We start from the raw sequence: 57,671 nt of genomic DNA on the forward strand, positions 1-57,671 counted from the left end.
TGGTATTTAACTGACTACCATTCACTGCATCTGTAGAACTTGCAGAAATGGTGCCTGCTGCAACGTTGGTAATCTTCTGGTTGCCTGCATTAATACCAGCAGTTGTTACACTTGGGCCACCGGTAATGGTTAAGCCACTGTTATCAACTTTAGTATTACCTACGGTTAAGCTACCCGCATTGGTTAATGCAATGTTGTCATTTACATTGTATTTATAAGTATTGGTTGCTGGGTCATACACAGCAGTGGTGTTGGTGCCATCTGCAAAGTTAACCGTTTCACCCAACTTCACATTGTCAGCCGTACCACCATTGACACTAAAGTTCAGGCCTTTATCTGCTGTCGCTTGTGCAGCAGCAGCATTGGTCACTGCCGTGTTTGCCGTATTTTGAGCTGCTGCCGCATTCGTTACTGCTGTGTTTGCAGTGTTCTGAGCAGTGGTCACGTTCTGATTCGTGGTATTTAACTGACTACCATTCACTGCATCTGTAGAACTTGCAGAAATGGTGCCTGCTGCAACGTTGGTAATCTTCTGGTTGCCTGCATTAATACCAGCAGTTGTTACACTTGGGCCACCGGTAATAGTTAAGCCACTGTTATCAACTTTAGTATTACCTACGGTTAAGCTACCTGCATTGGTTAATGCAATGTTGTCATTGACATTGTATTTATAGGTATTGGTTGCAGGATCATACACTGCTGTGGTGTTGGTTCCATCTGCAAAGTTAACCGTTTCACCCAACTTCACATTGTCAGGTGTACCACCATTGACACTAAAGTTCAGGCCTTTATCTGCTGTCGCTTGGGCTGCTGCCGCATTCGTTACTGCTGTGTTTGCGGTGTTCTGAGCAGTGGTTACATTCTGGTTTGTGGTATTTAACTGACTACCATTTACTGCATCTGTTGATGTAGATGAAATAGTACCTGCCGCAACGTTAGTAATCTTCTGGTTGCCCGCATTAATACCTGCAGTGGTTACACTTGGACCACCGGTAATGGTTAAGCCATTGTTATCAACCTTGCTATTCCCAACTGTTAAGCTCCCCGCATTGGTTAATGCAATGTTGTCATTCACATTGTATTTATAGGTATTGGTTGCAGGGTCATATACTGCTGTGGTGTTGGTGCCATTGGCAAAGTTAACCGTTTCACCCAGCTTCACATTGTCAGCCGTACCACCATTCACACTAAAATTCAGGCCTTTGTCTGCTGTTGCTTGTGCTGCTGCCGCATTGGTGACTGCCGTGTTTGCCGTATTTTGAGCTGCTGCCGCATTAGTCACCGCTGTATTTGCGGTGTTCTGAGCAGTGGTTACATTCTGGTTTGTGGTATTTAACTGACTACCATTTACTGCATCTGTTGATGTAGATGAAATAGTACCTGCTGCTAAATTGGTAATTTTCTGATTATTAAGGTTTGCACCGCCATTTAAGTTACTTGCACCAGTAACATTTAATGAACCTCCAGTAGTTAAGTTTCCAGCCGTAACTGTCCCAGAGAAAACAGGTGCATCAGCCATTTGAATATTAACTGTGTTACCAGTCACAGCCGTTTTTAAGTTATTTCCAGAATAGGTTCCAGCAGTTGAACCTCCTCCAGTGATATTAAGTGTTGTACCTAAATTATTTGCTGAACTCCCTGTATTACCAGCAAAAGTAATAGGTTTAACAACTTCATTATTTAAATTAGTTAGCGCACCAGACACGGTATTAACAGGAGTATAAGTCGTTCCATCTGTTTTTGTTATTGTATAACTTGGTGGTGTATATACATCTGTTGCAGGATTATATGCTGCGCCACCACCTAATGCTGTCGTATTACCCACAGCACGATTGTTTACATCCTTTAACTGAGCAACCGTAACCGCATCTGAATCGGCAGCACCATCGGCTACGTTTTGAATACGTCGAGTATTTGTTGCTGAACCCACTGAAACAACACCATTTGTGGTAGATGCTGCAACATTCGTTATATATGAGTTGCCACTTTGTACTGTAGTTGTTGATCCTGCACCCAAAGCAACTGAATTTGTTACATTCGCAGTTGATCTTGGCCCGAGCGCTACACTATTTGCTGCTGAGGTTAAGCTGTTAGTACCTATAGCAACACCATCAACTGCATTTGTGTCTACAGTCGCTGTATTACCAATAGCAGTAGCATTATTTGCACCACTGTTAACTTGAGCATTTTTCCCTATTGCCATTGCTGCTGTTGAACCAACAACTTGGCTCATCGCACCAATTGCGACACTGTAGCTAGAAGCACTATCAACTGCTGTAAAAGATGACCCTGTTGCCAAACCTTCTGCGACAAGATCTGCATCACTGTTATTTTGAAGTGCAATGGATTGCGCACCAGCAGCACTAGCTTGTCCACCAACTACTGTTGAATTTACACCAGTCGCATTTACATAATTTCCTAATGCGGTTGAATCTGCTGCGCTGGCATTTGCTCTTGATCCAACGGCTAATCCATTAGAATCATTTGCAGTCGCTGGAGTACCCGTATTTGCCCCTATGGCAATACCATTACTAATGGTTGGGCTTGTATCAATAATTGAACCATACGAGTTTGTGTAGTCAGCCCACACATGTGAAACGGCTAAACAGGAGATGATAGATAATACAAGTGTCTTAGGTTTAAATTTCTTTTCTCTGGAAACAATCTCATTTTGCGAACCAGTTATTTCGGAAGAGGATGAAACAGAACCAGTTCTCGTTTTGCTTTTAGCTAATTCTGATACAACAGTCCATGTACCAATAGAAGCGTTCCATACCACTTTGTATATCTTATTCATATTCCCACCCGTAAACTTAACGCTTACATTTGTAAAGTTTTGCAATCAAAACAATTAAATTGCTTATTTTTTGTGAAAATATCTTTTTTATTTTGAGAAGTAAATCACATTTTCAAATATCAAAATCAAACAAAGTCACAATAATTAATAAATATTGTTAACTTTTTCCATACTTAGAAAAAAAATAGTAATTTAATCAATTTTTTAATTTTTCTTAACGTTAAACATTAAAAAGACTGTTGTTACATTTTTTTACAATCAAAGTGTTTTTTATCATTCAAATTCTTTAATTGCTAAAAATAAAACACAAATTATTGATATTTATATTATTTTTACATAAAAATAATATAAATTTAGCTAAGTTGTATTGATAAAAATTTAATATTTTCAATATATTAATATCTTTCATCGAAATATTAATAAGTTTTAAACACGAAGGATTTTATAAAAAATCATTAAAATTCAAATAACTAAAAATATTTATTGTAATTTTTCTTATTTTTATAACTCATAGAAGTAATCCTAAGAAATAGGATTACTTCTATATAGCAGATTATTTACCAGCTTATATTGACGCGTCTATTTGGCGCCAAACATTCGATAAGTTGCGAACTATTTTTCCCTGAACACTGCTTGTATAGATCAGTCTGGCTATTCGCCTGTATCTGTATACGTGTAGGATCAATACCTTGTTGAACCAATAACTTGGCAACTGTATTAGCACGCTGTGAAGACAATTCTTGATTATAGCTAAATTTACCCAATGGATCGGTAAAACCTGAAACAATAACTGGTGTTGTTGTCTGGCTTTTTTTGATCTTTTCAGCAATTTCCTCAACACTATGAATATTTTGTTCAATAGCGTTAACATCAAATCGATCGAAGAGGAATAACACACTTGCTGTTCGCTCAAAAATTAAATTACTATGCTCTGGTGATTGATTATTCCCACCCCAAGCAACCAAACCTTCGCACACCTCCCCCTTCCAAGATAAATGTTCAGCCAAATATTTTTCATTAAAATCAATGCGTAATTGACAACGTTGATATTGATTAGTGTTAGGAATACGGATATCCAATACATAATTCCATACTTTTACTGCAAAAACCCCTTCACTAAATTGTGGATTTCCTAGTAAAGCTCGAATTTGATCTTTATCCAATCCTTTATCCAAACGAGCAACGTCATCATACTCATAACGTTTTATTTGTTTAAGATAACTCTTTTCAATTGCTGGAAATTTTACTCCATCTCGTTGAATTGCTACTTCAGTATCCGTAAATCCAGTAATACTTAAACTTACCAAGATGCCCATTACCAAAATTTGAATATTTTGTTTCATTTTCATACTCACAATATTATTTTAAAGGAGAGATAAACTCTCCTTAGTTAGGCACTCAATCAATTACTGTACTTACGCCAACACGTACTAATGGGCTACCCTGACTACCAAGCGCTGCACCTGTTGTAAGTGACCAGCGACCGTTGTCGGCTGTTTTACGTAAGGTCACACCTACAGCATTTTGCTGATTATAGTAAGCAGCGCCAACAGCCATAGTGACTTTCCCTGCAATAAATGGCGCATTTTCAAGTGCAGCATTTGCAGCAATACCCGCAGACATTTTTTCTTCCAAGTTGTCGATACGCTGATTTGTTGCATAGAACGCTTGCTCAAGCTTGTTGTTCACATTATCAATTTTGTTGTTTAATGTTTGGTCAGCTTGATTTAATGCGCCTATCGCATCACCCACATTGTTGTAAGACTGATCACCTACGTTATATGTCGGATTTGAGAAGCTTTCGGTAATATTGTTATAACCAGCTCCACCACCTAGTGCACTTACAAGCGCTTGGTTCGTCCTATTAAGCTGAGAACCATTGACTGCATCTGTTGAAGTCGATGTAACTGTACCCGCTTTAACGCCTGTTACTGTACGGTCACCGGCTTTACCAGCAACATTCACTTGGGTACCACCAGTGTCTTTACCAACAGTAATCGCAGCATCTTTATCAGTTTGTTGGACTAGACCAGTTTTACCATTGTTAATATCATTTTTAAGGTTCGAGATATCACCCGTATTTTTGTCGACCTGTTGTTGAACATTCCACAACTGACCTCCATTCACTGCATCTTTAGAACCTGCTGCTACGGTACCATTCGCTACATTCTTAAGTGCAGTACCATTTGCCCCACCAGCGAATGTCACTGAATCTTTATTTACAGTGCCATCTGCATTTTTGTCATACTGAACTGCACTATTAGCCAAAGCACCAACATTGTTATTAATGTTCGTGATTGCACTATCAAGTTGGCCTTTGTTCACTGCATCTGTCGTGTTAACACCAGCAGCTACATTGGTAATAACCTTATTACCTGCATTGATTCCAGAAGTAGTGATACTAGGACCACCAGCAATGATTAGACCTGTTGATCCTAACTGAACGTTATTGCCAACTTTTACACCAGTCGTATCGATAACGGTATTACCAGCCGTGACGCTATCAACCTTCAAGTTTTTGTTCAGCGCGACCTTGATATTACCTTCATTATCAGTTTCGCTGCTTTGAGCAACAGTTAAGTTATCATCACCTGTAAAGTTGACTTTGCCATTTGGTTTAATCTTTTTAGCAGTCGCTGCATCACCATTGGCTGAAACAGTCCAGCCTGCATTCGCTGCTGTACCTGCATCAGTGACTGCTTTATCCAATGCCGTTAAAGCATCGCCAACATTGTTTGCACTCGTACCTGCAACATTGTAAGTAGGATTAGTAATCGAACCATCTGGATTAGCTTTAGCACCTCCACCAAAAATATTGGCTGTAGAATCACCATTCTTAGTCACGCGACTATCGAGGGTATGTAACTGACTACCATTCACTGCATCTGTTGACGTAGATGAAATTGTACCTGCTGCAACGTTAGTCACTTTCTGGTTAGCTGCATTAATACCAGACTTGGTCACGCTTGGACCACCAGCAATGGTGAGACCATTGGTGTCTAACTTGCTGTCACCTGCCGTTACGCTGTCAATATTAAGATCACGGTTCAGTCCATACTGGATCTTGTTACCAGTCTTGGTTACTTTCAGGTTGCTTTCGCCTGTAACCGTACCAATGTCAACTGTATCACCTGCTTTCACTGCACCTGCATTGGCACCATTACTTTGTAAGGTCCAGCCTTTATCCAGTGCGGTGATCGCGTCACCAACGTTGTTCACGTTGTTGCCATTCACGCTATAGACTGGCGAACTGACTGCGCCTGTAACCGGATTATAAACTGCTCCACCACCCAGATTGCTTGCAGTACTTATACCTAAAGCATCTGTCTTGGTATTCGCGGCTGTAGTTACTGCACCAAGTTGACTTACATTAACAGCATCAGTTGCATTAGTACCTGCTGCTACATTGGTAATCTTCTGGTTACCTGCATCAATACCCGCAGCCGTTACACTTGGGCCACCAGTAATGGTTAATCCACTGTTATCAACCTTGGTGTTACCGACCGTTAAGCTACCCACATTGGTTAATGCAATGTTGTCATTCACATTGTATTTATAGGTATTGGTTGCTGAGTCATACACTGCTGTAGTGTTAGTGCCATCTGCAAAGTTAACCGTTTCACCCAACTTCACATTCTTAGCCGTACCACCATTAACACTAAAGTTCAGGCCTTTGTCTGCTGTCGCTTGGGCTGCTGCAGCATTGGTCACCGCTGTGTTTGCAGTGTTCTGAGCAGTCGTTACATTCTGGTTGGTCGCATCTAACTGACTACCATTCACAGCATCTGTTGAGGTAGATGAAATCGTACCTGCAGCGACATTAGTAATCTTCTGGTTCGCTGCATTAATACCAGACTTGGTCACGCTTGGACCACCAACAATATTTAGACCATTGGTGTCTAACTTGCTGTCGCCTGCCGTTACGCTGTCAATATTAAGATCACGGTTCAGTGCATACTGGATCTTGTTACCAGTCTTGGTTACTTTGAGGTTGCTTTCGCCTACAACCGTACCAATGTCAACTGTATCGCCAGCTTTCACTGCACCTGCATTGGCACCATTGCTTTGTAGTGTCCAGCCTTTATCTAGTGCAGTGATCGCATCACTAACATTGTTCACGTTGTTGCCATTCACTGTATAGATTGGTGAACTGACTGCACCTGTAACCGGATTATAAACTGCTCCGCCACCCAGATTGCTTGCCGTACTTATACCTAAAGCATCTGTCTTGGTATTCGCGGCTGTAGTTATTGCCCCAAGTTGACTTACATTGACAGCATCAGTTGCATTAGTGCCTGCTGCAACATTGGTAATCTTCTGGTTGCCTGCATTAATACCTGCAGTGGTTACACTTGGACCGCCAGTAATGGTTAAACCACTGTTATCAACCTTGGTGTTACCTACCGTTAAGCTACCCGCATTGGTTAATGCAATGTTGTCATTCACATTGTATTTATAGGTATTGGTTGCAGGATCATACACTGCTGTGGTGTTGGTACCATCTGCAAAGTTAACCGTTTCACCCAGCTTCACGTTGTCTGCCGTACCACCATTAACACTAAAGTTCAGACCTTTATCTGCTGTTGCTTGTGCTGCTGCTGCATTCGTCATTGCCGTGTTTGCAGTATTTTGCGCAGTCGTTACATTCTGGTTGGTTGCATTTAACTGACTTACATTGACCGCATCAGTCGCATTGGTTCCTGCTGTAACATTGGTAATCTTCTGGTTGCCTGCATTAATACCTGCAGTTGTTACACTTGGGCCACCGGTAATGGTTAAACCACTGTTATCAACCTTGGTGTTACCAACCGTTAAACTGCCCGCATTGGTTAATGCAATGTTGTCATTGACACTGTATTTATAGGTATTGGTTGCTGGGTCATACACTGCTGTTGTGTTCGTCCCATCTGCAAAGTTAACCGTTTCACCTAACTTCACGTTATCTGCTGTGCCACCATTAACACTAAAGTTCAGGCCCTTGTCTGCTGTGGCTTGGGCTGCTGCTGCATTGCTGACTGCTGTGTTTGCAGTATTTTGCGCAGTAGTTACATTCTGGTTGGTCGCATTTAACTGACTACCATTCACTGCATCTGTTGATGTCGCAGAAATAGTACCTGCTGCTACGTTAGTAATCTTCTGGTTAGCTGCATCAATGCCAGACTTGGTCACACTTGGACCACCAACAATGGTTAAACCATTGGTATCCAGCTTGCTGTCACCTGCCGTTACGCTGTCAATATTAAGATCACGGTTCAGTCCATACTGGATCTTGTTACCAGTCTTGGTTACTTTGAGGTTGCTTTCGCCTACAACCGTACCAATGTCAACTGTATCACCAGCTTTCACTGCACCTGCATTGACACCATTACTTTGTAAGGTCCAGCCTTTGTCCAATGCAGTGATCGCGTCACCAACATTATTTAAATTACTGCCATTCACTGTATAGATTGGTGAACTGACTGCACCTGTAACCGGATTATAAACTGCTCCGCCACCCAGATTGCTTGCCGTACTTATACCTAAAGCATCTGTCTTGGTATTCGCAGCTGTAGTTATTGCCCCAAGTTGACTTACATTGACAGCATCAGTTGCATTAGTGCCTGCTGCAACATTGGTAATCTTCTGGTTGCCTGCATTAATGCCAGCAGTTGTTACACTTGGGCCACCAGTAATGGTTAAACCACTGTTATCAACCTTGGTGTTACCGACCGTTAAGCTACCCACATTGGTTAATACAATGTTGTCATTTACATTGTATTTATAGGTATTGGTTGCCGGGTCATACACTGCTGTGGTGTTAGTACCATCTACAAAGTTAACCGTTTCACCTAACTTCACATTGTCTGCTGTACCACCATTAACACTAAAGTTCAGGCCCTTGTCTGCCGTCGCTTGGGCTGCTGCTGCATTCATCACTGCCGTGTTTGCAGTATTTTGCGCAGTGGTTACATTCTGGTTGGTGGTATATAACTGGCTACCGTTCACTGCATCTGTTGATGTAGCAGAAATAGTTCCTGCAGCAACATTGGTAATTTTCTGGTTGCCTGCATTGATACCTGTAGTCGTTACACTTGGACCGCCTGTAATGGTCAGCCCATTGTTATCAACCTTAGTATTGCCAACTGTTAAACTACCTGCATTGGTTAATGCAATGTTGTCATTTACATTGTATTTATAGGTATTGGTTGCTGGGTCATACACTGCCGTGGTGTTGGCACCATCTGCAAAGTTAACCGTTTCACCTAACTTCACGTTGTCAGTTGTACCACCATTGACACTAAAGTTCAGGCCTTTGTCTGCCGTCGCTTGCGCTGCTGCTGCATTGGTCAATGCGGTATTTGCTGTGTTTTGTGCAGTGGTTACATTCTGGTTGGTCGCATTTAATTGGCTTACATTAACAGCATCAGTTGCATTCGTTCCTGCTGCGACATTAGTAATCTTTTGGTTAGCAGCATTGATACCCGCAGTTGTTACACTTGGGCCACCAGTAATGGTTAATCCGTTGTTATCAACTTTAGTGTTGCCGACCGTTAAACTACCCGCATTGGTTAATGCAATGTTGTCATTCACATTGTATTTATAGGTATTGGTTGCTGGGTCATACACTGCTGTTGTGTTCGTCCCATCTGCAAAGTTAACCGTTTCACCCAGCTTCACGTTGTCAGTTGTACCACCATTGACACTAAAGTTCAGGCCTTTGTCTGCCGTCGCTTGGGCTGCTGCTGCATTGGTCAATGCGGTATTTGCTGTGTTTTGTGCAGTGGTTACATTCTGGTTGGTTGCATTTAACTGGCTAAAATTGACTGCATCAGTCGCATTAGTGCCTGCTTTAACATTGGTAATTTTCTGATTACCCGCATTAATCCCTGCTGTGGTTACACTTGGGCCACCAGTAATGGTTAATCCACTGTTATCAACTTTAGTATTTCCTACTGTTAAGCTACCTGCATTGGTTAATGCAATGTTGTCATTGACACTGTATTTATAGGTATTGGTTGCAGGGTCATAGGTTGCTGTGGTGTTGGTACCATTGGCAAAGTTAACTGTTTCACCCAGCTTCACATTATCAGCCGTACCGCCATTCACACTAAAGTTCAGGCCTTTGTCTGCCGTCGCTTGGGCAGCAGTTGCATTGGTGACTGCTGTGTTTGCAGTATTTTGTGCTGCTGCTGCATTCGTTACCGCTGTATTTGCGGTGTTCTGAGCAGTCGTTACATTCTGGTTGGTTGCATTTAACTGACTACCATTCACTGCATCTGTTGATGTAGATGAAATGGTTCCTGCTGCGACATTAGTAATCTTCTGGTTAGCAGCATTGATACCCGCAGTTGTTACACTTGGACCGCCTGTAATGGTTAAGCCACTGTCATCAACCTTAGTGTTACCAACCGTTAAACTGCCCGCATTGGTTAATGCAATGTTGTCATTGACACTGTATTTATAGGTATTGGTTGCAGGGTCATAGGTTGCTGTTGTGTTCGTCCCATCTTCAAAGTTAACCGTTTCACCTAACTTCACGTTGTCAGTTGTACCACCATTCACACTAAAGTTCAGGCCTTTGTCTGCCGTCGCTTGCGCTGCTGCTGCATTGGTCAATGCAGTATTTGCTGTGTTTTGTGCAGTGGTTACATTCTGGTTGGTTGCATTTAACTGGCTAAAATTGACTGCATCAGTCGCATTAGTGCCTGCTTTAACATTGGTAATTTTCTGATTACCCGCATTAATCCCTGCTGTGGTTACACTTGGACCACCAGTAATGGTTAATCCACTGTTATCAATTTTAGTATTGCCAACTGTTAAGCTACCTGCATTGGTTAATGTAATGTTGTCATTGACACTGTATTTATAGGTATTGGTTGCAGGGTCATAGGTTACTGTGGTATTGGTACCATCTGCAAAGTTAACCGTTTCACCCAACTTCACATTGTCAGCTGTACCACCATTCACACTAAAGTTCAGACCTTTGTCTGCTGTCGCTTGGGCTGTTGCGGCATTGGTGACTGCCGTGTTTGCCGTATTTTGTGCTGCAGCTGCATTCGTCACCGCTGTATTTGCAGTGTTCTGAGCAGTCGTTACATTCTGGTTCGTGGTATTTAACTGGCTACCATTCACTGCATCTGTAGAAGTAGAAGAAACTGTTCCTGCTGCGACATTGGTGATTTTATTTCCACCATTATCTAGCCCAGTATTTGTTAATTTTACTGGACCATTCGCTCCACCATTAACTGTAACTCCTGAACTATTCAGGGTCGTATTACCAGTTGTTACACTATTTAATGAAATATCATCGGCTAAATCAAAAGTAACATCAGTATTGCTATTTAATTCGTCCGCTACTTTAGCAACAGTATTTTTACCATTGATAAAGCTAACTTTATCAGTGGTACTATCGCCAATAGTTGCTTTATTTGTTGTTCCTTGACGTACCGTAAATGTATTCGCATTTACAGTATAAGTCGTTATACCGTTACTATCAGTTCCTTGGGCAACAGTTGTACCTGTTCCGGCTAAAACTTTAGAAGTTGCTTTCTTTAACTGTGCGACGTTGGCTGCATCTGTATCATTTGTTCCAGCCGCAACACTAGTAATCTGACGAGTTCGTGTCGTTCCATTTCCAACTGAAACAGCAGCATCTGTCGCCTTCCAGGTACTATTCGTACTTGTAGTGCTCGTTTCAGTTAAAGGGTCATATCCGAGTGAACCCGAAGCTCGATCAGCCACTGAATCACTACCTAGAGCAACAGAGTTAGCTTGTAAGGCTTGTGCTCTTGCACCAATTGCTACAGATGTTTGAGAGGAAGCCGCACTATTTGAACCAATAGAAACGCTTTGGTCTCCAGCTGTAGCAACCGAACCAACCGCTACAGCCAAATTTGAAGCGGTTGATTGCGTACCTACAACTACTGCATTTGTGCCAGTCGCCGCAGTGTTAGTACCTATTGATATCGAATTTGCCCCAGACGCACTGGCACCCTTTTTACTCGCTGATGCACCTGATTGAACATAGGGAGTGCCTTTTAAGTCACTTCCGGCACCAATAGCAATCGAATCACCTCCTGTAGCAGCAGAGTTAATACCTACAGCAACATCACCCGTATTTGCGGTATAAGCTAGTGAACCAATCGATAAACTACCTTGTCCACGTGCTTCTGCTTTTACGCCTACTGCAACTGAAGCGATTGACCCAGCTGTCGCTACAGGACCCAAAGCTGTACCCAAATCAGTAGCTGTAGCCTTAGGGCCTACCGCAACTGCAGCTTCACCTGTTTGTACTCTGGTATAACGATTTCCTACCCCAGATGCACCGCCATTTGTTTTTTCAAAGTCAACTAAGTAATCGCCTGTCAAATTTTTATATGCAGCCGCTGTAGCAGTATTATTATATAGAGCGTTATCTCCGGCAGTTGGTGTGTAGTTATAAGCGGGCGGGTTTGTACTAGCAACTTTATCCATATCGTCAGCACCGATCGCTACAGATGAATTACCTGTTGCTGTAGCCTGACCACCTATTGCAAGAGCCTGAGATCCACTTGCTCTAGATTCAGCACCAATAGCTATCGACTCATTATAAGTTCCTGTAGCATTTGCTGGATTTGCAGTAGAAGCCTGGCTTCCTATTGCAATATCTCTATCTGAATCTGTTACTGCACCACAACCTATTGCTAGTGCACGTTCTCCTCCTGCAGTAGCTCGGTCTCCAGTTCCCCCCACTCCTGTTCCAGTACATGCAGAAATTGCCGTGGCATTATTTCCAGTAGCAAAACCTCCTGACACTCCAACTTCACCAAAAGTAATAGACGGAACGAGTACAGTTAATATTCCCCAAGTAAGTGGTTTAATTTTAAAATTAATTGAAGTTGAAGACTGTAGAAAATCGGTGGCTTCAGTAGAAGACATCAAAGCATTATTTGTTCTTTGACTACGAGTTTTTGAATGACCCTTTGCAATTTCTGAAACAGCAACCCAAATTCCTAATGAAGCGTTCCAAATTACTTTGTATATTTTATTCATATACTTACTCGCATTTTTACAAAAAATAGACAATGCTTACCTTAAGTTACATAAAGTTTCAAAAAACAAAAGGTGTGGCAAATTTCGCGAAATATATCAAAGAAAAAATGAGAGGTAAATCACAAAAAAAGCTTGTAATGCGATGAAAAACAAGAAAAAGAACAATATATAATCAAATAAATACAAAAAATATATTATGATTTTTTACTATAAATAAAACTTTGTAGGTAAAGTCAGACTTTTTTCGATTCAAAAGTTAATAAAAATAAAAGATTGAATTTGAATTTATAGTTAAAAACTATCGTTTTATTTTTATTAAAAAAGTTTAATTATTTTTGATAAATAATCATTTTTAAAGATTTATTGTTTAGAAGCGTTTATTTGAAGATTAAAGCTAGAGTCAATATTAGGTGGGGATCAATATCCCATTCGTTTTATAATTTTATAGGTAATTAAAGGATTATATGATTCAAAATGTAGCTGATTGATTTATTTTTCAGTTTACTAAAAGAATAAAAGTAACCACTTTAAAGGTGGTTACTTTTACCTGACAGACCGTTTCACCAATTGATATTAACACGTCTATTTGGTGCTAAACATTGAATAAGTTGTGAACTATTGTTACCGCTACACTGCTTATATAAATCGGTCTGACTATTCGCCTGTATTTGTATTCGACTCGCTTCAATGCCTTGTTGCACCAATAATTTGGCAATAGTATTAGCACGTTGTGAAGACAATTGTTGGTTATAGCTAAATTTACCTAACCGATCTGTAAAGCCTGAAACAATAACAGGGTTCGTTGTTTGGCTTTTCTTGATCTGCTCAGCAATTTTAGTAATGCTGTCAGTACCCTCTTCAATAGCATTAACATCGAATCGATCAAAGGCAAATAAGACACTCGCTGTACGATCTGCAATTACAGCGTTACGTGCTGGCACCTGATTATTTTCTCCCCAAGCGGCCAAACCTTCACACGCTTCACCTTTCCAAGATAAACGTTCTGCTAAATAGCGCTTATCAAAATCAACACGTAACTGACAACGTTGGTACTGGTTCGTATTAGGAATACGAACATCAAGTACATAGTTCCAGATTTTTACTGCGAAAAGGCCTTCACTAAACTGAGGATTTCCCAGTAAAGCTCGAATTTGATCTTTATTTAGGCCTTTGTCTAAACGAGCAACATCTTGGTATTCATAGCGTTTTACTTGTTTCAAATAACTTTTTTCAGTTGCAGGAAAATGAATTTCCTGTGGCTGAGCTGGTTCATTTGCATAAGTTATTACCGTGAAACCAGCAAAAGCTGCTACGACTAAGCTTTGGATTGTTTTATTCATTTCTATAATCTCTTTAATCTGTCGAGCAAGGAGAGCATTGCTACTCTCCTAACCAGTTTCTTAGTTAATAACACCACTGATACCAATACGAACGCTTGGCTCACCTTGAGATGCAGCTGCCACACCACCTGTGATTGACCAACGACCATTGTCAGATGTTTTACGTAAGGTCACACCGACAGCGTTTTCACCACCATGATATGCAGCACCCACAGCATAGGTGTATTTACCTGCGACAAATGGTGCATTTTCCAAGGCCATGGCAGCGGCAATACCCGCATTGGCTTTTTTCTCAACGTCATCAATACGTTTATTGGTGTCATAGAACACTTGTTGTAACTGATCTCCCAGATTGGTAATTTTGTTGCCCAATTCTTGGTTCGACTGATTTAACGTACCAATGGCATCATTAATATTGTCTTTGCCCGTTCCACCAATGTTTTTAGTCGTGATTGAACCATCACTATTAACAGTTGTATTTCCACCAATACTGTTTTTGATACTGTTTGAAATATTATGGATTTGGCCACCATTTACGGCTTGGTTCGAACCAGCTTTAATCTCACCATCTTTGACACCTTGGACAACTCGATCACCGTCTTTACCAGCCATATTTACGCTAGTACCACCCGTGTCTTTACCGACCGTGATTTCACCATTTGGTTTTTGCTGTTGAACTAAACCGGCTTTACCATTAGAAATATTGTCAATGTTGTTTTGAATGTTCTTAATATCATTCGAGTTCTTATCGACTTGATTTTGAACATTCCATAATTGACCACCATTTACGGCGTCTTTAGAGCCTTCAGCAACTTTACCATCAGCTACATTTTTCAGATTGGTACCTTTATCTCCTCCACCTAAAGTGACTGAGTTTTTGTCAACATTGCCATTTTTATCTTTGTCATACTGCACAGCATGGTCAGAAAGTTTGCCAATATCTTTACCAATTTGATCTTTAACTTCATTAATTTGCTTGTCTAACTGGCCTTTATTGACCGCGTCTTTTGCATTTACACCATCTGCAACATTGGTAATTTGCTTACTTCCAGCATCAATACCATTAATTGTGATGCTTGGACCGCCTTTAATGATAAGACCTTGCTGATTCAAGACATGACCGCCGACATTTACACTGTCGAATTTCACATCTTTTAGCATCTCGATTTTGATGCCATCTTCTGTGGTACGAGTAATAATGTTTTCACCACTAGTTTTATCTTCAGCAGTTTCTGGATTAGCCCCACCTACAATATTAATAGTGTCACCAAGCTTACGATGAACAGCTTTACCCTGAGTTGCTTTCTGGTCATTCGCACCAAAATTCAGCCCTTTTTGAGTCAAGTCATTTACACCATTGGTGACTTTGTCATCTACCGACTTGATTGCGTCATTGATATTGTTTTTACCCGTGCCACCAATGTTATTAGTCGTCAGGCTACCGTCTGGGTTCACAACTGTATTTCCACCAATACTATTTTTAATACTTGTTGAGATGTTATGAACCTGACTGCCATTTACAGCATCTTTAGAATTTTGTGCAATCATGCCATTCGCGACATCAGTAATTTTCTTACCGCCAGCATTAATGCCATCTTTAGTCATACTTGGGCCATCTTTAATGGTTAGGCCATTATGATTAAGTACGCTATCGCCCGTAGTAACGCTATCTAAAGTTAGATCTTTCTTGGTCGCTACCTCGTAGTTAGTACTACCATCTTTATTAACAGATTGTTTTACAACAATGTTGTCGCCTTCAGTTACAGTCGTTTTTGCTTTAGTTGCAGTATTTTTTACTTCACTAATTGCATCATTAATGTTGTTTTTACCCGTTCCTCCAATGTTATTGGTCGTCAGGCTGCCGTCTGGGTTTACAACTGTATTTCCACCAATACTGTTTTTAATACTGTTTGAAATATTATGAATCTGACTACCATTTACCGCTTCCTTTGAAGTTGATGAAATGTTGCCTGCTTTCACGTTATCTAAAACCGTGCCGTCTTTACCTTTTAAGGTGACTTTATCTTTGGTTTTAGCATCATCGTATTTCACTGCAGCATCATCAGTTGCATTTTGCTTGGCAGCAAGATCATCTAACTGACCTTTATTAACTGCATCTTTAGCATTTACACCATCAGCCACATTGGTAATTTGTTTACCACCTGCATTAATACCTTCTTTAGTAATGCTTGGACCTTCTTTAATGGTTAAACCATTATTATTTAAAGTCGTGTTACCAGTAGTCACACTGTCAAACTTCGAGTCTTTCAACAGTTCAATCTGAATGCCATCTTGAGTGGTACGGGTAATGACATTTTCACCGCTGGTCTTAGCTGCTGGTGTTGAAGCAGCTGCACCACCCACAATATTGAGCTTGTCACCAAGTTTACGGTGTACATCTGCACCGCTATTACCAGCAAAGTTCAAGCCTTTGTTTTCAACATCCTTAATACCGTTTGTAACTTTGTCATCTACAGACTTGATTGCATCATTAATGTTGTTTTTACCTGTTCCACCAATGTTATTGGTCGTCAAACTACCGTCTGGGTTTACAACTGTATTTCCACCAATGCTGTTTTTAATACTGTTTGAAATATTATGAATCTGACTACCATTGACCGCTTCTTTTGAAGTCGATGAAATGTTACCTGCTTTCACGTTATCTAAAACCGTACCATCCTTACCTTTTAAAGTAACTTTGTCTTTGGTTTTAGCGTCATCGTATTTCACCGCTGCATCATCAGTTGCATTTTGCTTGGCAGCAAGATCATCTAACTGACCTTTATTCACTGCATCTTTAGCATTTACACCATCAGCCACATTGGTAATTTGTTTACCACCCGCATTAATACCTTCTTTAGTAATGCTTGGACCTTCTTTAATGGTTAAGCCATTATTGTTTAAAGTAGTATTGCCAGTAGTCACACTGTCAAACTTCGAGTCTTTTAATAACTCAATCTGAATACCATCTTGAGTGGTACGGGTAATAACATTTTCACCGCTTGTTTTTGACGCTGGTGTTGAAACAGCTGCACCACCCACAATATTAAGCTTCTCGCCAAGTTTACGATGTACGTCTGCACCACTATTACCAGCAAAATTCAAGCCTTTGTTTTCAAGCTCGGTCTTGGTGTTGTCGATTTTGCTATTCAGTTCAGTTTTCGTATTACCAATCGTGTTGTTTAACTCAGTTTTAGTGTCATTAATCTGAGTTGTTAACTGATCTTTGGTATTGTTTAACTTGGTGTTTGTATCCGTAATCTGGTTACCAAAGTCAGTTTTTGTATCATCTAACTTTTGATTTAGATTGGTAATATTCTGAGCATTTTTACTAATATCGCTCGTGTTTTGGTTTACACGTCCATCAACATTTTTAAGCTGGCGTACTGTTACCGCATCTGAGTCAGCAGAACCATCTTCGACATTGGTAATACGGCGTTCTTTTCCAGCCGATCCGACAGAAATAACACCATTAGATTTAGAAGCATCACGATTGGTCAGGAAAGAACTTCCTGTCGCTTCAGTTGCTACAGCATCTTGACCTAAAGCAACACTATTTTGAGCTTCTACTTTACTACGTGCACCTAAAGCGACACCACCTTCAACCAAAGACTGTGCACCTTGACCAACTGCAACTGCATTTTCTTGGTCAGCAATTGCACCACCACCAATGGCTGCAGCATTTTTACCAGTTGCTTTTGCACCACCACCTACAGCAGCAGCATTTTCATTTGTAGCCTCAGCCCCTTTACCAATTGCAGCCGAGTTATCGCCTGTTGCTTGGGCACCATTACCAATTGCAGCAGCACTGTTTCCAGTCGCTTTTGCCCCTTCACCTGGTTTATTACCAGAACCAATTGCTGTTGAGTTTGTACCCGATGCCAATGAGTTAATACCCATTGCTGATGCACCATCACCTGTTGCTTGAGCAACCGCACCAAATGCAGCAGCACCCTTACCCGAAGCATTTGACATGACGCCAAAAGCAGATGAAGCATCACCCGTAGCTTTAGAAGTCATACCGAAAGCCGATGAAAATGCACCAGTACTCACTGCTTGAGTACCGACAGCCGTTGAGCCGTGATTTGCTTCAGTTGTTGGATAGCTACCTGCTTTAAGCACACCACCAGTAATTTCTGTATAGGTTTTACTCAGCTCAGCATCTTGGGCGATTTTATCGACATCATCACCACCAATTGCGACAGAAGAGTTCCCTTTGGCAATCACATCTGCACCAATCGCAATCGACTGATCTCCAATCGCTTTTGTCTGATCACCAATCGCAATCGACTGATTGCTATAGCCAGACGGTGTACCTTCTGCTCCTTTAGTCGATGCATTACGGCCGATAGCAACATCCCCACGACCAATCGTTTGACTGCTACTACCCACTGAAATTGCGCCAGAACCCATCGCCTGTGCATATGCACCAATCGCCATTGCCTCACGACCAGCAGCAGAAGTATTCACACCAACAGCAATTGCATTACGTCCAGTTGCCCCATCATTTTCAAAGTTACCACCTTGCTGACCGTTATCATTAATACTGACATAGTGAGTACGAGCAGCTTTTAACTGGCGTATAGTAGCAGCGTCAGAATCTGCAGCGCCGTCTGCTACGTTTTGAATACGGCGCTCACTTCCCACGTCACCAATTGATAAAACACCAGTTGGAGCGGATTGTTTAGTTAAGAAACTTTCACCCGTAGCCTGGACTGCTTTTGAATCTTTACCTACAGCAATACTATTTTCAGCTTCTGAACGCGCACCTTTACCAATTGCGACACCACCATCGAAAGTAGCCTCAGCTTGGTCTCCAATCACAACTGCATTATCTTTTTGTGCTTTTGCGCCTGTACCAATCGCAACAGACTTTTTACCTTTAGATTCTGAAAATGCACCAATCGCTAAAGCATTTTCCTCAGTGGCAACTGCGCCACCACCAAACGCAATCGAGTCCTTACCCGTTGCTTTTGTTGCCATTTTAGGCTGATAAGCAGCGCCTGCTTGCCCCGCAACTGGGTCAGCGTTTTCAATATCTGGCGAACCAATTGCAATTGAACGGTAACCTTCTGCCGTTGCCGAGTGACCAATTGCTAACGAGCCTTTACCTGTAGCTGCTGCAACATTACCAATGGCTTGAGAAAAATCGGCAATCGCGGCAGATTGGCGCCCAAGTGCAAGAGCGGTATTTCCAGAAGATAAAGCACCTGTACCAATTGCGACACCTGAAATACCTTGAGTTGTCGCATAAGAACCAATTGCTGTACCTAAACCTTTCTCAACTACGGCGCCAGTACCCACACTGATCGCCCCGCCTTGTTTCATTGCGCCAGCATAAGCACCAGTAGAATTATTATAAGGATTATTACGATTTGCGATGTTAGAGCCTGTTCTGTCTTGAGTTTGGGCTCCACAACCAATAGCGACATCTTTTTCATTGGCAGTACTTGCATTCCCTTCACGACAAGAAGTTGTACCTGAAATAGATGTTCCTTGGCCTACTCCTCCGTCGGTATTTGTCCCTGCGAAAGTATTTGGAGCAAAACTAATTACACCAGTTAAAACTACCGCTGATACATTTAAAGTTTTTGATTTAGTCTTTGTTTTACCTTTTGCAATTTCAGATGTTGCAACCCATGCTCCAATCGAAGCATTCCAAATGACCTTATAAACTTTATTCATAAAACTTCTCAGACAAATACCAAACTCAAAGACCAATAAAAATGTACAAATACATTTTTAAAATTTTTGGCCCAAAAAAAGAGGCGGCATCCTAATTGAATAAATTTAAAGGGTAAATATAAAAACAAAATAATGAGAAGAAAAATTGTGATTTTAATCACAAATTATATTTTTATAATTAATTTTAAGTTATTGAATTTAATAAATAAAAAATTAATTAATGTTAAAATGTTTTGTTTTTGTTAAAAATAAGTAAACTTATTTTAAAATAGAATAATAACTCTAAATATATGTTTAATTTTTATAAAATTAATAAAAATAAATACATTTTAAAATACATATGTATATTATAAAAATAGAATATTAACTCTAAAACAAATATCATTATTAATATAATTATTCAGCAATAATCACCCACTTAAAATACATATGTATATTATAACTAATAATGTATTTATACTACTTATAATAAACCATAAAATAAATAAAATTTTAAATATACTTAATAAAAACACTTATTATAAAATAAAACTAAATAAAGCATGTGTTTCGAAAACTGACCTCCTTACTTGTACGGCAAAGACTAATTATTAAGTAAAGATGCTTAGCTTTACTACAAAATTTTATTCTTCTTAAGAATTAATCTATTGATTCATAACATTTTTAAAAAAAAGTTGACTAAATTAGTCCTTTTTTCAACATTTTCTATTGTCATGCCCTTGTAATTTTTAAAATACACATCACTATAAAAAACATGGCAACCTCGTTGTCACTCATTAGGAGTGCCCATGTCTGAACTTATTATGAATGAAAAAACTGACTTAGAGCCTCAGGTTCCAAGTGTATTACCACTATTAGCCTTACGTGATGTGGTGGTTTATCCACACATGCAAATTGCGCTATTCGTGGGTCGTGAAAAATCGATCAATGCAGTTGATGTGGCTCGTAACAGTGACAATTTAGTATTTGTAGTTGCGCAAAAAGATTCGCTTACAGAAGAAATTGATCACGACAATTTATACCAGTACGGTACAGTCGCTAAGATTGTACAAGTAGTTAATCATGAAAATGATGAAAACTGCATTAAAGTACTTATTGAAGGCTTACATCGTTCTAAGCTCACAAAAATTATCGATGAAGATAGTTATTTGACTGCTGAACACGATTTAAGTCCAATGACTATTAATGTAGATAAGGCAACTCAAGAAACTCGTTTACAAGAGTTACGTAACTTATTTGCTCAATATGCAGAAGCAAAATTACGTAATGCACGTGAACTAGTTGCAGCTGCCAATAAAATCGAAGACTTATTGCAACTTATGTTCTTCGTAGCAACTCGTGTACCTCTAAATATTGAAATTAAACAGAAGTTTTTAGAGCACGATGAGTTTGAAGCACATTTGCAAGAGTTAATGAACTACTTGATGAATCAATCTGCTGAACAGCAAATTGAGCAAACTTTACATGACAGCGTAAAACGCCAAATGGAAAAGAACCAACGTGAATACTTTCTAAATGAAAAAATGAAAGTCATTCAACGTGAACTTTCTGATATGAATGGCGGTGCTGAAGATGACGTTGCTGAAATTGAGAAACGTCTTGCTGAAGCTGATTTACCTGAACACGTACGCAAAAAAGCTGAAGCTGAGTTCCGTAAACTTAAAGCAATGCAGCCAGCATCTAGTGAAGCTGCCGTTGTACGTAACTATCTAGAAGTAATTTTAGATACGCCATGGAACAAAGCGAGCAAAGTCAGTATTAACTTAGCCAAAGCACAAGAAATTCTTGATGCTGACCACTATGGTCTTGATGATGTTAAAGACCGTATTGTTGAATATTTAGCTGTTCAATCACGTGTGAAAAAACTCAAAGGACCTATCCTCTGTTTAGTAGGTCCTCCAGGGGTTGGTAAAACTTCACTCGGTGAATCAGTAGCTAAAGCAACAGGTCGTGAATTTGTTCGCATGGCGCTTGGTGGCGTACGTGATGAAGCAGAAATTCGTGGACACCGTCGTACTTATATTGGTGCGATGCCAGGTAAAATTGTGCAGTCTTTAACAAAAGTTGGCGTGAAGAACCCATTGTTCTTACTCGACGAAATTGACAAGATGGCGCAAGACTACCGTGGTGACCCAGCTTCTGCATTGCTTGAAGTACTTGATCCATCACAAAATAGTAAGTTCAACGATCACTATTTAGATCTTGATCTTGACCTTTCTGAAGTCATGTTCATCTGTACCGCAAACAGTATGAATATTCCAGAAGCATTACTGGACCGTATGGAAGTCATTCGTCTACCGGGTTATACCGAAGATGAAAAAGTAAACATTGCTGAGCGCTACCTTGTTCCTAAAGCAATTAAGAACAACGGATTACGTGCAAAAGAGTTAACAATTCATGAAGAAGCGATTCGTGACATTGTTCAACGCTATACACGTGAAGCGGGTGTTCGTAGTTTAGAACGTGAAGTTTCTAAAATTGCGCGTAAAGTGGTAAAAGAAGCGGTAAGTAAAAAGTCTAAAAACTTACAGCTTGACGTTACCTCTGCCAATCTTCCTGAATACCTAGGTCCACACAAATTTGACTTTGGTATGGCTGAAGATGAAGCACAAGTAGGCCGTGTAAATGGCTTGGCATGGACTTCTGTTGGTGGTGAGTTACTTACTATTGAAGTTGCAGCTGTTAAAGGTAAAGGTAAATTTATTACAACCGGTTCACTCGGTGACGTAATGAAAGAATCGATTACCGCAGCAATGACTGTAGTACGTACACGTGCTGACGAACTTGGTATTGAAGCATCTCGTTTTGAAGAAACTGATGTACACGTTCACTTACCTGAAGGTGCAACTCCAAAAGATGGTCCATCTGCTGGTTTAGCATTAACAACTGCACTTGTATCAGCATTTACTGGTATTGCGATTCGTCCAGATATCGCAATGACAGGTGAAACAAGTCTTGGTGGTCGTGCGATGCGTATCGGTGGCTTGAAAGAGAAACTTCTAGCTGCACATCGTGGTGGAATTAAGCTGGTCTTTATTCCTCAAGATAACGTTCGTGATTTGGCAGAGATTCCTGACAATGTGAAAGAAGGATTAGAAATTAAAGCTGTGAAAAGCATTGATGAAATCTTACCTTTAGCATTAACGGCAATGCCAAAGCCTTTACCTAAAACACCGATTGTAAAACCGGTAGAAGGCTCAAAAGCAGCGCGTCACTAATTTATAAAATAGAAAAAAGAGAGCTTTGGCTCTCTTTTTTTTGTTACATAATTTGATTGAAAAATATCCAACCTCCCTCATAATAAGAAGTGAGAGTAATTAATTTTATTATTTGCTCTTGTCTATCTTATGTCACAGATAGCCTTGTTTTTATTCTCTATGATCATCTGAACTCCAGACAGATGATCATTTGATCGCAGTCCAACACCATTTTTTGGACTGCGTTTTTTATGCCCACTTACTGCCCCGCAGTTATTGTCTCCTCAGGTATAATATGTCAGCTGTTTTGACTGAATAGACCACATGAAAATTCGTATTCTGACCATTGGTCAAAAAATGCCTGCTTGGGTACTTACTGGTTTTGAAGATTATTTCAAACGCATTCAACCTTTTGTCCAGACTCAAGTGATTGAACTTCCAATGGCAAAACGGGGAAAAAATGACTCGGAAGCAGATATTTTAAAATACTGTCAACTTGAAGGTGAAAGTATTTTAAATGCTTTAAAGCCGAACGAGACACTCATTGCTTTAGAAGTAGGTGGACGTGAGCTCAGTACAGAAAAACTGGCTGATACCATGAAACAATGGATGCTTGAAGGTAATGATGTTGCATTGGCTATTGGTGGCCCAGATGGTTTGTCAGATCAAGTACGTAAAGCGGCTGCTTGGCATTGGTCACTCTCAAAACTTACCATGCCCCATCCTTTAGTACGTGTTTTATTAATCGAGCAGCTTTACCGAGCGATGAGCATTAATCATAATCATCCTTATCACCGTGCATAAAAAGAACAAACGTTTCATTTTAAGAACAATCCGTTGAAATCAGGATACTTTTAACATGTCCTGATTTTGGCATAATGACTATTATTCTGCTTTTCAACTCAGGTGTAATGAAATGGAACTACAAACCCTTCCCGGACTGTTTATTTCACATGGTTCACCCATGCTTGCACTTGATCCAGAACAAGTGGGTCCTGCTTTACACCGTCTTGGTATAAATCTACCTACTCCAAAGGCAATCATCGTGATGTCTGCTCACTGGGAAAGTAAAGCACTTGAAGTAAGTAGTTCGACTCGTCCGGAAACATGGCATGACTTTCGTGGTTTCCCACCAGAGTTGTACGAGATTCGCTATAGCGCACCTGGTCAACCAGAACTTGCCGAAGAAATATTGAAGTTATTGGCAGATGCTCATTTTGTTGCACATGCCAATAGTACTCGTCCTCGCGACCACGGTGTATGGATGCCTCTTTTACACATGTATCCAGATGCGGATATTCCCGTTGTTGAAATTTCTTTGCCGATGACCTTAAGCGCACAAGAAATTTATCGAATTGGACAAACGCTTGCCCCTTTACGTGAAAAGCAAATCTTATTGATTGGCTCTGGAAGTATTACACATAATCTTGCTGAGTTGTCTTGGCAAGGAGATAATTCTAAAGTTCCTGAATGGGCTTCAACTTTTAGAAATACTGTCGTTAATAAGCTTTCACATCAAGATTACGATGGCGTGTTGGAATGGCAATCACTGCCTTATATAAAACATAATCATCCAACTCTTGAACATTTTGCACCTTTGTTTTTTGCTATGGGAACTGGTCATCGTTTTACGATTGTTCACAGTAGCTTCACAATGGGCTCATTGGGTATGGATATATATCGTTTTGATTAATTTTTAGGAAATACCCCGTTTTTCGCGGGGTATACCATTATTTTTATGAAAAATTCGAATAATTTACAAACTTATACATTTTGAAAACCGAAACAATCATATGTTTACATTTTCTTTTTTTAAGAATGTTTTAAGCTTAGTGCTGTTGTTTTTTTACTTGAAGTTTTTTAAATGAAAATTAAATATTTAATTCTTGCGTTATTACCTTTTTCTTTGATGGCGTGTCAAACAGTTTCAAATACTCAAGCTCCAATTGTATCTGAGCAACAACAAAATCTTGCAGCAACTTTAAGTGAATATGCTTGGACTTATCAAAATGTAAAAGCATCTAAGCCACTTGTTCTTAACTTTAATGCAGATGGTAAATTAGCAATTAACACAGGTTGTAATGGTCAAGGTGGTACTTGGAAAGTTGAAGGCAACCAACTTGTAACCTCTCCTCTTGCATCAACAATGATGGCTTGCCAAGACGATTTAATGAAACAAGAACAATTGTCTAATAGCATCTTTAGTGAAGCAAAATTGCCAATCGAAATTAGTAATAGCAATGGTCAGGTAATCTTAAGCGTGACAGATAAAGCAGGTCAAAAGCATATTTTCCAAGGCGTAAAAGCAACTAATACTCAAGCTTTAACTGATTACTCATGGTCATACCAACCTGAAAATACTAAAAAGCCGATCGTTCTTAACTTCACAAACGACCGTTTATCTATCGCAACAGGTTGTAATCGCCAAGGTACTACTTGGAAAGTTGAAAACAATACCATCGTAACTGCTGATGTAATGTCAACTATGATGGCGTGTGAACCTGCGTTAATGAAACAGGAACAATTCTCTAGCAGCCTGTTCCAAAAACGTGCGATTCCATTCGAACTTAATACAACAAATGCTGATCAACCAACATTAACTATCGTTGATGCTCAAGGTCAGAAATATACTTTCACAGGTAAAATGACACCTGAAGCAAAATACCAGTCTGAAGGTAAAACTGTTTTCCTTGAAGTAGCACCAGAAACTAAATCTTGTACGGGTGTTGCGCCACAAACTTGCTTGCAAGTTCGTGAAGTTAAATATGATGACAAAGGGGTAAAAACTTATGTCGACAAAAACTGGTCATTATATTATGGTCAAATCGAAGGTTTTGAACACAATCCAAACCAACGCGTAATCTTACGTGTAAAACGCTTTGAAGTGAAAAACCCAGCAGCAGATCAATCTAGCCAAGCAGATGTGTTAGATATGGTTGTAGAGCAAGAAATGGTTAAAAAGCCTAAAAAATAATTTTTAGACTAAAAAAATCCGATGCTTTTGCATCGGATTTTTTATTTCTACAATTAATAAATACCTTGTGCAAGCATCGCATCAGCAACTTTTACAAAGCCTGCAATATTGGCACCATCTACATAGTTCACAGTCCCATCTTCTTTCGTACCGTATCTAACACAATTGGCATGGATGTCTTTCATGATTGCATGTAAACGTTCATCGACCTCAGCATGTGTCCAGCCCAAACGTATTGCATTTTGAGACATTTCTAAACCAGAAGTTGCTACTCCACCCGCATTAGATGCTTTACCCGGAGCATATAAAATCTTAGCTCCAATAAAATGTTCAACAGCTTCAAGTGTAGATGGCATGTTAGCGCCTTCAGCTACACAAATGATACCATTGGCGATCAATGTTTTAGCATCTTCACCAGTTAGTTCATTTTGTGTTGCACATGGTAAAGCAATATCTACAGGAATATGCCAAGGTGTTTTACCTTCGAAATATTCAAAACCATGCTTAGAAGCAAATTCCGAAATACGGCCACGTTTAACGTTTTTCAGCTCCATGACTTCTGCCAGCAATTCGTCTGTAAAGCCATTTTTTAAATAAACTGTGCCATTAGAGTCCGATAAAGTAACCACTTTCGCACCTAAGAACATTGCCTTCTCTGCCGCATATTGGGCAACGTTACCAGAACCAGATACCGAAACAGTTTTACCAGCAAAAGATAGCCCACGTGTTTTTAGCATTTCTTCTGCAAAATAAACCGTACCATAGCCTGTAGCTTCCGGACGCATTAAGCTACCGCCAAATGAAATTCCTTTACCAGTAAACACACATGCAGTGTCATTGCTGAGTTTTTTCATCATGCCAGCCATATAACCCACTTCACGCGCACCCACGCCAATATCTCCCGCTGGAATATCGGTATTTGGACCTAAATGACGGTAAAGCTCAATCATAAGTGACTGACAGAATCGCATAATTTCAGCATCAGATTTACCTTTAGGGTTAAAATCTGAACCACCTTTTCCTCCACCCATTGGCAAAGTCGTCAGTGAGTTTTTAAAAGTTTGCTCAAATCCTAAAAATTTTAAAATAGATAGGTTGACCGACGGATGGAAACGCATTCCCCCCTTAAATGGACCAATTGCTGAATTGTATTGAACACGGAAAGCACGGTTAACTTGAGTCTGGCCTTGATCGTCCATCCATGAAACACGAAATTGAATCACACGCTCAGGTTCAACCAAACGTTCTAGCAATCCCTGCTCTGCATATTCCGGATTTTTTTCAATAAATGGCCACAAGCTTGTCATGACTTCTTCGACAGCTTGTAAAAACTCAGGTTGATGCGGATCACGCGCTTGCACGTAATTCAGGAATTCATTCAGATTGTTATATTTCAATGCACGGTCCTCAGCATAGTAATGAATTAAATTGGTGCAATACATTTTAAAATGCATCATTTAGCAGCAAAATATTAAATCCCTTTCCATCAATTTTAACAATAGTTATTTTAAATTATTTTATTTTACTTAATTATCATAAACTTAATTTTAGAAAAACTTTCTAAAAATCAGAAATAGTCATTTATCTTTTCACTTTTATTGATCTATTATTGTGCAATATTGGCTACATCTTAGGTCAATCAAAAAGCCAATAAATTCGTTAAAATCCATTGACCTTACTTAGGTTTTTCTTCATTATCGCATCGTTTTAAGCAAGCTATTTTCCTCTATGAATCCATCTATTTCTCTCATACGCGAGATTGATGCGTTATTACCACAAACACAATGTGGTTTGTGTGGACACCGTGACGGTTGTCTACCTTACGCAAAGTCCATTGCTGAAGGTGAAGAAGCAAATAAATGTGTTCCTGGTGGACAGCCAGTGGCCGATGCGCTCGCAAAATTATTAAATCGCTCGTCGTTACCTGCTGAAACAAGTGTTTGGCCTGTACAAGCCGATGGACGCCCACAACGCATGAAAGCGATTATTCGCGAAGACGAATGTATCGGATGTACAAAATGTATTAATGCCTGCCCTGTAGATGCCATTATTGGTAGTGGTAAGCTTATGCATACGATTTTGACTGATCTATGCACAGGTTGTGAGTTATGTATTCCACCCTGTCCAGTTGACTGTATTGATCTGGTCGAAGACACTCAAGCTTTGCCGAACGAACAACAACGCATTGCAGAGCAAGATGATTTAAGACAACGTTACTACGCGCATATTCAACGTGAAGAGAAACGTCGTATACATCGTAAAGGGCCTGTAGTACGTGCTGAAATTGATACCCAACTTTTTGCACAGTTCTCTCAAGCACTTGACGATTTGCCTTCAATTCAGCTCATTGAGAAGCCAAAAGAAGCAATTGTAAATGATGCGAAAACTACGATTGAATTAGCTAAAATTCGCACACAAATTAAAAAGTTGGAAAAGCAGCTCAGTGTTCGAGAAGATGCAAAAAAACGTCTTCAACTTGATGAACTACAACAGCAACTCATTCAATTACAGGAGGTCTGAATGGCCGTCAAAAACATGACGAAAAAGCAGATTCAAATTTTCTTTGAACGCCTTCGTGAACAAAGACCTTCTCCAGAAACCGAATTAAAATATTCATCACCTTTTGAATTATTAATTGCCGTCATGTTATCGGCACAAGCGACCGATGTTAGCGTAAACAAAGCAACAGATAAGCTTTATCCTGTGGCTAATACAGCCGAGAAAATCTATAACTTAGGTGTAGACGGCTTAAAAGAATATATAAAGACCATCGGCCTTTATAACGCGAAAGCTGAAAATGTCATTAAGACCTGTAAAATTTTAATGGAACAATTTAACGGTGAGGTTCCAAGCAACAGAAAAGACTTGGAAGCTCTACCAGGCGTAGGACGTAAAACAGCTAATGTGGTTTTAAATACAGCATTCGGACAACCGACTATGGCTGTCGACACACATATTTTTCGTGTGGGAAATCGAACCGGCTTAGCAGTAGGCAAAAATGTTCTCGAAGTTGAACATCGCCTAGTTAAGGTAATTCCAAAAGAATTTATAGTAGATGCGCACCATTGGTTGATATTACATGGCCGTTACTGCTGTATCGCACGTAAACCAAAATGTTCAGAATGTGTCGTTTCCGATGTATGTAACTGGCCAGACCGCTTTGAATTTGGTGCAATAAAAACGATTCCAACAAAAAACCTCAGTTAATCCTGAGGTTTTTTAATCTGCTGTAATTTAGGATGTAGTTGACGTTCTCGTCCATTCTTTTTATTTTCCAAAGCCTGTTGTTTCTGCACATGACGCAGCATTTTTTGACTTTGATATAGTAAAAATAACAATAGTGCCAGACTCAGCAATACCACTAAAATCAAAATGATTTTCATATCGTTCTCCCGCACTTAATGAAAGAAAAGAGCCCTCACAAAGAGGGCCCGGTATTACAAATAATATTAAATTATTTGTCTAAGATGTTGAACAAATCTTTTTGTACATCTTCAATTGTACGCAAGCCATCAAGCTTGTCATAAGTTGGCGCATTTTCACCAGAAGCAGCACGACCTTGGTAGAAACCAACCAATTGTTCTGTTTCAGTGTGATAAGACGCTAAACGCTTACGGATTGTTTCTTCTTGGTCATCTGGACGTTGAACAAGATCTTCACCAGTTTCATCATCTTTACCTTCCACTTTAGGTGGATTGTATACAACGTGATAAACACGACCAGAAGCTGGATGCTGACGACGACCAGAAAGACGTTTTACGATTTCTTCATCAGGTACATCAATTTCGATTACATGATCAATGCTGATCCCTTCTTTTTCCAAAGCTTCTGCTTGAGGAATAGTGCGTGGAAAGCCGTCGAAAATACAACCATTCACGCAGTCAGGTTGAGCAATACGTTCTTTTACTAAACCGATAATGAGTTCATCTGAAACTAAACCGCCAGATTCCATCACACTTTTAGCTTTTAAACCTAATTCAGTACCTTCACGAATTGCAGCACGGAGCATATCACCGGTTGAAATTTGTGGGATATTGTAGCGCTTACAGATCAACTGAGCCTGAGTACCTTTGCCTGCCCCAGGTGGTCCGAGTAAGATAATGCGCATAAAAAACATCCTCATTTAAAACAATGAATGTGAGGTCCGGCAGATTTAGTTTCATTGATCTTCAATAGATCCTGCCCGACTTCGAATTATAAGAAAGCCACAAACAAATGTATTGTACCAGCAATAAATCCGGTTACCCCACCTAGTACAATAAGAATCCACTCGTCCTCTTGAAATGCTGGACGTAACAAATTCTGAAACTCTTTTGGTGTTAGTTCACGAATACGCTCTTTAAACATTTGAAAAATCTTCTGTGCCCGGCTTGCATTTAGTGCAGGGTCACATACCGGTCCCATCGTAATTTCAATTGAACGATCAATCAAGTCCGTCTTTAACCTTGCATACTCTCTTGGGCCTAAAGAAAGCTGTAAAGATGTTCGAACAAGTGGAGTTTCCATGATTTCGTTAATATGACGTTTAACAATACGACGCGTTTTGTCCTTGCGTGAACCATACATCATTTCTGTCATAATTGATTTTAACGTAATCAGATCTTCTGTCACTACGCTTGAGAAGACTTCTGAAACTTCTTCTTGACGCTTCATGAAAGCCCCTTGAACATTATAAGTACCAATTCGTAAAACAGGTACAATCCAAGGGAACTTACGATCTTTTGTTAATCTAAAAATTTGCGGATAACGAATGTAATGCGGCTCGATTGGGTTAAATACCATCCAGATTGCAATCCAGTTGGTTAAAAAGCCCCAAATAGATGCCCAAAACGGTACAGTCCAATGCCATGGCACCACAAACCAGACAACCATCTGGAAAATACCGAAGAACATCCCGATTAAAGCACTAATATGCCAAATAAAGTTGATTTCTTTTTGCCCAACTTTTAAAAACATACGTACCATTAAACGGCGGTCACCTTCCATTTGGCTCACCACCATTTCACGCATATCAACCAGTGACTCGACATTCATGGTCAGTTCAGTCACTAATTCTCTTAGCACACCGGGTAATTGCTTATGCGCTTGAGCATAAATACGGCGCTTAATCGAATAAGGTAAATTTTCCCAAAGCACTGCATTGCGATCGATCATCACTTCATCAATCAAATGCTCAAGTTCAAATCCGACTTGCTCACCAATAATACGCGCCATGTCTTCAGGGTCCATTGCCTCTAAAAACTCACGCAAAGAACCTAACTTAGATAAAGTATTATCGGTAATAATTCCTGAGATACGCCCTGCTTTACGTGGCACAATACCTTGCCAGCCGACTGGCAAAGGACCTAAGTGAAATCCCCAAAATTTAATTGGGTAAAACACCATTTTTAAAGCCATCCACACATGTGCCCATGTGACAAAGGCAGTGACCGGAATGATACTCAAAACGGCCCAAAAATCAGGTCTGTGTAAAAAGGTCTGCCACAATCCGCTGACGTACTCTAACATGTAAGACTCTCGTATTTATTTGTGCTCTGCTTATAGCGAGTTAACGATAAGCTCTGCTTTGTTTTATAAACCAAAACTTAGAGAATAAGAAAATTGTATTTGCGGTTTCGTATCGGCAGCAACAGCTCCATTCTGGTCAGTTAATTTTTCAGCTGCTCCAATACCGACACTAAACGTACTAATTCTTTCTGAATTCAACAATACATATGCCAAATCGACACCAGCACCTAGGCGAGATTTATACTCTCCGTCTACCGATTTGCTATCAAGATGTCCAGCATAAAAGCCAATATAGTAACCATTTTTATCTGTTCCGGTAAGGTAGTAAGGATAGCGAAATCCAATTTGTCCACCGGCAGTTTTATCACCATTTAAAAATGCACCAACTTTTGCATAAGCAATTCCATAAGGATTTACCCACTCACCATTGAGATGTAACAATTTTTGAGTAAAACCTGCGCCTACATTCCAAGTCGCTGCTTTATGATCTGCTAATTTTGCTTCTGGAAGAAATGAATAATCTTGAGCATTTGCCCAACTGCTTACTGTCAAAACTGCAAGTAAGGGATAAATTTTTCTCATTATTTTCTCCATTTTCCCTAATCGTATAGTGAGAACAACCCTATTCTATTGAATGAGAGACTTTAACAGAATTATTTTGCTTCTTATATACAAGACTCTACAATTTTGTTGTCTACAAAGTCAAAAAAGCCAATTTGCCTCTTCACTGAAACTTTGAAAATTATGCAATATTTTAACTGCGCTTGCGTTAGAATAAGCAGCTATTTTTCTCACCCTATGTCATTAAGTCGATCCGTATGAAACAGCACTTTCCTTTAAAAGATATCCAGCAAGAAAAGCGCATTTATCGAGGTCGTATATTTTTTGCCGTAGGTCTTGTGATTATCTGTCTATTGGTATTAGCCAGCCGATACGCTTATCTGCAAATTTTTCATTACGATGAGTTCTCGACCGCATCGGATAAAAACCGTATTCGTTTACAACCGCTCCCGCCTGCTCGTGGTTATATTTATGACCGTAATGGGGTTTTACTTGCTGATAATTACCCGGTTTTTACTGCAACATTAAGTAAAGCAGATGTTGAAGATCCTGATGCAGTTATTGAACAATTACAACCAATTTTAGAACTTACTCAAGAAGATGTAGACCGCTTTAAAAGTCGTATTAAAACGGCGCGTAAAACTGAACGCGTAGCAATTAAGCTCAACTTAACCGAGACAAATATTGCTAAGTTTAGTGAAGTTAAATACAAATTCCCTGGGGTTAGAATTGAAACCCAAATGACGCGCTATTATCCGCATGGTGAATTGTTTGCTCATGTGATTGGATATGTTGGCCGTATTAACGATAAAGAATTAAAAAGTATTGATAAAGATTTATACGCTGGAACAAACCTGATTGGTAAAATTGGCGTAGAAAAAAGCTATGAAGATTTACTTCATGGAACACCAGGTTATGAATCTGTAGAAGCCGATGCGCATAGTAATGTATTGCGTCATTTAGGACGTAAAGATCCAACTCGTGGTAATGACCTGTACTTATCATTAGATTATGGTTTACAAGTCGTAGCATCACAGCAACTTGCTGGTCGCCGTGGTGCAATTGTTGCGATAGACCCACGTACTGGTGAAATTCTTGCATTGGTTTCAAGCCCAAGCTTTAACCCAAACTTATTTGTGACGGGTATTAATCATAAAGATTATAGCTCTCTGCGTGACAACATCGACCAACCTCTTTATAACCGTGCTGTTCAAGGGGCATACCCTCCTGGTTCGACCATTAAACCAATGGAAGCGATGGGCGGTTTACATTATGGTATTGTCGACTGGTCTACTGCTATTTCTGACCCAGGTTACTTCCATTTACCTGGTGACTCTCACAAATTCCGTGACTGGAAAAAAACTGGTCATGGCATCGTGAACATGCACAAAGCCATTATCATGTCTTGCGATACCTATTTTTATATTTTGGCAAATCAAATGGGCATCGACCAGATGAACCAATGGATGCGCCAATTTGGCTTTGGTCAAAAAACAGGTGTCGACTTACCAAGTGAAAGTGAAGGTTTATACCCAAGTCCTGAATGGAAAATGCGTACACGCAAAACCAAATGGATGAAAGGTGAAACTATTTCCGTGAGTATTGGTCAAGGTGCATTTACTGCAACCCCATTGCAACTTGCAATGGCAACTGCTATTACAGCGAATCACGGCTCACATGTAGTTCCACATGTTTTACGTGCATCGCATGGTGCAAAACCATTTACAGTCCGTAATGCACCTGATGGAAAAATTAATTTCAACGGTACAGACGAAGACTGGGTAAAAATGCGAGAAGCCATGATTGATGTAATTCAATCAGGTACTGGACGTGGTATCCGTACATCGCTCTATCAAATTGCCGGAAAAACAGGTACTGCACAGGTTAAGAGTATTGCGCAAGGTAAACGCTACAACGAAGCTGCGCTTAGTGAACGCCAACTTGACCATGGTCTTTTTGTTGGGTTTGCACCTGCCGATAAACCTGAAATCGCAATCGCAGTCATTTGGGAAAATGGTCGTCATGGTGGTTCCGCAGCTCAACTTGCTAAGCCGATATTTGATTACTGGTTATTAACCCGCAATAAAAATCCGATTCGTCCAGCCAACCATCAGGTCAATGGTGGCCTTATGACAGCCGGAATTAAACCAGGTGAGCTTCCAAGTGGCGGCGAAACTGCTAGCTCTACTCCAGCAGCTGCTACAACTACCGCAGCAGCAACACCTGCTCCACAAGCTGCTCCTGCTCGCCCTGCTACAAATGAGATCGATGAATAATGAAAAATCAATTACGCATTATTGGGGGTGAATGGAAAAGACGAGTTTTACCATTTGCCAGTATTGAGGGCTTAAGACCTACCCCAGATCGTGTCCGTGAAACGTTATTTAACTGGCTCATGTGGGACATTCAAAATGCTCAGGTTCTCGACATCTGTACAGGTTCTGGTGCATTAGGCTTTGAAGCACTTTCACGCGGTGCCGCATCTGTTTATATGATTGAGCCCGATAAGACTCAAGCACGATTTTTAAAAGAGAATATCCAGCTTTTAAAAGCGCAAAATTGTCATTTAGTTAATGCAACTGCTCAACAAGCATTACCGCGCTTAAAAGAACAGTTCGATGTCGTTTTTTTAGACCCGCCTTATAGTCTTGATCTATGGCAAGAGCTCGCTCATTTGGCAGATTTGCATATTAAAAAGAATGGATACATTTATGTTGAAGCTGACCGAGATTTATCTCAGCTTCACCTTCCTGCATCATGGCAACAGGTGAAAACAACTAAGGCAGGTACAGTCCACGCTGGGCTTTATCAGAAAATTTAATCATTTAGCATTTTATGATGAATTACTTTACCTGATCTATTTATTTGAATTCGATTATTTTAATTTTGTATTTCAGAATAGATAGATCGTAAAAAATCGTATGAGTTGACCTCGATCGTAAGGAAAACTCGAAATATATTCATAACCAATTTTCAGTCTTGGATTAACACTATAGTTAACTCCATACCCAACTGAAATGGATAAATCTTGAATATTAATATGATTCGTTAAACCAGTAATGCTTTTGCTGTGAAGTTGCCCCGTATCATAGGCTGTATAATTATAAATCACCCAACGCTCATTTGAATAAAATTCGTTTTTAAGGACATTATAGTTATTAATTTCATCATCATGCTCAATAGCTAAACGCCTTTGTTCCAAGTTTAAATCTGATGGATCTAACAACTGATCTGTATTTAATAAAGCAGAATCATCACTTTCTAGTTGAAAAAAATCATAGGCCTGAACATATCCACTGTAAAAGATAATCAGCGCTGTAAAAACAGGATAAATATTTTTATGCACACACATTTTATTTTGCAAATACAAAAAGGTAGCTTAAAGCTACTTTTTTCTGCAAGTTTTTAATTAACTTAAACCAATGACCGCAACAATTGCTGCGCAAGTACCCACAATCTTTTTGCCATAAGGTACATATCGCGTAAACACGGCACCTAGTGCTAAGCCGCCGCAATAGATAAGTGCCATGCCAGCAACCATACCTGTTACTAATGCAACAATATGCCCTGCATGTGCGAGTTCAACACCATGCGCTATACCATGAAAGCTTGCGAGTAATGCAGCAGCAATAGGCAAAATCCGATTTGATTTTGTCCATAGTGCAATTGCTGTAACAATCAAAGAAGCAATAATTCCGTATTCAGCCATACTCGCTGGCACTAAGCCTTCAGCACCTACTAAAAAGCCTATAATTAAAGTAATACTTAAAGTAATGACTCCGGCAATTTTCCACTGTTTAGCTGCTGACCATAACAGGACACCAAAACCTAAAGCCATCACCAAATGATCGAGGCCAGTACAAGGGTGAATAAAACCTGCCATAAACCCTGAATGCGCATGATCATGTCCCGGATGCGCCATAGCTAATGCTGGCAACATGCTAAGGAGCCCAATGCCCCATTTCTTAATGAAGTTCATATTTACTCCTTAAGCCTTAAACAGCCCTTGCTTCTCAATAAATTGAATGATTTCTTCAAGCCCATCTTGTGTTTTCATGTTTGAAAATAAAAATGGCTTTTCACCGCGCATGCGTTTGGCATCTTGATCCATCACATCAAGGTTTGCGCCAACCATAGGTGCAAGGTCAGTTTTATTAATAATCAGTAAATCTGACTTAGTAATACCCGGTCCACCTTTGCGTGGAATCTTTTCACCACCTGCTACATCAATAACATATAAAGTTAAATCAGAAAGTTCCGGGCTAAATGTTGCCGCTAAATTATCACCACCACTTTCAATAATAATCAGCTCTAAGCCATCAAATTTTTCGCATAGATCATCAATCGCAGCCAAGTTAATTGAGGCATCTTCACGAATTGCTGTGTGTGGACAACCACCTGTTTCCACACCCACAATACGATCTGGTGACATCGCTTCATTACGGGTTAAAAAGTTTGAGTCTTCTTTGGTATAAATATCATTTGTCACTACAGCCATATTGTATTTATCACGCAAGGCACGGCATAAGTTAAGCGTAAGTGCTGTTTTACCTGAACCCACCGGTCCACCAATTCCGACTCGTAATGGACTACGTTCTGTCATGATTTTTATCCTTTTATTTCCTAATTTTAAGATCTGAATAAACGTGAATATTGAGTTTCATGTTTCATACTCAGCATGGCATAGCGGGGTAAAGCACTACTCAATTGCTCATCTTTAAGTTTTAAAGCCTTCTCTACAGCGTGTGGTACTAGACCATGCAAATGCCACAAAATTCTTTGTCCTGCCATTTGGCCCAATGGGACGGTTTTTACGGCTGCTAAAACCTGATTTTCCAAAACGGTAAAGGTATATGCCGTAAGCACATCCTCTTCTTTAAGTTCTAAACGACCACAGAGCTGCGCATAGACAGGCACAAAACCAAACTGCTTTTTAACCTCAACCGTTTTTTTTAAAACATCTTTAATCCATGCATTTAAAGAAAATGCCAACTGCTGCGATTCAGCCAAAAGCTCTTTACTTTCTCGACTCGCCTTATATAAATTTGCCCAAGTCAGGAACTCATCTGGTTCATCATAATGTTGCATAAGACGTTTGAGTACCGGTAGCTCAAACCGTACTAAAAGCATTTCAAGAACTTCTTCAAAGTAAGCAATTGCTGAGCTTTCATCGTGTATTAAGCCAATATCGATGGCTGTTTCCACGCCTTGTGAATAACAATACGCTCCAACTGGCAGTGCCGTTGAAGACAGTGTCAGCAATTGCAGTAATTGCGCAGCATTATGAATGGACATGGTGTAAAGCTTTGATTGGGCTTAAGCGATGGTCATGACTATGTTGAGCATAGGCACCGCTTTCAGGTTCAAAAGGATGATCTGTTTCTGTCACCGTAAGCCCCAATCCTTCTACCATTTCTGCAAGCACATGATCAGGCTCAAAATACAAAGCTGTAGGTGTGAGCATTAATGGTACATGTCTATTACCTAAGTGATAGGCAGCTTTAAGTAAATCAAAATCGGTTTTAGCACTAACTTGCATTAAACGTTCAGGTTTTGCGTCAACACGTAATACCTCACCCTCTTGGGTTGCAATATACGAACCACTACGCAAAATTCCAGTACGCGGCAAATCAGCTCCAATATCTACGCCACTTGCCAAGGCCGCTCGAAAACGTGATTTTTGACGGGTATCAAAAGTTAGTTCAACCGTTTCAAATGTCTGATCAGGAGAAATATCTTCAAGACGTTGGGTATAGATTTTCATTTAATTTTTCTCTCCTTTATTCAGTTCATATGTATAAATTCATAAAACAAAATCATTTCAATAAAACTTATCAAAACAAGAAATAACGCTGAGCCATGGGTAACACGTCAGCTGGTTCACACGTTAGTAATTCACCGTCAGCTCGTACTTCATAAGTTTCAGGGTGAACCTGCATAACAGGACAATATGTATTGTGTTTCATATCGGCTTTGGTAATTGAACGCGTGTTTTTACATGGACTAATTAACTTTTTAAGATTTAGCTTCTCAGCAACTTTTTCATCGATTGCTGCTTGAGATAAAAAGGTAATACAGGTGTTATGCACACCACGTGGATAAGCCCCAAACATTGGACGGTAATGCACAGGTTGAGGGGTTGGAATGGAAGCATTAATGTCACCCATCGGTGCAGCTGCAATCATGCCACCTTTAATAATCATGGAAGGTTTTACACCAAAAAAGGCAGGTTTCCATAACACTAAATCAGCAAGTTTTCCGACCTCAATCGAACCAATTTCATGACTTAAACCATGGGTAATGGCTGGGTTAATTGTATATTTAGCAATGTAACGTTTAACGCGATTGTTATCATGAAACTCGTTGTCACCCTCTAGAGGGCCACGTTGAATTTTCATTTTGTGTGCAGTTTGCCAAGTTCGTAAAATCACTTCACCCACGCGCCCCATCGCCTGCGAGTCTGATGACATCATGGCAATTGCACCTAGGTCTTGCAGAATATCTTCGGCAGCAATGGTTTCACGGCGAATACGACTTTCTGCAAAAGCAATATCTTCAGCAATTGCAGGGTCTAAATGATGACAAACCATGAGCATATCTAAATGCTCATCAATGGTATTAATGGTATAAGGTCGAGTTGGATTCGTTGAAGACGGCAACACGTTACTTTGTCCAATTGCTTTTAAAATATCTGGAGCATGTCCACCACCCGCACCTTCTGTATGGTACGTATGAATGGTACGGTCTTTAAATGCGGCCAGTGTTTCTTCTAAAAATCCACCCTCATTTAATGTATCCGTGTGAATTGCGACCTGAACATCAAACTCGTCTGCCACACTCAAGCAGTTATCAATGGCTGCTGGTGTTGAGCCCCAGTCTTCATGTAGTTTTAATCCAATTACCCCAGCTTTAATTTGCTCTCGAATTGGGTCTGGCAAACTCAAATTACCTTTACCTAACAGGCCAATATTCATAGGTAAATCATCAATCGCCTGCAACATGGTCGCAATATGCCAAGGCCCTGGGGTCACTGTGGTTGCCGAAGTACCTGCCGCAGGTCCTGTACCACCGCCCACCATTGTTGTTGTACCAGACATAAGCGCAGTTTCAACTTGTTGAGGACAAATCCAGTGAATATGAGTATCAATACCACCAGCTGTTAAAATTTGCCCTTCACCCGCAATCACTTCTGTTGCAGCCCCTAAAGGGATGGTAATGTCAGGTTGAATATCGGGGTTGCCAGCTTTTCCTATTTTCCAGATTCGGCCATTTTTTAAGCCCACATCGGCTTTAACAATTCCCCACCAATCCACGATTAAAGCATTGGTAATGACCGTGTCAGCAACTTCATCAGCTAAAAGCTGAGATTGCCCCATCCCGTCACGAATAACTTTTCCACCACCAAATTTAACTTCTTCACCATAGGTCGTTAAATCTTGTTCAACCTCAATAAAAAGCTCTGTATCCGCTAGGCGAATACGATCACCGACCGTTGGACCAAACATCTCAGCATATGCACGACGTGACATTTTCATAATTTTTTACTCATATCTTTCATTATGGTTGTTATGTTTAATCCAACTTACCCATGACTCGGCCTGCAAAACCATATACTTCTCGCTTACCCGCTAAAGCAACAAGTTCCACTTCTCGGCTTTGCCCTGGTTCAAAACGTATTGCGGTACCCGCTGCAATATTTAAGCGAAAACCCTTTGCTGCTTCACGGTCGAACTGTAGTGCATCATTCGCTTCATAAAAATGAAAATGTGAACCGACTTGAATAGGCCTGTCGCCAAGATTAGCCACCACAACTTTTAAATTTTCTCGTCCGACATTCAGTTCAATGTCAGCCTCTGGAGTAATGATTTCGCCGGGGATCATAAGCGTTCCTTTTATACGATTGGCTGATGAACAGTGACTAATTTCGAACCATCAGGAAAAGTTGCTTCGACCTGAACCTCAGCAATCATTTCCGCTACGCCATCCATGACATCTTCACGCTTTAATAAGGTAGTACCGTAATGCATCAAATCACTGACTGTCATTCCATCTCGTGCACCTTCAAGTAAGGCTGCGGAAATAAATGCAACTGCTTCTGGATAATTCAGCTTTAAACCTCGCGCTTTACGACGCTCAGCCACCAAGCCTGCGGTAAAAATGAGTAACTTGTCTTTTTCTGTTGGATTGAGTTCCATATCTCTTTCCTAATAACATCTAGTTTTCTTTAAGCAAAATGCGTGCTCAAAAGCAGCATACTTGTTTTAATCGTTTTTTAAATACGCAATTTAACGTAAATTAGGTTTTCCAAATTCTTGGAAATTCTTCATCTAAATCAAACCAATAACGTCTCAATCTTGCTCTTATAGCGGCAAAAGCATCATGACAATGCCGCACATCATTTCCTAAAAAACGTGCACACAGTACATCTTCTAGTAACGTCAAAGTCACAGGCACATCCATACGCATAATGAGTTCACGGATGAGTTCAACATGTTGTTCTAAATGAAATGAAGAACGGAATTTCTCAGGAGGTACAGCCCAGAAACTTGCCATCACAGCTTGATTATTCATACCTAAACATGAGCTTAACCAGCGATCTCCACCTTCAAAATACAAAGTATCGGCAACTAATAATTTATTTTCACGCCATAATTTAAACTGGTTGTGATAACTTCCCTGAACAAAATTTTCAGCCCGAGCCTGTCGGCCCAACACCAGCATATCCCATCCAATAAAACTTGCTGTTTGTTCAAGGTGAACATGTGTTTCCGAGTGTGCTACAGCACCATCAAACAACATCGTTTCTTGTGGCATCCACTCTAAAATAGAGTCATTTTTTACAGTCAAATAAATATGCTGAAAAGCTTGTTTGCCATTGGTTCTATACCATTTCCCAGCTCCAGGTGTGGTAATCACCGCATGTGCCTGCTCTGCTGTTTCAATTTGGAAAGTAAGATGATCACCTCCTGCAATACCTGCTGGTGGATGCACAATAATAGCGTGGCAAACTCCTGTTTTTTCTGGCCAAAGCATTTTTTGCACTCGAACAGGGCCATAATGTTTTCGATGACTCATTATGGTGCGAGAATTTTTAAAACAGAAACCAAGCTCTAATTGGGCATACCAAAATGGTGCTGAAGAACTCTGAGAAAATTGTTGAATCCGATTCATTTTGGCTCATTTTTAATAATGGCTTTTTTTAATAAGCAAAATATGCACCAAATACAAATAGAGGTCATTACAAACTTAGAAACAATTTTTTTATTTTAATGAGTTAAAAAACAAGCAATGTCTAACATAAAACCACAGTAAAGCATGGAATTATTTATACAATAGCGCCCATCCTCGCTCTTATAAATTTTTTCCATGAAAATCTTTTTCGTGTTAGTACCTTTTGTATTTTTAACTGGGTGTATTTTTGGCCAATCTAGTGAGGTCAAACGTGCAGAAAAACTATTAAATAATTTTCAATGTAAAAATGTTGAAACAAGTGAAATGCCTACAAGCTCTATCAACTCTTATTACCAACAAACTTTAGCGGTGAGTAAAGATAAAGCGACCTCATATGTAGAAAGCTATAAAGAAGGTGAAGAATTATTCGCTATGCCTTTAGATGAAGTGGTAAAGAAGCAGTATGAACTTTATAAAGCAGCATGCGACTCTCTAGGGGGAGTTTCTGCACAGCCATAATTTAAAAAAGGTATCCATTAAATGACTCAAATGGATACCTCTACCACACCAACTTAATTTTAAAAATTACTATTTCAAAACGTCCAACAAGCATTCACTTTACCTTTTGATAAAATTAAGCAACATAGTAACGCTTTTATTTTCTTTTATTTTTTCCTAGGCTTTAACTACTTTTTATTTTTATTTTGAGGTTTTGGTCATTATGAAAAAATCATTATTAGCAATTGCACTTATGAGTACTCTTCTTGTCGCATGTAATAAACACGAAAATAAAACAGAGACAACTTCTGATGCATCTACCCCTGTGCAAACTACTGAAGCAAGTAATGCTGTTGCCGTAGATACTGAACATACAGCAGAGAACTCACTAGATTGGAATGGCAAATATAAAGGAACACTTCCATGTGCAGACTGTGAAGGCATTAAAACCGAATTAAAATTAAAAGATGATAAAACTTATGAGTTGACTGAAACTTATTTAGGTAAAGGCGATACAAACCCATTTGAAACACATGGTAAGTTTGCTTTCGATAAAGACAATACTTCTGTTATTACCTTAGATGATAAAGCTCAAAACCGTAAATTCTTTATTGGTGAAAATACAGCGACTGCTTTAGACATGGAAGGTAAAAAAGTTGAAGGTTCTTTGGCTGAACATTATGTGTTGAAAAAAGAAGATTAATGAATTTTTCAATATAAACAAAAAAAACCGCTCATTTGAGCGGTTTTTTATGAAGTCAATTCTTAGTGAGCTGAGAATTGGTTCATTGTGTTTTTAGAATCGTCACCAGCTTTAAGTGCGTTCTCACCAGCGAAGATTTCTTTGTGGTCATCACCGATGTCTGAACCAGCCATTGCTTGGTGTTTCACGCATGCGATGCCGCCACGGATTTCTTTACGTTGTACGCCAGCAACATAAGCTAACATACCTTGGTCACCGAAGTAACCTTGTGCTAATTCGTGAGTAGAAAGAGCAGCAGTGTGGTATGTAGGAAGTGTGATCAAGTGATGGAACACACCAGCTTCACGCGCAGCGTCTGCTTGGAAAGTACGGATTTTTTCATCAGCATCAGCAGCTAATTCAGTGTTGTCGTACTCAGCGCTCATTAATTTAGCACGGTCGTAAGCAGACACATCTTTACCTTCAGCAACCCAACGGTCATACGCTTGTTGACGGAAGTTTAAAGTCCAGTTGAATGATGGGCTGTTGTTGTAAACAAGCTTCGCATTTGGAACTACTTCTTTAACACGGTTAACCATGTGTGCAATTTCTTTTACGTTTGGAGTCGGAGTTTCGATCCAAAGTAAGTCAGCACCGTTTTGAAGGCTAGTGATACAGTCAAGTACAACACGGTCAATCTGAGTGCCTTCACGGAATTGATATAAACCAGAAGCTAAACGAGTTGGGCGGTGTAACTTGCCATCACGTTTAATTAAGATTTCATCATCAGTTGCTTCAGAGATATCAATTTCTTGAGTATCTAAGTAGCTAATATATTTAGATGCGATGTCGCCTGGCTCTTTAACTACTGGAATGCTTTGAGTAAGGTCAGCACCTTCAGAGTCAGTACGAGCAACAATAACACCTTCTTCTACGCCTAATTCTAAGAATGCATAACGAAGAGCATGGATCTTAGCGATGAAGTCAGCATGTGGAACAGTTACTTTACCAGCTTGGTGACCACATTGTTTTGCATCAGATACTTGGTTTTCGATTTGAAGCGCACAAGCACCAGCTTCAATCATTTTCTTAGCAAGTAAGTAAGTTGCTTCTTCGTTACCGAAACCAGCATCGATGTCCGCAATAATTGGCACAACGTGAGTTTCGAAGTTGTCGATTTGAGCTGTGATTTCAGCTACTTTCGCAGAGTCACCCGCTTCTTTTGCTTTGTTTAAAGCACGGAATAAGTCATTTAATTCTTTTGCATCAGCTTGACGCAAGAAAGTGTAGATTTCTTCGATCAAAGCAGGTACTGAAGTTTTTTCGTGCATAGATTGGTCAGGAAGTGGACCGAATTCTGAACGAAGTGCAGCAACCATCCAACCAGAAAGGTAGATATAACGTTTGCTAGTAGTACCGAAGTATTTTTTGTTAGCAATCATTTTTTGTTGAGCGATGAACCCATGCCAGCAACCTAATGATTGAGTATATTTGCTTGAATCAGCATCGTATTCAGCCATATCACGACGCATAATCGCAGCTGTATACTTAGCAATATCTAAACCTGTTTTGAAACGGTTTTGAAGTTGCATACGAGCAGCATCTTCTGGGCTAATGTCTGCCCAAGTGTTGCCGAATTTTGATTTTAATTCACGTACTGCATCAATCGCTGTTTGATATGTAGTCATGATATTGTCCTGTATTCATTTTAGGATTTCATCGATCGAAGCCTAGAGTCATTTTACTTAAATTTCTTATGACACCAGCTGCTTCTTCATGTACACAGCTTAGACTTAGCCAATCAATTAATCCAATATCCTTGGTTAATCTTCAGTATTTATTTAAAAAATATACCAATAAATCGATATTATAAGTAAAACTAAAAAACATAACACTTTGTTTATAAAAACAAAATAATCCTAAAGGAGTATAGTATTTTGATCAAAAAACTATCCAGGTTTTATTTTTATACAATTTTTGAGATTTTTCCATTCATTTTTAGTGTTAAAAGTCAATTGTAAATTAGGCGACTTTTGCCAATGAAAAAAGTCGACCAACATGCTAGAACAACACTAAATATTAATTAAAAATATTTCATCCCCAACCACAAATGTAAAAACAGATCAAAGATAACAAAATAGAGCATTTGAGGCGCTTTTCAAGCATACTTAATTTCAACAAAAAATGTCGTTTTTCTCATCATTTTTTCACACAATGTTCTTTAAATATGGCATAATTTGAAACAATTTTAGGGTTTTATTTTCGGTATTTTTTTTATGAATCTGGAGCGGGTAGATCTTAATCTATTAATATATCTTGATGTTCTTCTTCGTGAAAAAAACGTTACGCGCGCAGCCGAACAGCTTGGTGTTACTCAGCCTGCCATGAGTAATATTTTACGCCGTTTGCGTAATTTATTTAATGACCCTCTCCTGATCCGTTCATCTGAAGGGATGACACCGACAGAACGTGCACTTGAATTACAACCACGTATTCGTGATGCCCTTTCTGATCTTTCCATGATTTTGGAACCGCGTACCGAATTCCGCCCTTATACCAGTAATCGCGTTTTCCGTATTATGACTTCTGACTATGCAGAAGCGACCCTAGTCCCGCGTCTTGTTAAAGCCCTACGTTCTGAAGCACCAAACGTTGTACTCGATTTTCTTACACCAAGTGATGTGTCATATAGAGACATGGAACAAGGTAAAGTTGATTTAGCTATTAACCGCTTCAATGAAATACCACAAAGTTTCCACCAAGTTTTAGTTTGGCGCGATAGCTTTAGCTGTATTTTAAATGACAAACACCCTGCTGTTACTCATTTAAATTTAAAAAGCTATTTAGATGCTCAACATATTTGGGTATCTAAAACTGGTATGGGTGTTGGTTTTGGGGTAAACCCAGACAAACAAGGTGGCCTAGGCTGGATTGATCAAGCATTAGAACGTATTGGTCAACGTCGTAAAATTTCTGTATTTACGCGTCACTATCAAATGCCAGCATTGCTTGCTCAAAACGTTGACTTGATTGCAACACTTCCAACTCGGATGGCCCGCTTGCAAGCACAAAATCCAAAATTAGTCATTAAAGATCCACCGTTTTATATTCCTGAGTTCGAACTTAAAATGGCATGGTGTCCTCTATTACACCATCATCCAGCTCATCGCTGGTTACGCCAACTTATCCTATTCGTTGCTCGCCAAATGATCGAAGAGGAAAATCGTGAGTTTCTAACCAATAATTCACAATTTTCCCACTATTAAATAAATTTTAATTTAATTGTCTCTTTCCAACATTATCTTAAGCGCTGAGCAATCAATCTGATTACCTCAGCGCTTTTTTGTGTTAAAACATAGTCATAATAATGATGATCCTCGGGTGATTTGTGAGTCTCTTTCAAAATATCATTATCATCGTACTGCTCATCATCGCAGCAGGCTTTTTATCTTTAACCGAAATTGCTCTAGCTGGGGCCAGAAAAGTAAAGTTAAAGATTTTAGCCGAAGCTGGCGAAGAACGTGCTCAACAGGTACTTGATTTACAAGAACAATCTGCAGATTTTTTTGCAGCATCCCAAATTGGTCTAAATGCTGTCGCAATCTTAGGCGGTATCTTGGGTGAAGCTGCATTTCGTCCTTTCTTTGTCAACTTAGTTGACCGCTTTTACCAAGGTCCTTGGACACAAACGATTGGTTTTGCCCTATCTTTCACCTTGGTAACTTCTTTATTTATTTTATTTGCTGATCTCATGCCAAAACGTTTGGCGATGATTGCACCTGAAAAAATCGCAATTAGTGTCATTAACCCTATTCAGATTTTTATTAAAATCTGTAAGCCTTTAGCTTGGGGAATCAACGCAATTGCAAACTTGTTATTCCGCTTATTTAAAGTAAATACAACACGTGAAGACAATATAACTTTTGATGATATTTCAGCAGTTATGGATGCTGGTGCCCAAGCAGGCGTACTTCAGAAACAAGAACATCACTTTATTGAAAATGTATTTGAACTTGAAGAACGTACAGTGCCATCAAGTATGACCACGCGTGAAAATGTTGTTTACTTTACTTTAAATGAACACGAAGACAGCATTCGTCAAAAACTAGCAGAATATCCTTATTCTAAATTTTTGGTGTGTAATGAAAATATTGATCAGGTCATTGGTTATGTAGATGCAAAAGACTTTCTGGTTCGTATTTTAAATAATCAATCACCTACACAGTTAAATGAGTCTACTATTCGTAATGTTCTGATGATACCAGATACATTAACACTATCAGAATTGCTCGATCGCTTCCGTTCAACAAAAGAAAAGTTTGCCGTTGTAATTAATGAATACGCGCTTGTGGTTGGTGTAATTACACTAAGTGATATCATGATTACCGTTATGGGTGACTGGGTTACCCCTATTGAAGAAGAACAGCAAATTATTAAACGCGATAATAACTCTTGGTTGATCGATGGTAGTACACCTATTGAAGATCTTAAGCATGCGCTTGAAATTGATGAAATGCCTGATGACGAAAATTATGAAACACTAGCAGGCTTTATGATGTACCGTTTACGCAAAATTCCTCGTCCAGCAGATTTTGTGGAATTCGGTGGTTATAAATTTGAAGTCGTCGATGTAGACCATTTTAAAATCGATCAATTATTAGTAACCCGTGTATTAGAAAAATCTGATTTACAACCTCCATCAGATGAAAATTGATTTATTTTGGTGCAAAATATCCTGCTAATCAAAGCAGGATATTTTTTAATACAATATATATCTTTTAAACTAACAGTTATTTTAAATATATTTATATTAAAAGTTTAATTTATTATCTTAATCATATTTTCAAATATATAAATTAACTCTTTAATTAAAATAAAATTTTTAATTTTATAGAAATAAAAAATTGCATATAAAAGAATTTACAGCTTCCTCTTTCTTGTGTAACGTAAGCATTACAAGCATTGTAAATGGGTATACTTCTCATTTCAGCATTCAAACTAAATATAAATTCTAAAAATACATGATAATTTTAAATATGATAAAGTCTTTATAAGTTCTTATAATAAGTGTTATATATTATAAATAGACTATACCATTAATATATATGTTCAGTATTTCCACAGAATATACCTTGCCAAGTGAATATATATTAACCAAATAAACTAAATATATTATTTGTCTTTTTAATAAAAATTCATAAGAATAATCAAAGTCAGAGTTTTGAATAAACTTGTTCAGTAAAACTAAAGGCAAAGGATTGATTTTATGCTGACATTACTTGGTGTTGGCATGATTTTATGCTTCATGTATTTAATCATGTCCAAACGTTTAAGCCCTATTATTGCTTTAATTCTTATCCCATTTATTTTTTCTCTTATCGCTTGGGGCCTAGGTCATTACTTTGAAAGCTTAAGTCATATTGAGCTTAAGGGTCTCAGCGAAATGATGCTAGAAGGCATCAAAAAACTTGCGCCTACTGGCGTAATGTTATTATTCGCAATTTTATATTTTGCCTTAATGATCGATGCAGGTCTTTTCGATCCTCCGGTTAAATGGATTTTGAAAAAAGTTAAAGGCGACCCTTTAAAAATTACATTAGGGACCGTTTTTTTAACTACATTAGTTTCTCTTGATGGTGATGGCTCAACGACATATATGATTTGTGTAGCAGCGATGCTCCCTCTCTATCAACGCCTAGGTATGAATACACTCATCATGACAGCACTTATGTTGTTATGTAGTGGTGTAATGAACCTCACACCATGGGGTGGTCCTACTGCCCGTGCAGCGAGTGCGCTTCAAGTTGATCCAAGCCATATTTTTGTACCAATGATCCTTCCAATGGTGATTAGTATTGGCTGGTTATTCTTCTTGGCATATTTATATGGTCGATATGAGCAAAAACGTTTAGGCGTGATTGAGCTTGAAAGTCATCATGGCGACAACATTACTGTTTCAAAAGATCCAGAAGCGACTCGTCCACATTTACGTAAAGTAAATATGGTGCTCACCATTCTTCTTATGATTGCATTGATCAAAGGTATTTTACCAATGTCAGTGTTGTTCATGCTGGCATTCTGTATTGCGATGCTTATCAACTATCCAGATGTTGATATGCAGAAGAAACGTATCGCTATGCATGCAGATAGTATCTTGGCTGTTGTAGGCTTAATTTTTGCGGCAGGTATTTTTACAGGTATCTTATCTGGCACAGGCATGGTTGAAGCAATGTCTAAAGAATTTGTCGCAATGATTCCTGCAAGTATGGGTCCATATCTCGCACCGATTACAGCTTTCGTAAGCATGCCATTGACCTTCTTTATGTCAAATGATGCATTCTTCTATGGTGTATTACCTATTCTTGCTGAAGCTGCTTCACATTATGGTATTAGCCCAGAAGCGATTGCTCGTGCTTCAATTGTAGGCCAACCTGTACACTTATTATCACCACTTGTTCCATCAACTTACTTGTTATGTGGTCTTGCTAAAGTCGATTTTGCAGATCATCAAAAATTCACTTTTAAGTGGGCATTTATTACTTGTATGGTGTTGATGGGTACAGCATTAGTGATTGGTGTTTTCCCACTTTTTAGTGCGGTCTAACTAACTACATTTTGCTATAAAAATAAAAGCCCCAATTGGGGCTTTTATTTTTATTTATTCACATACTCAATCATGGCATCTAAGAACGCATGAAAATGCAAGCTAATATCTTCTTCTAAAATTTTATAGGCATTATCAAATTGCACCATTGGCCAACCTTCTTTCCAAAATGGGAAGATGTCATGCAAGTCATGAGTAACAATTGCATCTTCTCGCACAATTGCTTGTGAAATTTGTGCCAAAACTTGCGCTGTTTCTGCACCATCAATAGCTAAATAATCAATACCACGTGCTTTTAAAATACGAATTCGATCTTTTTTATAGCGAATTTTTTTAGCTTGAGCTGCATTCAAACCTAGTGCAAGAGTAACTGCCTCAACGAACTTCTCTTCAAAATTTGTATTTAGTGCCACCAAAGCCTGTTTATGCGCTTCCTGACGTCCTGCTTTCCCCCCGCTACGGATGATCTCATTTGCTTCCGTATCTAGCTTATCTTTTTTCATCGACTGTAAAATGTCTAAAATTTCGATATCGCTTAAAGATTCAGGAGATTGCTCAAACATAGGAGTCCTTATACATACAACTAAAGGCACATTCTCTCATAAAAGCGATATTAAAGCAGAACAAAATTTTAAGTAGCCTATCACCGTGACTATTTTTATAGTCCTAACTTCACAGATTACACTTATAAAATCAGATAATTCTTTGGTTATGATTTTAATTATTTGCCAAATTAATTTTACCCTGATAATATTATTTTACCCCGATAAAAATATACGGCTAAAATGAATACTACAATCACCTATACTGCTTTTACTGGAAGTACACTTATTGCAAGCGACTCCATTGTTGAACTTGCAAAAAAACTCAAAGATCTTCCGAAAACAACGGAAAATATTCTGATTTTTAATGATCAAACAGGTCAACAAATTGATCTTGATCTTTCTGGTTCGGAACAAGAATTTCAACAACGTTATGCTGAGCCAGAAGAAATTAAAAAAGTTGGACGACCTAAACTTGGTGTAATTTCTCGTGAAATCACTTTACAGAAAAAACATTGGGATTGGTTAGATCAACAAAGTGCGAGTGCCTCAGCAGTGATTCGCAAGTTAATTGATAAAGAGTTAAATAACCCAAATTCTGAAGGCAATATTATGCTCGCCAAACAAGCCATCGACCGTTTTATGTCTGCCATGTTAGGCAATATGCCCAATTATGAGGAAGCAACACGCGCCTTATATCAAGGTGATCGAGATACATTTTTAAAGATGATCCAGAGCTACCCTAAAGATTTAAGAGAATATTTAACTTTAAAAGCTCAAAATATTTTCTAAACTCAATAAAAAACCCGCTTACGCGGGTTTTTTAGAACTCATTTTTCAATCTATTAAAGACGAACCAATTCCACGATTTTTTCTACTGCTTCTTCTATAGTTTCAGCAGCTATCTCTGTATCTATACCTTCCACAGAAGTTGTGATAATTACAACACCCGTCTCACGTAATAGAATCAATTGCTCAGCTGTTAAATTTGCTTTCGCGATCGCAACTACACCTTGCTGAATCAGCAAACTTTCTAAGACTTGAGCTTTTTCAATTAATTGTGCAGAAACACCAATAGCAGCAGGTTTTTGACCTAAACGAGCAGCACGGTCTTCGGCAGTAACAGCATTGCTATGAGCAGTCCATTCTACTGCCGCCTCTACCATGCCCGCGCCAACAGTCACGTTACTTAAACGGTCAATAAAAATAAATGAACCTGTGTAACGCGAATCTTGATAACGGTCAAACACGACTGGAGCATCGAACTCAACCACAACATCCGCAATTGCATTTAACTCAAGCTCTTCGACCTGAGTATGCTCAAGTGTATTTACGTTCACACGATAGTGAATATTAGTCACTTTTGCTGGAACAGTTTGTGTACCAATCTTAATGTTGTACAACTTACCTTTTACAAGCGGGTGCTCATTCATCCATACCACAGAAGCACGAACGCTACGTGAAATTAATGGTTGCTCGCCAGCACGCACCAAAACGTTACCACGGCTAATATCAATTTCGTCGTTTAACGTTAATGTAACTGCTTGGCCTGCAACTGCTTGCTCAAGGTTACCGTCAAAAGTAACGATTTCTTTAACCGTAGAACGCTTACCAGAAGGTAACGCTACAATTTCATCACCAACATTGATTTCACCTAAAGCAACAGTACCAGCAAAACCACGGAAGTCGAGGTTTGGACGGTTCACATACTGAACAGGGAAACGGAATTCATGTTTGTTAGATTCGCGGCTAATTTCCACAGACTCAAGAATACTCATTAAGGTCTGACCTTTGTACCAAGGAGTATGAGCAGATGGATTTACAACGTTATCGCCATTTAAAGCAGAAATTGGAACAAATAAGATATTGGCTGGGCGACGATCACCTAACTGGCTCACGAATGCATCATATTCAATCTGAATTTCAGTAAAACGCTCAGGTGAATATTCAACCAAGTCCATTTTATTAATGGCAACAACAATATTCTTAATACCAAGCAAACTTGCAATAAATGTATGACGACGCGTTTGCGTTTGAACACCATAGCGCGCATCAATCAAGATAATTGCAAGATCAGCAGTCGATGCACCAGTTGCCATGTTACGGGTGTATTGTTCATGTCCCGGTGTATCAGCAATAATAAATTTACGCTTTTCAGTCGAGAAATAACGATACGCTACATCAATGGTAATACCTTGCTCACGCTCAGCTTGTAAACCATCTACAAGTAGTGCCAAGTCTGGTGCATCACCTGTCGTACCCACTTTTTTACTGTCACGGGTTACTGCTTGTAATTGATCTTCATAAATCAATTTTGAATCGTAAAGTAAACGGCCAATTAAGGTACTTTTACCGTCATCTACGTTACCGCAAGTCAAAAAGCGTAAAAGGTCTTTTTGTTCATGTTGTTTTAAATAAGCCAGAATATCTTGGCTGATTAAGTCTGATTGATGAGACATTGCTCAAACTCCACAAATTTAGAAACTGTCTTAGAAATAGCCTTCTTGCTTTTTCTTTTCCATTGAGCCTGCTTCATCATGGTCAATCATACGACCTTGACGCTCAGAACTTGTTGCCAATAACATTTCCTGAATAATTTCTGGCAATGTATCAGCTTCAGACTCAACTGCACCTGTTAATGGGTAACAGCCAAGCGTACGGAAACGTACAGACTTCATTTGCGGAACTTCACCCTCTTTTAAACGCATACGTTCATCATCCACCATAATGAGCGTACCACTACGCTCAACCACAGGACGAACAGCAGAGAAATAAAGAGGAACAATTTGAATATTTTCTAAATAGATATATTGCCAAATATCTAACTCTGTCCAGTTTGATAATGGGAATACACGAATACTTTCGCCTTTGTTCACTTTACCATTGTAAAGGTTCCAAAGTTCAGGACGCTGGTTTTTAGGGTCCCAACGATGCTTACTATCACGGAATGAATACACACGCTCTTTCGCACGTGATTTTTCTTCGTCACGGCGCGCACCACCAAAAGCAGCATCAAATTGATATTTATCCAAAGCCTGTTTTAAAGCTTGGGTTTTCATAATATCTGTATATTTTGAGCTACCATGATCAAATGGATTGATCCCTGCTTCACGGCCTTCTTTGTTCTGATGAACAATTAAATCAAAGCCATGGGTTTTTGCCATGTTATCGCGAAACGCAATCATGTCTTTAAACTTCCAACCTGTATCTACGTGTAATAAAGGAAATGGAAGTTTCGCAGGATAAAATGCTTTTAAAGCAAGATGAAGCATTACAGCCGAGTCTTTACCAATTGAGTAAAGCATGACTGGATTTTCAAATTCTGCCGCAACTTCACGAATAATATGAATACTTTCAGCTTCAAGTTGCTTGAGATGTGTAAGTCTTGATTCAGTCATGAACACGTCCTTCTCTATCCATTTTGCCCATAAAATCTAGAAGTGGTATTAAACCACCACTTAGAAGACCATGTGGAGGAACGAGTGCCATAACAACTCCAATTTTTTGTGATAAATAATCCAACTACATGCCTTTATGAGGCTTATAGCATTAGTTATGCATTATAGTGATTTAAAACTGTTTTCTTTTGCTTGTTTTTTCATATTGATATTCAAATTCATCATATAAATGTAAAATACTGATTCACATAGATAACATGTCCATCCTAGCTCGCATCGTTAACCGAAGCAAATCACGATCTCATCTTTAGATTTCTTTAAATACCATAAAAAAAGAGAAGCCATTTTAGCTTCTCCTTTTCATCAGCAATATTTAAGTCTTAAAAACCAAACATTTTACGTTCTAACGGAATTTCAATACCAATAGATGCACCTGAATCATTACCCTCTAAATCAGAGTCACTAATCCAACCATTAATTTTTAATGGAAGATCAGGTTTGATGTAATGCGTCCAAGTTAAATCAAGCGCTTTAATTTTATCTTCTTTAGGGAACGCTTTATTAATTGCAAGATTAGACTCATTCACCTTAACAACCATTGCACGGCCACTTAAGCGATTCATCGTGTCAAAGCGAATATCACCACCGACAGAGTACATTTGACCATCACCACCCATTGCATGTCCTAAAGGGAAACCATGCTGATAATAACCATCTGTATAAATATAATGATTATAAGAGATTCCTTTTACATCATTATTGGTACGTGTATCTGCCCATTCAGCATAAACTTGATAAGGCATATCTTTATAGCTAGAAGAATAATCAGCACCAGCTAAATACATTTTTTTAGAAGGAAGCAAACCGGCTTCATCTTCACCTACATATTGACCATAAATACCAACAGGAACATTTAAAAGAGATTGCAGATTTAAACGAGCATCAAATCCAGCAATTTGGTTAGATCTGTCTTCAGCTGCATCATAAACATTATCATTACCTTTAATTGCATTCCATAATGAGTTCCAACTTTCAGAACGCCCTTCACCACCCCATTGTAAAGTTCGGGAAGCACCCAGTTCCAAGTAAGGTAATGGACTTGCCGTAACACGCAAACCTAATAACTTAGCATGAGGAATAGCTTTATAATCATCTAACTGACCTGCAAATAATTGGTATTGCCAAGGACCAATCCAAGATAACCATTTGGTATCAAATGCATTTTGTATAGCTCTTTGAGCTGTCACCCCATACACAGGACGACTTGCATCACCACGGATTAAACTACCATCATGGCCAGGTCCCCACCATGTTGGAATTTGACCAGCAACAACCCATTGGTTCCAAATTTTACCAGCGACATAAGAACCTTCCACATTGACATCATGGCCATTATCAATTTGTGGATCTTTTTCTGCGTTTACACGGATTTTTGCATCCCAGTTTTCACCGCCCGCATTAAACTCTACAGAACCTTGATACTGTGATTTTTGGTTATCGCCAAAAGCTTGTGGAAGATTTTTAATATCAGATTCGGCAAAAGCACCCACTTTAACTGTATCGTTATCTGCCTTTAATGCATTGAGAACTGAGTTAATAACTTTTTGTTGAGCTGGATGTGTTACTTTAGCCTGAGAGAGTGCGCGCTGAATTTCATCACCGCTTAAAGGCCAAGTAGAAGTGCTGATGTTAATAACACCTTGTTGATTCAACCAATTTAAATCTGTACGCAAATCATCATTATTAAGCACCAAACCTTGGGCAAAAACAGCTGATGAGGCAGCTGCTAATAATGCAATTGAAAGTGTTTTTCTTAAAAACATGTCAGCACAATTCTCAAAGTTATTTATGAGCAACACATTAATTTTTTTATCGCAAATTTGCAATTGTTAAACTGTGCAATTACATTTTTTAACGTGCTCTTAAGTTTTCTATAATTTAAGTGTTTTTTATATATAAATAGTTAATAAAAAAGGCAGTATAAACTGCCTTTTTCTGTTTTAAAGATTAAATTAACCTTCTTTACGACGCATATGCGGGAATAAAATTACATCACGAATACTTGGTGCGTCTGCAAAAAGCATAACCAAACGGTCAATACCAATACCTTCACCCGCTGTTGGCGGTAAGCCGTACTCAAGCGCTTCAACAAACTCTGCATCGTAATGCATTGCTTCATCGTCGCCTGCGTCTTTTTCAGCAACCTGAGCTTGGAAACGTTCAGCCTGATCAATCGGGTCATTTAACTCACTAAAACCATTTGCCAATTCACGACCACCAATGAAGAACTCAAAACGATCGGTAATGTGCGGATTGTCATCATTACGGCGAGCAAGTGGAGAAGTCTCGGCTGGATATTCAGTAATAAAGGTAGGTTGACGAAGTTTAGTCTCAACTGTTTCTTCAAATACGATCGTTTGAAGCTTACCTAAACCAAAACCAGGTTTAACTTCTTCTTTCAGCTCTTCTCGCACAAATTTTGCAAGGAATTCACGGTCACCCACATTTTCTGGTGTGAACTGAGGGTTATTCTCTAAGATCGCATCAAACATAGAGATTTTCTTGAATGGCCCTTTAAAGCTAAACACTTCACCTTGGTAAGGCACATCAGTTGTACCTAAAATATCAAGAGCTAACTTTTCAAGCATGTTTTCAGTTAAAGCCATCAAGTCTTTATAATCAGCATATGCTTGATAAAACTCGATCATTGTAAACTCAGGATTGTGACGTGTTGACACCCCTTCATTACGGAAGTTACGGTTAATTTCGAACACACGCTCAAAACCACCAACAACCAAACGCTTTAAATAAAGCTCAGGTGCTATACGCAAGAATAAGGGCATATCTAGAGCATTGTGATGTGTTTCAAACGGACGTGCAGACGCACCACCCGGAATTACATGCATCATTGGCGTTTCAACTTCCATGAATCGTTCATTTGTTAAAAATGCGCGAATACCTGCAACAACTTTGGCACGAATTTCAAAAGTTTTACGCGTTTCTTCATTCACGATTAAGTCAAGGTAACGTTTACGGTACTTAACTTCTGTATCGTTCAAACCATGAAATTTATCTGGTAATGGACGAAGTGATTTTGTAAGAAGTTCAAAACCTTCAAGGTGTACATACAAATCACCTTTACCAGAGCGACCGATATAACCTTCAGCAGCAATAATGTCGCCTAGGTCTAAACCTTTAATGGTTTCAAGAATATCTTTTGGTAAACCTTTGCGGTCAACATATAACTGGATACGACCAGTCATGTCTTGGATTACCATGAAAGAACCGCGGTTCAACATGACACGGCCAGCAACTTTTACATAGACATGTTCAGCGCTTTCAATCTGTTCTTTCGACTGATCTTTAAATTGTTCTTGTAGATCAGCAGCGTAGTGTTCACGTTTGAATGTATTTGGCCAAGGACTTTTTCCAGTATCCTTTGCAACATCTTGGATTTGCTTTAATTTGGCATGACGCTGTGCAATTAAATCGTTTTCGGAAATAGTTGGTTCAGAAGTCGATTGAGCGTTTTGTTGCGTCATCTCTGCCTCGATTTAAGTAAAAATGAAGTGGCATAGCTTAACAGATTGCTGAGGTTTTTCGAATGATTTCAATCAAACAAAAATGAAAAAAGTCAAAGCAGTCAAACTAAAGACGTTTTGAATGAAGAAAATTACTTAGACCAATCGCTAAGATCATTTTTTTTAGCTTTAAGTAAAATATAAAAAAATCCAAATAACCTCGATTTTTAAAAGGCCTATTTTGCCTTTTATTTTATCTATGAGATTGTGTAGCAAATAATGAAAATTCTATTTTTACATGGCTTGGATTCTTCTCGTGAATCAACAAAATTCCATGCCATTTTATATCCTGAAAAATTTTGTATTGATGTGGATTATCGTAACTTAAGTTATGCCTCAGTGAAGGACTTTTATCATCAAGCAATTGAAACGATTAAACCAGATTTATTAGTCGGCCATAGCCTTGGTGGCTACTGGGCTTTAAAAACAGCTGCTCAACATAAATTAGCTGTTGTTGTTGCAAATCCAAGCCTTAATCCTAGTTTTCGTAATGATTATCCCGACCTTTGTGATGAAGATCTTGATCACTCTAATCCTAAAATGGCTTATTTAGAATTAGGAGACGAGCAACTTGATATGTATCAAGTACAGGAAAAGCTTTCACCTTATATGACAGTAGAAACATATGACGGAGGCCATCATCGTCTTGCTTATCCTTCTCGTCTCAATGATCTTATTTCTAAAATTCATAAAAAATACTTTGCCTAAACAACAAACTGAGTAAGATGAACTAGCTCCCTTCTGCAATATGTTTTACAACTTCAAAACCTTGAACAAAGCCACTTTTTAACATACCGATATATTCAGGTAAGGTGGCCAATTCAACTTTTAAAGTTGTAGTATTCCCATTTTGGCTTAAAAAATATTTTTCTAACGAACCACTCCAGCCTTTCACCTCTTCACTTTCTAAGTCTTCCTTACCTTCTTTAATCATTCCTAAATGTTTAAAAATTAGCACCTCAGGCTTTTTCATTTCTTCAATGGTCGAAACCATTCCATTCCCTTCTCCGTCTAGAAAATATGTTTTACCACCAATCTTCCAGTCAGTACGCATTGAAGAATCTGGCGCAAAAAATTTCGTCCATGCATTATATGTCTCGCTATTCCAAAGTATGTTCCATA

General features: G+C 39.1%; 42 protein-coding genes (1 of these 42 running past the window's edge). 15 read left to right on the top strand and 27 right to left on the bottom strand.

Annotated elements, in window-relative coordinates:
• The 5 genes from ACG59Z_RS11535 to ata form a co-directional block, all read right to left on the bottom strand.
• On the bottom strand, nt 1-2,797 hold a 2,797-nt coding region (locus ACG59Z_RS11535; protein WP_400199464.1), incomplete at its 3' end, for an ESPR-type extended signal peptide-containing protein.
• A gap of 557 nt (nt 2,798-3,354) precedes the next feature.
• Nucleotides 3,355-4,140 carry an OmpA family protein gene (locus tag ACG59Z_RS11540; RefSeq protein ID WP_311086474.1) on the bottom strand — a complete coding sequence of 262 codons (786 nt, stop codon included), beginning with the start codon at nt 4,138-4,140 and terminating at the stop codon, nt 3,355-3,357.
• A 55-nt stretch (nt 4,141-4,195) separates the two neighbouring features.
• Nucleotides 4,196-12,808 (bottom strand): ESPR-type extended signal peptide-containing protein, encoded by an 8,613-nt coding sequence (locus ACG59Z_RS11545; RefSeq protein ID WP_400199467.1) that lies wholly within the window; start codon nt 12,806-12,808, stop codon nt 4,196-4,198.
• Nucleotides 12,809-13,368: 560 nt separating this feature from the next.
• On the bottom strand, nt 13,369-14,148 hold the full coding sequence (locus ACG59Z_RS11550; protein WP_400199469.1) for an OmpA family protein: 780 nt from the start codon (nt 14,146-14,148) through the stop codon (nt 13,369-13,371).
• Between the two features lie 60 nt (nt 14,149-14,208).
• Nucleotides 14,209-19,833: a trimeric autotransporter adhesin Ata gene (gene ata, locus ACG59Z_RS11555; protein ID WP_400199470.1), complete on the bottom strand. Its 5,625-nt coding sequence runs from the start codon at nt 19,831-19,833 to the stop codon at nt 14,209-14,211.
• Between the two features lie 788 nt (nt 19,834-20,621).
• On the opposite strand from ata, the gene lon reads away from it, so the two are divergent.
• The 4 genes from lon to ACG59Z_RS11575 all read left to right on the top strand — a co-directional run bounded on the left by lon (nt 20,622) and on the right by ACG59Z_RS11575 (nt 26,004).
• Nucleotides 20,622-23,051: an endopeptidase La gene (lon, locus tag ACG59Z_RS11560; RefSeq protein WP_348888773.1), complete on the top strand. Its 2,430-nt coding sequence runs from the start codon at nt 20,622-20,624 to the stop codon at nt 23,049-23,051.
• A 303-nt stretch (nt 23,052-23,354) separates the two neighbouring features.
• Complete coding sequence (gene rlmH / locus ACG59Z_RS11565; protein WP_396479554.1) at nt 23,355-23,834, top strand: 23S rRNA (pseudouridine(1915)-N(3))-methyltransferase RlmH; 480 nt, start codon at nt 23,355-23,357, stop codon at nt 23,832-23,834.
• A 112-nt stretch (nt 23,835-23,946) separates the two neighbouring features.
• The gene (locus tag ACG59Z_RS11570) at nt 23,947-24,723 is read left to right on the top strand and encodes a dioxygenase (protein WP_400199472.1); all 777 of its coding nucleotides are present in this window, start codon (nt 23,947-23,949) and stop codon (nt 24,721-24,723) included.
• Nucleotides 24,724-24,894: 171 nt separating this feature from the next.
• Nucleotides 24,895-26,004 carry an META domain-containing protein gene (locus tag ACG59Z_RS11575; protein WP_400199474.1) on the top strand — a complete coding sequence of 370 codons (1,110 nt, stop codon included), beginning with the start codon at nt 24,895-24,897 and terminating at the stop codon, nt 26,002-26,004.
• Between the two features lie 53 nt (nt 26,005-26,057).
• Here the strand turns inward: ACG59Z_RS11575 and gdhA are convergent, their stop codons facing one another.
• Nucleotides 26,058-27,461, bottom strand: a complete 1,404-nt coding sequence (gdhA, locus tag ACG59Z_RS11580) for an NADP-specific glutamate dehydrogenase (RefSeq protein WP_400199476.1) — start codon at nt 27,459-27,461, stop codon at nt 26,058-26,060.
• Nucleotides 27,462-27,732: 271 nt separating this feature from the next.
• Between gdhA and ACG59Z_RS11585 the strand changes: the two genes are divergently transcribed.
• Both ACG59Z_RS11585 and nth read left to right on the top strand, forming a co-directional pair.
• Nucleotides 27,733-28,524, top strand: a complete 792-nt coding sequence (locus ACG59Z_RS11585) for an RnfABCDGE type electron transport complex subunit B (protein WP_151763454.1) — start codon at nt 27,733-27,735, stop codon at nt 28,522-28,524.
• Nucleotides 28,525-29,211, top strand: coding sequence for an endonuclease III (gene nth / locus ACG59Z_RS11590; RefSeq protein ID WP_209046287.1), 687 nt, complete (start codon nt 28,525-28,527; stop codon nt 29,209-29,211).
• On the opposite strand, the gene ACG59Z_RS11595 is transcribed toward nth, so the two are convergent.
• The 4 genes from ACG59Z_RS11595 to ACG59Z_RS11610 form a co-directional block, all read right to left on the bottom strand.
• Nucleotides 29,208-29,387, bottom strand: coding sequence for a hypothetical protein (locus ACG59Z_RS11595; protein WP_004703056.1), 180 nt, complete (start codon nt 29,385-29,387; stop codon nt 29,208-29,210). The genes nth and ACG59Z_RS11595 overlap by 4 nt on opposite strands.
• Before the next feature lie 71 nt (nt 29,388-29,458).
• Nucleotides 29,459-30,112 (bottom strand): adenylate kinase, encoded by a 654-nt coding sequence (gene adk / locus ACG59Z_RS11600; RefSeq protein WP_001220244.1) that lies wholly within the window; start codon nt 30,110-30,112, stop codon nt 29,459-29,461.
• Between the two features lie 86 nt (nt 30,113-30,198).
• Nucleotides 30,199-31,512 (bottom strand): hypothetical protein, encoded by a 1,314-nt coding sequence (locus ACG59Z_RS11605; RefSeq protein ID WP_140954198.1) that lies wholly within the window; start codon nt 31,510-31,512, stop codon nt 30,199-30,201.
• A 63-nt stretch (nt 31,513-31,575) separates the two neighbouring features.
• On the bottom strand, nt 31,576-32,094 hold the full coding sequence (locus tag ACG59Z_RS11610) for a hypothetical protein (RefSeq protein ID WP_400199481.1): 519 nt from the start codon (nt 32,092-32,094) through the stop codon (nt 31,576-31,578).
• A 236-nt stretch (nt 32,095-32,330) separates the two neighbouring features.
• Between ACG59Z_RS11610 and mrdA the strand changes: the two genes are divergently transcribed.
• Nucleotides 32,331-34,349: a penicillin-binding protein 2 gene (gene mrdA, locus ACG59Z_RS11615; protein WP_400199482.1), complete on the top strand. Its 2,019-nt coding sequence runs from the start codon at nt 32,331-32,333 to the stop codon at nt 34,347-34,349.
• On the top strand, nt 34,349-34,894 hold the full coding sequence (rsmD, locus tag ACG59Z_RS11620) for a 16S rRNA (guanine(966)-N(2))-methyltransferase RsmD (protein ID WP_400199484.1): 546 nt from the start codon (nt 34,349-34,351) through the stop codon (nt 34,892-34,894). The genes mrdA and rsmD overlap by 1 nt, the downstream gene beginning before the upstream one ends.
• Nucleotides 34,895-34,966: 72 nt before the next feature.
• Here the strand turns inward: rsmD and ACG59Z_RS11625 are convergent, their stop codons facing one another.
• From ACG59Z_RS11625 to ACG59Z_RS11665, 9 genes are all read right to left on the bottom strand, one after another.
• On the bottom strand, nt 34,967-35,425 hold the full coding sequence (locus tag ACG59Z_RS11625) for a hypothetical protein (protein WP_400199485.1): 459 nt from the start codon (nt 35,423-35,425) through the stop codon (nt 34,967-34,969).
• A 57-nt stretch (nt 35,426-35,482) separates the two neighbouring features.
• A complete protein-coding gene (locus ACG59Z_RS11630) occupies nt 35,483-36,052 on the bottom strand; it encodes a HupE/UreJ family protein (RefSeq protein ID WP_400199487.1) in 570 nt (189 codons plus the stop codon).
• Between the two features lie 9 nt (nt 36,053-36,061).
• Nucleotides 36,062-36,676: an urease accessory protein UreG gene (gene ureG, locus ACG59Z_RS11635; protein WP_000140200.1), complete on the bottom strand. Its 615-nt coding sequence runs from the start codon at nt 36,674-36,676 to the stop codon at nt 36,062-36,064.
• Nucleotides 36,677-36,702: 26 nt separating this feature from the next.
• Nucleotides 36,703-37,368, bottom strand: coding sequence for an urease accessory protein UreF (locus ACG59Z_RS11640; RefSeq protein ID WP_400199490.1), 666 nt, complete (start codon nt 37,366-37,368; stop codon nt 36,703-36,705).
• Nucleotides 37,355-37,837: an urease accessory protein UreE gene (gene ureE, locus ACG59Z_RS11645; RefSeq protein WP_400199492.1), complete on the bottom strand. Its 483-nt coding sequence runs from the start codon at nt 37,835-37,837 to the stop codon at nt 37,355-37,357. The genes ACG59Z_RS11640 and ureE overlap by 14 nt, the downstream gene beginning before the upstream one ends.
• Before the next feature lie 70 nt (nt 37,838-37,907).
• Complete coding sequence (gene ureC, locus ACG59Z_RS11650) at nt 37,908-39,608, bottom strand: urease subunit alpha (RefSeq protein WP_400199494.1); 1,701 nt, start codon at nt 39,606-39,608, stop codon at nt 37,908-37,910.
• A gap of 37 nt (nt 39,609-39,645) precedes the next feature.
• Nucleotides 39,646-39,954, bottom strand: coding sequence for an urease subunit beta (locus ACG59Z_RS11655; protein ID WP_039248682.1), 309 nt, complete (start codon nt 39,952-39,954; stop codon nt 39,646-39,648).
• An 11-nt stretch (nt 39,955-39,965) separates the two neighbouring features.
• On the bottom strand, nt 39,966-40,268 hold the full coding sequence (gene ureA, locus ACG59Z_RS11660; RefSeq protein ID WP_039248685.1) for an urease subunit gamma: 303 nt from the start codon (nt 40,266-40,268) through the stop codon (nt 39,966-39,968).
• 100 nt (nt 40,269-40,368) lie between these two features.
• Nucleotides 40,369-41,244: an urease accessory protein UreD gene (locus ACG59Z_RS11665; RefSeq protein WP_400199497.1), complete on the bottom strand. Its 876-nt coding sequence runs from the start codon at nt 41,242-41,244 to the stop codon at nt 40,369-40,371.
• 195 nt (nt 41,245-41,439) lie between these two features.
• On the opposite strand from ACG59Z_RS11665, the gene ACG59Z_RS11670 reads away from it, so the two are divergent.
• Nucleotides 41,440-41,763, top strand: a complete 324-nt coding sequence (locus ACG59Z_RS11670) for a hypothetical protein (RefSeq protein ID WP_188198314.1) — start codon at nt 41,440-41,442, stop codon at nt 41,761-41,763.
• 202 nt (nt 41,764-41,965) lie between these two features.
• The gene (locus tag ACG59Z_RS11675) at nt 41,966-42,445 is read left to right on the top strand and encodes a copper resistance protein NlpE (protein ID WP_022575036.1); all 480 of its coding nucleotides are present in this window, start codon (nt 41,966-41,968) and stop codon (nt 42,443-42,445) included.
• Between the two features lie 62 nt (nt 42,446-42,507).
• On the opposite strand, the gene ACG59Z_RS11680 is transcribed toward ACG59Z_RS11675, so the two are convergent.
• Nucleotides 42,508-44,112, bottom strand: coding sequence for an isocitrate lyase (locus ACG59Z_RS11680; RefSeq protein WP_002054455.1), 1,605 nt, complete (start codon nt 44,110-44,112; stop codon nt 42,508-42,510).
• A gap of 588 nt (nt 44,113-44,700) precedes the next feature.
• Here ACG59Z_RS11680 and ACG59Z_RS11685 point away from each other — a divergent pair.
• The 3 genes from ACG59Z_RS11685 (at nt 44,701) to ACG59Z_RS11695 (ending at nt 49,028) form a co-directional block, all read left to right on the top strand.
• Nucleotides 44,701-45,690, top strand: a complete 990-nt coding sequence (locus ACG59Z_RS11685) for a LysR family transcriptional regulator (protein WP_001047619.1) — start codon at nt 44,701-44,703, stop codon at nt 45,688-45,690.
• Between the two features lie 122 nt (nt 45,691-45,812).
• A complete protein-coding gene (locus ACG59Z_RS11690; RefSeq protein ID WP_263613172.1) occupies nt 45,813-47,138 on the top strand; it encodes a hemolysin family protein in 1,326 nt (441 codons plus the stop codon).
• Between the two features lie 552 nt (nt 47,139-47,690).
• A complete protein-coding gene (locus ACG59Z_RS11695) occupies nt 47,691-49,028 on the top strand; it encodes a CitMHS family transporter (protein ID WP_263613171.1) in 1,338 nt (445 codons plus the stop codon).
• A 50-nt stretch (nt 49,029-49,078) separates the two neighbouring features.
• Here the strand turns inward: ACG59Z_RS11695 and ACG59Z_RS11700 are convergent, their stop codons facing one another.
• Complete coding sequence (locus ACG59Z_RS11700; protein WP_004703085.1) at nt 49,079-49,591, bottom strand: hypothetical protein; 513 nt, start codon at nt 49,589-49,591, stop codon at nt 49,079-49,081.
• 222 nt (nt 49,592-49,813) lie between these two features.
• Between ACG59Z_RS11700 and ACG59Z_RS11705 the strand changes: the two genes are divergently transcribed.
• Nucleotides 49,814-50,362, top strand: a complete 549-nt coding sequence (locus ACG59Z_RS11705; RefSeq protein ID WP_400199503.1) for a DUF2239 family protein — start codon at nt 49,814-49,816, stop codon at nt 50,360-50,362.
• 53 nt (nt 50,363-50,415) lie between these two features.
• Here ACG59Z_RS11705 and cysN read toward each other — a convergent pair whose 3' ends face one another.
• The 5 genes from cysN to lysS all read right to left on the bottom strand — a co-directional run bounded on the left by cysN (nt 50,416) and on the right by lysS (nt 56,510).
• The gene (gene cysN, locus ACG59Z_RS11710; protein WP_400199505.1) at nt 50,416-52,029 is read right to left on the bottom strand and encodes a sulfate adenylyltransferase subunit CysN; all 1,614 of its coding nucleotides are present in this window, start codon (nt 52,027-52,029) and stop codon (nt 50,416-50,418) included.
• 30 nt (nt 52,030-52,059) lie between these two features.
• A complete protein-coding gene (gene cysD / locus ACG59Z_RS11715; protein ID WP_000140408.1) occupies nt 52,060-52,968 on the bottom strand; it encodes a sulfate adenylyltransferase subunit CysD in 909 nt (302 codons plus the stop codon).
• On the bottom strand, nt 52,961-53,092 hold the full coding sequence (locus ACG59Z_RS11720) for a hypothetical protein (protein ID WP_002054314.1): 132 nt from the start codon (nt 53,090-53,092) through the stop codon (nt 52,961-52,963). The genes cysD and ACG59Z_RS11720 overlap by 8 nt, the downstream gene beginning before the upstream one ends.
• A gap of 256 nt (nt 53,093-53,348) precedes the next feature.
• Entirely contained in the window at nt 53,349-54,791 is a 1,443-nt protein-coding gene (locus tag ACG59Z_RS11725) for a capsule assembly Wzi family protein (protein ID WP_396462657.1), read from the bottom strand.
• Between the two features lie 189 nt (nt 54,792-54,980).
• Nucleotides 54,981-56,510, bottom strand: coding sequence for a lysine--tRNA ligase (gene lysS / locus ACG59Z_RS11730; RefSeq protein WP_263613166.1), 1,530 nt, complete (start codon nt 56,508-56,510; stop codon nt 54,981-54,983).
• 258 nt (nt 56,511-56,768) lie between these two features.
• Between lysS and ACG59Z_RS11735 the strand changes: the two genes are divergently transcribed.
• The gene (locus tag ACG59Z_RS11735; protein WP_311086399.1) at nt 56,769-57,257 is read left to right on the top strand and encodes a YqiA/YcfP family alpha/beta fold hydrolase; all 489 of its coding nucleotides are present in this window, start codon (nt 56,769-56,771) and stop codon (nt 57,255-57,257) included.
• A gap of 22 nt (nt 57,258-57,279) precedes the next feature.
• Here ACG59Z_RS11735 and ACG59Z_RS11740 read toward each other — a convergent pair whose 3' ends face one another.
• Nucleotides 57,280-57,671 carry the 3' portion of an SRPBCC domain-containing protein gene (locus tag ACG59Z_RS11740; protein WP_311086400.1) on the bottom strand. 49 nt of this gene lie beyond the right edge of the window, so 392 of the gene's 441 nt are visible here — the last part of the coding sequence; the start codon falls outside the window, past its right edge; it ends in the stop codon at nt 57,280-57,282.

The organism is Acinetobacter sp. ABJ_C1_1 (assembly GCF_044684115.1).
Classification (GTDB): Bacteria; Pseudomonadota; Gammaproteobacteria; order Pseudomonadales; family Moraxellaceae; genus Acinetobacter; species Acinetobacter nosocomialis_A.

Coding starts and splice junctions, on each gene's coding strand:
- ACG59Z_RS11685 (WP_001047619.1), top strand. CDS start 44,701: ATGAATCTGGAGCGGGTAGATCTTAATCTATTAATATATCTTGATGTT.
- lysS (WP_263613166.1), bottom strand. CDS start 56,510: ATGACGCAACAAAACGCTCAATCGACTTCTGAACCAACTATTTCCGAA.
- ACG59Z_RS11670 (WP_188198314.1), top strand. CDS start 41,440: ATGAAAATCTTTTTCGTGTTAGTACCTTTTGTATTTTTAACTGGGTGT.
- ACG59Z_RS11700 (WP_004703085.1), bottom strand. CDS start 49,591: ATGTTTGAGCAATCTCCTGAATCTTTAAGCGATATCGAAATTTTAGAC.
- ACG59Z_RS11610 (WP_400199481.1), bottom strand. CDS start 32,094: ATGAGAAAAATTTATCCCTTACTTGCAGTTTTGACAGTAAGCAGTTGG.
- ACG59Z_RS11545 (WP_400199467.1), bottom strand. CDS start 12,808: ATGAATAAAATATACAAAGTAATTTGGAACGCTTCATTAGGAATTTGG.
- gdhA (WP_400199476.1), bottom strand. CDS start 27,461: ATGATGCATTTTAAAATGTATTGCACCAATTTAATTCATTACTATGCT.
- ureC (WP_400199494.1), bottom strand. CDS start 39,608: ATGAAAATGTCACGTCGTGCATATGCTGAGATGTTTGGTCCAACGGTC.
- cysN (WP_400199505.1), bottom strand. CDS start 52,029: ATGTCTCATCAATCAGACTTAATCAGCCAAGATATTCTGGCTTATTTA.
- ureA (WP_039248685.1), bottom strand. CDS start 40,268: ATGGAACTCAATCCAACAGAAAAAGACAAGTTACTCATTTTTACCGCA.
- lon (WP_348888773.1), top strand. CDS start 20,622: ATGTCTGAACTTATTATGAATGAAAAAACTGACTTAGAGCCTCAGGTT.
- adk (WP_001220244.1), bottom strand. CDS start 30,112: ATGCGCATTATCTTACTCGGACCACCTGGGGCAGGCAAAGGTACTCAG.
- ureE (WP_400199492.1), bottom strand. CDS start 37,837: ATGAAAATCTATACCCAACGTCTTGAAGATATTTCTCCTGATCAGACA.
- ACG59Z_RS11705 (WP_400199503.1), top strand. CDS start 49,814: ATGAATACTACAATCACCTATACTGCTTTTACTGGAAGTACACTTATT.
- rsmD (WP_400199484.1), top strand. CDS start 34,349: ATGAAAAATCAATTACGCATTATTGGGGGTGAATGGAAAAGACGAGTT.
- ACG59Z_RS11540 (WP_311086474.1), bottom strand. CDS start 4,140: ATGAAACAAAATATTCAAATTTTGGTAATGGGCATCTTGGTAAGTTTA.
- nth (WP_209046287.1), top strand. CDS start 28,525: ATGGCCGTCAAAAACATGACGAAAAAGCAGATTCAAATTTTCTTTGAA.
- ACG59Z_RS11570 (WP_400199472.1), top strand. CDS start 23,947: ATGGAACTACAAACCCTTCCCGGACTGTTTATTTCACATGGTTCACCC.
- ACG59Z_RS11680 (WP_002054455.1), bottom strand. CDS start 44,112: ATGACTACATATCAAACAGCGATTGATGCAGTACGTGAATTAAAATCA.
- ACG59Z_RS11605 (WP_140954198.1), bottom strand. CDS start 31,512: ATGTTAGAGTACGTCAGCGGATTGTGGCAGACCTTTTTACACAGACCT.
- rlmH (WP_396479554.1), top strand. CDS start 23,355: ATGAAAATTCGTATTCTGACCATTGGTCAAAAAATGCCTGCTTGGGTA.
- ACG59Z_RS11665 (WP_400199497.1), bottom strand. CDS start 41,244: ATGAATCGGATTCAACAATTTTCTCAGAGTTCTTCAGCACCATTTTGG.
- ACG59Z_RS11625 (WP_400199485.1), bottom strand. CDS start 35,425: ATGTGTGTGCATAAAAATATTTATCCTGTTTTTACAGCGCTGATTATC.
- ACG59Z_RS11550 (WP_400199469.1), bottom strand. CDS start 14,148: ATGAATAAAACAATCCAAAGCTTAGTCGTAGCAGCTTTTGCTGGTTTC.
- ureG (WP_000140200.1), bottom strand. CDS start 36,676: ATGACAGAACGTAGTCCATTACGAGTCGGAATTGGTGGACCGGTGGGT.
- ACG59Z_RS11640 (WP_400199490.1), bottom strand. CDS start 37,368: ATGTCCATTCATAATGCTGCGCAATTACTGCAATTGCTGACACTGTCT.
- cysD (WP_000140408.1), bottom strand. CDS start 52,968: ATGACTGAATCAAGACTTACACATCTCAAGCAACTTGAAGCTGAAAGT.
- ACG59Z_RS11735 (WP_311086399.1), top strand. CDS start 56,769: ATGAAAATTCTATTTTTACATGGCTTGGATTCTTCTCGTGAATCAACA.
- ACG59Z_RS11575 (WP_400199474.1), top strand. CDS start 24,895: ATGAAAATTAAATATTTAATTCTTGCGTTATTACCTTTTTCTTTGATG.
- ACG59Z_RS11595 (WP_004703056.1), bottom strand. CDS start 29,387: ATGAAAATCATTTTGATTTTAGTGGTATTGCTGAGTCTGGCACTATTG.
- ACG59Z_RS11695 (WP_263613171.1), top strand. CDS start 47,691: ATGCTGACATTACTTGGTGTTGGCATGATTTTATGCTTCATGTATTTA.
- ata (WP_400199470.1), bottom strand. CDS start 19,833: ATGAATAAAGTTTATAAGGTCATTTGGAATGCTTCGATTGGAGCATGG.
- ACG59Z_RS11630 (WP_400199487.1), bottom strand. CDS start 36,052: ATGAACTTCATTAAGAAATGGGGCATTGGGCTCCTTAGCATGTTGCCA.
- ACG59Z_RS11675 (WP_022575036.1), top strand. CDS start 41,966: ATGAAAAAATCATTATTAGCAATTGCACTTATGAGTACTCTTCTTGTC.
- mrdA (WP_400199482.1), top strand. CDS start 32,331: ATGAAACAGCACTTTCCTTTAAAAGATATCCAGCAAGAAAAGCGCATT.
- ACG59Z_RS11585 (WP_151763454.1), top strand. CDS start 27,733: ATGAATCCATCTATTTCTCTCATACGCGAGATTGATGCGTTATTACCA.
- ACG59Z_RS11725 (WP_396462657.1), bottom strand. CDS start 54,791: ATGTTTTTAAGAAAAACACTTTCAATTGCATTATTAGCAGCTGCCTCA.
- ACG59Z_RS11655 (WP_039248682.1), bottom strand. CDS start 39,954: ATGATCCCCGGCGAAATCATTACTCCAGAGGCTGACATTGAACTGAAT.